At 53.6% G+C, this 56380-nt stretch carries 55 protein-coding genes and 1 tRNA gene; 41 read left to right on the top strand and 15 right to left on the bottom strand.

What is annotated here, in order from left to right:
- Positions 1 to 673: 673 nt before the first annotated feature.
- Positions 674 to 1615, bottom strand: coding sequence for a PhoH family protein (locus ACT6RZ_RS13870; protein WP_444702686.1), 942 nt, complete (start codon positions 1613 to 1615; stop codon positions 674 to 676).
- Between the two features lie 2 nt (positions 1616 to 1617).
- Positions 1618 to 2955, bottom strand: coding sequence for a tRNA (N6-isopentenyl adenosine(37)-C2)-methylthiotransferase MiaB (miaB, locus tag ACT6RZ_RS13865; RefSeq protein WP_444702685.1), 1338 nt, complete (start codon positions 2953 to 2955; stop codon positions 1618 to 1620).
- 119 nt (positions 2956 to 3074) lie between these two features.
- Between miaB and cysG the strand changes: the two genes are divergently transcribed.
- Positions 3075 to 4475 carry a siroheme synthase CysG gene (gene cysG / locus ACT6RZ_RS13860; RefSeq protein WP_444702684.1) on the top strand — a complete coding sequence of 467 codons (1401 nt, stop codon included), beginning with the start codon at positions 3075 to 3077 and terminating at the stop codon, positions 4473 to 4475.
- Between the two features lie 74 nt (positions 4476 to 4549).
- Here cysG and ACT6RZ_RS13855 read toward each other — a convergent pair whose 3' ends face one another.
- Positions 4550 to 5863, bottom strand: a complete 1314-nt coding sequence (locus ACT6RZ_RS13855) for an ATP-binding protein (RefSeq protein ID WP_444702683.1) — start codon at positions 5861 to 5863, stop codon at positions 4550 to 4552.
- Positions 5864 to 5890: 27 nt separating this feature from the next.
- Entirely contained in the window at positions 5891 to 6616 is a 726-nt protein-coding gene (gene ompR / locus ACT6RZ_RS13850; RefSeq protein ID WP_444702682.1) for an osmolarity response regulator transcription factor OmpR, read from the bottom strand.
- A 457-nt stretch (positions 6617 to 7073) separates the two neighbouring features.
- Here ompR and ACT6RZ_RS13845 point away from each other — a divergent pair, with 457 nt between their 5' ends.
- Together ACT6RZ_RS13845 and ACT6RZ_RS13840 are read left to right on the top strand one after the other, a co-directional pair.
- Complete coding sequence (locus tag ACT6RZ_RS13845) at positions 7074 to 7640, top strand: hypothetical protein (protein ID WP_444702681.1); 567 nt, start codon at positions 7074 to 7076, stop codon at positions 7638 to 7640.
- 90 nt (positions 7641 to 7730) lie between these two features.
- Positions 7731 to 8930 carry a GNAT family N-acetyltransferase gene (locus tag ACT6RZ_RS13840; RefSeq protein ID WP_444702680.1) on the top strand — a complete coding sequence of 400 codons (1200 nt, stop codon included), beginning with the start codon at positions 7731 to 7733 and terminating at the stop codon, positions 8928 to 8930.
- Positions 8931 to 8946: 16 nt separating this feature from the next.
- On the opposite strand, the gene ACT6RZ_RS13835 is transcribed toward ACT6RZ_RS13840, so the two are convergent.
- Positions 8947 to 9642, bottom strand: coding sequence for an SDR family oxidoreductase (locus ACT6RZ_RS13835; RefSeq protein ID WP_444702679.1), 696 nt, complete (start codon positions 9640 to 9642; stop codon positions 8947 to 8949).
- A 184-nt stretch (positions 9643 to 9826) separates the two neighbouring features.
- Here ACT6RZ_RS13835 and ACT6RZ_RS13830 point away from each other — a divergent pair, with 184 nt between their 5' ends.
- The 5 genes from ACT6RZ_RS13830 to ACT6RZ_RS13810 all read left to right on the top strand — a co-directional run bounded on the left by ACT6RZ_RS13830 (position 9827) and on the right by ACT6RZ_RS13810 (position 14581).
- Positions 9827 to 10858: a TIGR03790 family protein gene (locus ACT6RZ_RS13830; protein ID WP_444702678.1), complete on the top strand. Its 1032-nt coding sequence runs from the start codon at positions 9827 to 9829 to the stop codon at positions 10856 to 10858.
- Positions 10859 to 10949: 91 nt separating this feature from the next.
- A complete protein-coding gene (gene phoR, locus ACT6RZ_RS13825) occupies positions 10950 to 12248 on the top strand; it encodes a phosphate regulon sensor histidine kinase PhoR (protein ID WP_444702677.1) in 1299 nt (432 codons plus the stop codon).
- A complete protein-coding gene (locus tag ACT6RZ_RS13820; RefSeq protein ID WP_444702676.1) occupies positions 12245 to 12985 on the top strand; it encodes a hypothetical protein in 741 nt (246 codons plus the stop codon). The genes phoR and ACT6RZ_RS13820 overlap by 4 nt, the downstream gene beginning before the upstream one ends.
- A 9-nt stretch (positions 12986 to 12994) precedes the next feature.
- Positions 12995 to 14152, top strand: coding sequence for a JmjC domain-containing protein (locus ACT6RZ_RS13815; protein ID WP_444702675.1), 1158 nt, complete (start codon positions 12995 to 12997; stop codon positions 14150 to 14152).
- A 210-nt stretch (positions 14153 to 14362) separates the two neighbouring features.
- Entirely contained in the window at positions 14363 to 14581 is a 219-nt protein-coding gene (locus tag ACT6RZ_RS13810; protein WP_055827555.1) for a hypothetical protein, read from the top strand.
- 85 nt (positions 14582 to 14666) lie between these two features.
- On the opposite strand, the gene tpiA (ACT6RZ_RS13805) is transcribed toward ACT6RZ_RS13810, so the two are convergent.
- Positions 14667 to 15449: a triose-phosphate isomerase gene (gene tpiA / locus ACT6RZ_RS13805; protein ID WP_444702674.1), complete on the bottom strand. Its 783-nt coding sequence runs from the start codon at positions 15447 to 15449 to the stop codon at positions 14667 to 14669.
- 64 nt (positions 15450 to 15513) lie between these two features.
- Here tpiA (ACT6RZ_RS13805) and ybeY point away from each other — a divergent pair, with 64 nt between their 5' ends.
- The 7 genes from ybeY to ACT6RZ_RS13770 all read left to right on the top strand — a co-directional run bounded on the left by ybeY (position 15514) and on the right by ACT6RZ_RS13770 (position 19995).
- Entirely contained in the window at positions 15514 to 15948 is a 435-nt protein-coding gene (ybeY, locus tag ACT6RZ_RS13800) for an rRNA maturation RNase YbeY (protein WP_444702673.1), read from the top strand.
- Between the two features lie 38 nt (positions 15949 to 15986).
- Positions 15987 to 16784: a segregation and condensation protein A gene (locus ACT6RZ_RS13795; protein WP_444702672.1), complete on the top strand. Its 798-nt coding sequence runs from the start codon at positions 15987 to 15989 to the stop codon at positions 16782 to 16784.
- Complete coding sequence (gene scpB / locus ACT6RZ_RS13790) at positions 16784 to 17332, top strand: SMC-Scp complex subunit ScpB (RefSeq protein WP_444702671.1); 549 nt, start codon at positions 16784 to 16786, stop codon at positions 17330 to 17332. Before ACT6RZ_RS13795 ends, scpB begins: the two co-directional genes overlap by 1 nt.
- A 5-nt stretch (positions 17333 to 17337) precedes the next feature.
- On the top strand, positions 17338 to 17685 hold the full coding sequence (locus tag ACT6RZ_RS13785) for a winged helix-turn-helix domain-containing protein (RefSeq protein WP_444702670.1): 348 nt from the start codon (positions 17338 to 17340) through the stop codon (positions 17683 to 17685).
- A 124-nt stretch (positions 17686 to 17809) separates the two neighbouring features.
- A complete protein-coding gene (gene modA / locus ACT6RZ_RS13780; RefSeq protein WP_444702669.1) occupies positions 17810 to 18619 on the top strand; it encodes a molybdate ABC transporter substrate-binding protein in 810 nt (269 codons plus the stop codon).
- Positions 18620 to 18643: 24 nt separating this feature from the next.
- Complete coding sequence (gene modB, locus ACT6RZ_RS13775; RefSeq protein ID WP_444702668.1) at positions 18644 to 19333, top strand: molybdate ABC transporter permease subunit; 690 nt, start codon at positions 18644 to 18646, stop codon at positions 19331 to 19333.
- Positions 19333 to 19995: an ATP-binding cassette domain-containing protein gene (locus tag ACT6RZ_RS13770; RefSeq protein ID WP_444702667.1), complete on the top strand. Its 663-nt coding sequence runs from the start codon at positions 19333 to 19335 to the stop codon at positions 19993 to 19995. Before modB ends, ACT6RZ_RS13770 begins: the two co-directional genes overlap by 1 nt.
- 19 nt (positions 19996 to 20014) lie before the next feature.
- Here ACT6RZ_RS13770 and ACT6RZ_RS13765 read toward each other — a convergent pair whose 3' ends face one another.
- From ACT6RZ_RS13765 to nadB, 3 genes are all read right to left on the bottom strand, one after another.
- Positions 20015 to 20494: an FKBP-type peptidyl-prolyl cis-trans isomerase gene (locus ACT6RZ_RS13765; RefSeq protein ID WP_379057942.1), complete on the bottom strand. Its 480-nt coding sequence runs from the start codon at positions 20492 to 20494 to the stop codon at positions 20015 to 20017.
- A gap of 63 nt (positions 20495 to 20557) precedes the next feature.
- On the bottom strand, positions 20558 to 21031 hold the full coding sequence (locus tag ACT6RZ_RS13760; protein ID WP_444702666.1) for a thermonuclease family protein: 474 nt from the start codon (positions 21029 to 21031) through the stop codon (positions 20558 to 20560).
- A gap of 1 nt (position 21032) precedes the next feature.
- Positions 21033 to 22643, bottom strand: coding sequence for an L-aspartate oxidase (gene nadB / locus ACT6RZ_RS13755; protein ID WP_444702665.1), 1611 nt, complete (start codon positions 22641 to 22643; stop codon positions 21033 to 21035).
- Positions 22644 to 22850: 207 nt separating this feature from the next.
- Here nadB and rpoE point away from each other — a divergent pair, with 207 nt between their 5' ends.
- The 10 genes from rpoE (at position 22851) to recO (ending at position 32277) form a co-directional block, all read left to right on the top strand.
- Positions 22851 to 23480 carry an RNA polymerase sigma factor RpoE gene (gene rpoE, locus ACT6RZ_RS13750; protein ID WP_444702664.1) on the top strand — a complete coding sequence of 210 codons (630 nt, stop codon included), beginning with the start codon at positions 22851 to 22853 and terminating at the stop codon, positions 23478 to 23480.
- Between the two features lie 98 nt (positions 23481 to 23578).
- Complete coding sequence (locus ACT6RZ_RS13745) at positions 23579 to 24040, top strand: sigma-E factor negative regulatory protein (protein WP_444702663.1); 462 nt, start codon at positions 23579 to 23581, stop codon at positions 24038 to 24040.
- Positions 24041 to 24057: 17 nt separating this feature from the next.
- On the top strand, positions 24058 to 25011 hold the full coding sequence (locus tag ACT6RZ_RS13740; RefSeq protein ID WP_444702662.1) for a MucB/RseB C-terminal domain-containing protein: 954 nt from the start codon (positions 24058 to 24060) through the stop codon (positions 25009 to 25011).
- A gap of 289 nt (positions 25012 to 25300) precedes the next feature.
- The gene (locus ACT6RZ_RS13735; protein WP_444702661.1) at positions 25301 to 26728 is read left to right on the top strand and encodes a DegQ family serine endoprotease; all 1428 of its coding nucleotides are present in this window, start codon (positions 25301 to 25303) and stop codon (positions 26726 to 26728) included.
- Between the two features lie 138 nt (positions 26729 to 26866).
- Positions 26867 to 28660, top strand: a complete 1794-nt coding sequence (lepA, locus tag ACT6RZ_RS13730; protein ID WP_444702660.1) for a translation elongation factor 4 — start codon at positions 26867 to 26869, stop codon at positions 28658 to 28660.
- 33 nt (positions 28661 to 28693) lie between these two features.
- A complete protein-coding gene (lepB, locus tag ACT6RZ_RS13725) occupies positions 28694 to 29509 on the top strand; it encodes a signal peptidase I (RefSeq protein ID WP_444702659.1) in 816 nt (271 codons plus the stop codon).
- A gap of 49 nt (positions 29510 to 29558) precedes the next feature.
- Complete coding sequence (locus ACT6RZ_RS13720) at positions 29559 to 29924, top strand: DUF4845 domain-containing protein (protein ID WP_444702658.1); 366 nt, start codon at positions 29559 to 29561, stop codon at positions 29922 to 29924.
- A gap of 5 nt (positions 29925 to 29929) precedes the next feature.
- Positions 29930 to 30601: a ribonuclease III gene (gene rnc / locus ACT6RZ_RS13715; RefSeq protein WP_444702657.1), complete on the top strand. Its 672-nt coding sequence runs from the start codon at positions 29930 to 29932 to the stop codon at positions 30599 to 30601.
- A complete protein-coding gene (era, locus tag ACT6RZ_RS13710) occupies positions 30598 to 31500 on the top strand; it encodes a GTPase Era (protein ID WP_444702656.1) in 903 nt (300 codons plus the stop codon). The genes rnc and era overlap by 4 nt, the downstream gene beginning before the upstream one ends.
- A 24-nt stretch (positions 31501 to 31524) precedes the next feature.
- Positions 31525 to 32277, top strand: a complete 753-nt coding sequence (recO, locus tag ACT6RZ_RS13705) for a DNA repair protein RecO (RefSeq protein WP_444702655.1) — start codon at positions 31525 to 31527, stop codon at positions 32275 to 32277.
- 105 nt (positions 32278 to 32382) lie between these two features.
- On the opposite strand, the gene ACT6RZ_RS13700 is transcribed toward recO, so the two are convergent.
- Positions 32383 to 32868 carry a PEP-CTERM sorting domain-containing protein gene (locus ACT6RZ_RS13700; RefSeq protein ID WP_444702654.1) on the bottom strand — a complete coding sequence of 162 codons (486 nt, stop codon included), beginning with the start codon at positions 32866 to 32868 and terminating at the stop codon, positions 32383 to 32385.
- An 84-nt stretch (positions 32869 to 32952) separates the two neighbouring features.
- Positions 32953 to 34602 (bottom strand): hypothetical protein, encoded by a 1650-nt coding sequence (locus tag ACT6RZ_RS13695; RefSeq protein WP_444702653.1) that lies wholly within the window; start codon positions 34600 to 34602, stop codon positions 32953 to 32955.
- A 227-nt stretch (positions 34603 to 34829) separates the two neighbouring features.
- Here ACT6RZ_RS13695 and pdxJ point away from each other — a divergent pair, with 227 nt between their 5' ends.
- The 8 genes from pdxJ to ACT6RZ_RS13655 all read left to right on the top strand — a co-directional run bounded on the left by pdxJ (position 34830) and on the right by ACT6RZ_RS13655 (position 42725).
- The gene (pdxJ, locus tag ACT6RZ_RS13690; protein ID WP_444702652.1) at positions 34830 to 35558 is read left to right on the top strand and encodes a pyridoxine 5'-phosphate synthase; all 729 of its coding nucleotides are present in this window, start codon (positions 34830 to 34832) and stop codon (positions 35556 to 35558) included.
- Positions 35559 to 35699: 141 nt separating this feature from the next.
- On the top strand, positions 35700 to 36089 hold the full coding sequence (acpS, locus tag ACT6RZ_RS13685) for a holo-ACP synthase (RefSeq protein ID WP_444702651.1): 390 nt from the start codon (positions 35700 to 35702) through the stop codon (positions 36087 to 36089).
- Positions 36086 to 36877, top strand: a complete 792-nt coding sequence (locus ACT6RZ_RS13680; protein ID WP_444702650.1) for a tRNA threonylcarbamoyladenosine dehydratase — start codon at positions 36086 to 36088, stop codon at positions 36875 to 36877. Before acpS ends, ACT6RZ_RS13680 begins: the two co-directional genes overlap by 4 nt.
- A 252-nt stretch (positions 36878 to 37129) precedes the next feature.
- Positions 37130 to 38107, top strand: a complete 978-nt coding sequence (locus ACT6RZ_RS13675) for a class 1 fructose-bisphosphatase (RefSeq protein ID WP_444702649.1) — start codon at positions 37130 to 37132, stop codon at positions 38105 to 38107.
- A gap of 11 nt (positions 38108 to 38118) precedes the next feature.
- Positions 38119 to 39153, top strand: a complete 1035-nt coding sequence (gene fba, locus ACT6RZ_RS13670; RefSeq protein ID WP_444702648.1) for a class II fructose-bisphosphate aldolase — start codon at positions 38119 to 38121, stop codon at positions 39151 to 39153.
- A 149-nt stretch (positions 39154 to 39302) separates the two neighbouring features.
- Entirely contained in the window at positions 39303 to 40130 is an 828-nt protein-coding gene (gene tpiA, locus ACT6RZ_RS13665; protein WP_444702647.1) for a triose-phosphate isomerase, read from the top strand.
- Between the two features lie 79 nt (positions 40131 to 40209).
- Positions 40210 to 42252 carry a polyphosphate kinase 1 gene (ppk1, locus tag ACT6RZ_RS13660; protein WP_444702646.1) on the top strand — a complete coding sequence of 681 codons (2043 nt, stop codon included), beginning with the start codon at positions 40210 to 40212 and terminating at the stop codon, positions 42250 to 42252.
- Positions 42253 to 42260: 8 nt separating this feature from the next.
- On the top strand, positions 42261 to 42725 hold the full coding sequence (locus ACT6RZ_RS13655) for a SixA phosphatase family protein (RefSeq protein WP_444702645.1): 465 nt from the start codon (positions 42261 to 42263) through the stop codon (positions 42723 to 42725).
- A gap of 139 nt (positions 42726 to 42864) precedes the next feature.
- Here ACT6RZ_RS13655 and ACT6RZ_RS13650 read toward each other — a convergent pair whose 3' ends face one another.
- The gene (locus ACT6RZ_RS13650; RefSeq protein WP_444702644.1) at positions 42865 to 43374 is read right to left on the bottom strand and encodes a hypothetical protein; all 510 of its coding nucleotides are present in this window, start codon (positions 43372 to 43374) and stop codon (positions 42865 to 42867) included.
- 141 nt (positions 43375 to 43515) lie between these two features.
- On the opposite strand from ACT6RZ_RS13650, the gene ACT6RZ_RS13645 reads away from it, so the two are divergent.
- Entirely contained in the window at positions 43516 to 44136 is a 621-nt protein-coding gene (locus ACT6RZ_RS13645; protein WP_444702643.1) for a nucleotide-binding protein, read from the top strand.
- 49 nt (positions 44137 to 44185) lie between these two features.
- On the top strand, positions 44186 to 44431 hold the full coding sequence (locus tag ACT6RZ_RS13640) for a hypothetical protein (RefSeq protein WP_444702642.1): 246 nt from the start codon (positions 44186 to 44188) through the stop codon (positions 44429 to 44431).
- Between the two features lie 99 nt (positions 44432 to 44530).
- Here the strand turns inward: ACT6RZ_RS13640 and ppx are convergent, their stop codons facing one another.
- Together ppx and ACT6RZ_RS13630 are read right to left on the bottom strand one after the other, a co-directional pair.
- A complete protein-coding gene (gene ppx, locus ACT6RZ_RS13635; protein WP_444702641.1) occupies positions 44531 to 46009 on the bottom strand; it encodes an exopolyphosphatase in 1479 nt (492 codons plus the stop codon).
- A gap of 18 nt (positions 46010 to 46027) precedes the next feature.
- Positions 46028 to 46315, bottom strand: a complete 288-nt coding sequence (locus ACT6RZ_RS13630) for a hypothetical protein (RefSeq protein ID WP_444702640.1) — start codon at positions 46313 to 46315, stop codon at positions 46028 to 46030.
- Positions 46316 to 46472: 157 nt separating this feature from the next.
- Between ACT6RZ_RS13630 and ACT6RZ_RS13625 the strand changes: the two genes are divergently transcribed.
- Positions 46473 to 47171 carry a hypothetical protein gene (locus ACT6RZ_RS13625; RefSeq protein ID WP_444702639.1) on the top strand — a complete coding sequence of 233 codons (699 nt, stop codon included), beginning with the start codon at positions 46473 to 46475 and terminating at the stop codon, positions 47169 to 47171.
- Between the two features lie 952 nt (positions 47172 to 48123).
- On the opposite strand, the gene ACT6RZ_RS13620 is transcribed toward ACT6RZ_RS13625, so the two are convergent.
- Positions 48124 to 48756, bottom strand: a complete 633-nt coding sequence (locus tag ACT6RZ_RS13620; RefSeq protein WP_444702638.1) for a diguanylate cyclase — start codon at positions 48754 to 48756, stop codon at positions 48124 to 48126.
- 258 nt (positions 48757 to 49014) lie between these two features.
- Here ACT6RZ_RS13620 and htpG point away from each other — a divergent pair, with 258 nt between their 5' ends.
- From htpG to ACT6RZ_RS13595, 5 genes are all read left to right on the top strand, one after another.
- Positions 49015 to 50928: a molecular chaperone HtpG gene (gene htpG / locus ACT6RZ_RS13615; protein WP_444702637.1), complete on the top strand. Its 1914-nt coding sequence runs from the start codon at positions 49015 to 49017 to the stop codon at positions 50926 to 50928.
- Positions 50929 to 51086: 158 nt separating this feature from the next.
- Entirely contained in the window at positions 51087 to 52349 is a 1263-nt protein-coding gene (locus ACT6RZ_RS13610) for an OmpP1/FadL family transporter (protein ID WP_444702636.1), read from the top strand.
- 206 nt (positions 52350 to 52555) lie between these two features.
- Positions 52556 to 55057, top strand: a complete 2502-nt coding sequence (locus ACT6RZ_RS13605) for a glycogen/starch/alpha-glucan phosphorylase (RefSeq protein ID WP_444702635.1) — start codon at positions 52556 to 52558, stop codon at positions 55055 to 55057.
- 118 nt (positions 55058 to 55175) lie between these two features.
- On the top strand, positions 55176 to 55922 hold the full coding sequence (locus ACT6RZ_RS13600) for a DUF4197 domain-containing protein (protein ID WP_444702634.1): 747 nt from the start codon (positions 55176 to 55178) through the stop codon (positions 55920 to 55922).
- 182 nt (positions 55923 to 56104) lie between these two features.
- Positions 56105 to 56181 (top strand) — tRNA-Met (locus ACT6RZ_RS13595).
- Positions 56182 to 56380: the final 199 nt, after the last annotated feature.

Below are 56380 nucleotides of genomic sequence, written 5' to 3'. Positions count from 1 at the left end.
GCGTTGCTCATCAGCGTGGGCGTCCAACGAAACTCGCCCTAGCGGCTTGCACACTACGCAAGCCACCGCGGAACTCGAACAGACGCTGGCCGACCCCTCCCACGCTGACTGCGCTACTCGGCGCGTCAGATAGGGGCCCGTTAAAACCACACGCTCTCAGTTAAACGAGACTTGCCGCATTTATTCCCGCGCGACCAGTGAAATTAAAAAACAAAAAACCAAACCCAAAAAATTGGTTTGTTGAGTTTAGTCTTAGAAATTAAAAGGGGCACTGAGCGCCCTGAATGCAAAACCATTTAACTAACGTTTCATCGTGGTGGTTTTAAATGGGCCCCTATCTGACGCGCCGAGTAGCGGAGTCAAAATAAGGAGGAAGGGAGCGACTGTCTGAGCTCCGCGGTGGACTGCGTCTTGTGCAGGCCGCTAGGGCGAGTTTCGTGACCGCTTATTTTGATGAGCAACGCAGGAAGCAAGCGGAAGCTAGGGTGCATTTCTTTTGGTTACATTTTCTTTGGGCAAGCAAAGAAAAGTAACTCGCCGAGGGGCGAAAAACAACGGTAAAACAGAGCGAAAAACCATCCCAACGAAATACCGATTAGAACCTCAAAGCAAATGCAATCAAGTGTTCTCTTGTCTGGACGGCCGTTCTTAAAACCTCTGCTACGCTAAAAATCTAACTACTCTGCTCATATCTCTCATAAGCATTAATGATCTTCTGCACCAGCGGATGGCGCACCACATCCTGTGACATAAACTGGGTAAAGGCGATGCCTTTGACTTCTGTAAGGATCTTCTGCGCTTCAACCAGGCCGCTTTTCTGGTGACGTTGCAAGTCTATCTGCGTCACATCACCCGTGATCACCGCTTTGGTACCAAAGCCTATGCGTGTCAAAAACATCTTCATCTGTTCCGGCGTGGTGTTCTGCGCTTCATCCAGGATGATAAAACTCTGGTTCAATGTGCGGCCGCGCATATAGGCCAGCGGTGCGACTTCAATCGCGCCGCGTTCAAACATCTTATTCACCGTGTCGTAACCGGCCAGATCATACAGTGCGTCATATAGCGGGCGCAGGTAGGGGTCTACCTTCTGGTTTAAATCGCCGGGCAGAAAACCCAGGCGCTCGCCAGCTTCTACCGCCGGGCGTACCAGTACGATGCGTTTGACGCGGTCACGCGTCATCGCATCTACTGCACTGGCGACCGCCAGGTAAGTTTTGCCGGTACCGGCAGGGCCTATGCCAAAGGTGATGTCGTGATCCTGTATCTGTTGCAGATAGCTGACCTGACGCGGGGTGCGGCCATGCAGGTCGCCACGCCGCGTCATCAGCGTCGGCATGGCACTGCTGGCTACTTCTTCTGGTTTGAGCTTATCGATTTCGACCAGGCCGAGTTGAATATCTTCCAGCTCTATCGGTTTTTTCGCGCGTGCATAAAAATTCTCCAGCATTTGCGCACCTAGCCGCGTATTGGTATCGGTGCCGGTCAGGTGGAAGGTGCTGCCACGGCGGTTGATCTCAATATCCAGGCCATTCGCCAGCTGGCGTATGTTTTCATCCAGCGGGCCGCACAAATTGGCCAGCATCAGGTTGTCTTCAGGTTTTAGGGTGATTTCCATGCTTAATTCACTATTTCGCCTACCAGGCGGTGCGGGTTGTAGACATCGGTAATTTTTACTTGGACCATCTGGTGGATAAAGCGTGCATCGGCGGCGATATCCACCACGCGGCCATTGTCAGTCTTTCCTGCCAGCAGGCTGGGGTCTTTCCATGACGGGCCATCGATCAGCACGCGTTGCACGCTGCCTAGCATGGCGCGGCTGATGGCGTCGCCGTTGCTTTCGTTTTCGGATTGCAATTGTTTCAGCCAGCCAGCCTTGATCTCCGCTGCGGTTTCATCCGGCAAATAACTGGCCGGGGTGCCCGGGCGCGGGCTGTACAGAAAGCTGAAGCTGTAGTCAAAACCGACATCACGCATCAGCTTGAGCGTGGCCTGGAATTCTTTTTCGGTTTCGCCGGGAAAGCCGACGATGATATCGCTGGTGATGGTCAGTGCCGGATTGGCCGCTTTCAGCTTGCGGATCAGGCCTTTGTATTGCAGCACGGTGTAGTTGCGTTTCATCGCCATCAGTATGCGGTCACTGCCGGCCTGCACCGGTAAATGCAATTGATTGGCCAGTTTAGGCACATTGGCGTGGCAGGCGATCAGCCGCTCGTTCATTTCGTTAGGGTGGCTGGTGGTGTAGCGGATACGTTCGATTTGCGGGATCTCGGCCACCGTTTCGATCAGCATGGCCAGATCCGCTTCTATGCCTTCATACTGCACGCGGTACGCATTGACGTTCTGCCCTAGCAGGGTGATCTCTTTGACACCTTGTTCGGCCAGTTGTATGGCTTCGGTCAGCACGTCTTCAAACGGGCGCGAAAATTCTTCGCCGCGGGTGTAAGGCACTACGCAAAAAGTACAGTATTTGCTGCAGCCTTCCATAATGCTTAAAAATGCAGTGGCGCCTTCTATTCTTGGCGGCGGCAGGTGGTCGAACTTTTCAATCTCGGGGAAAGTGATATCGACCTGGGGTTTGTTCTCCGCGCGTTTGGCCTTGATCAGCTCCGGCAGGCGGTGCAGGGTTTGCGGGCCGAATACCACGTCGACATAGGGTGCGCGCTTGATAATGGCGTCGCCCTCCTGGCTGGCCACGCAGCCGCCGACACCGATGACCAGATCGGGGTTTTTTTCCTTGAGCGGGATCATGCGGCCCAGGTGGCTGAACACTTTTTCTTCGGCCTTTTCGCGCACCGAGCAGGTGTTGAGCAGGATGACATCGGCTTCTTCCATATTATCGGTCTGGGTCATGCCGTCGTGTTCACGCATGAGGTCCACCATGCGTGAAGCATCGTACTCGTTCATCTGGCAACCAAACGATTTAATGAATATCTTTTTACCGCTGTCCTGCTTCATCTAGCATTTTTTCAAATCAAAACAGCATTTTAGCGTATTTGACTGTGGCTGGCATGATAATCGGCAGCGCAATTCACGGACTGCGGTAAAATGGTGTTCTCTCAAAAAACCATACCTGCATGCAAGCCTTACCGATTTTCTTCAATATTGCGCAACGTCGCTGCCTGGTGATAGGCGGCGGTGACGTGGCGACACGCAAAGTCATTATGCTGCGCAAGGCGCACGGCAGTGTGGTGGTGATCGCGCCTGAGCTGGGCAGCGAGTTGCATGAGATGCTGGCGCAAAACGAGATCGAATATGTCAAGACCCGGTTTGCACCAGAGCAGCTGACCGGCGCTTGCCTGGTGATCGCGGCGACCAATGATGAGGCGGTGAATGAGGCGGTGTCAGTGGCGGCCAAGCGCCTGAATATCCCGGTCAATGTGGTGGATGCGCCTGCGCTGTGTACTTTCACCATGGGCTCTATCATTGATCGCAGCCCGGTGGTGATCGCGGTTTCCAGCGAGGGCAATGCGCCGGTGCTGGCGCGGCATATACGCAGCAAGATCGAAACCATGCTGCCTGCCGCTTATGGCAGGATAGCGACCATAGCCGGCGAGTTCAGGGAGCAGGTCAAAGCCAGGTTCTCCACCACGCAAAGTCGTCGCCGGTTTTGGGAACAGGTATTGAATGGCCCGCTGGTCGAACGTGTATTGTCCGGCCAGGAGCAGGCTGCGCGCGAACTGCTGGGTGAGTTGTTAACGCAAACTGACGATGCACCCGCACGCGGGGAAGTCTATCTGGTCGGTGGTGGGCCTGGCGATCCTGACCTGCTGACTTTCCGCGCGCTGCGTTTAATGCAGCAATGTGATGTGTGCGTATATGACAAGCTGGTGAGCAAAGAGGTGATGGAACTGGTGCGCCGTGATGCCGAGCTGATCTATGTCGGTAAATCGCGTGACCAGCACACCTTGCCGCAAGAAGAGATCAATGCCTTGCTGGCCAGGCTGGCGCTGGAGGGCAAACGTGTGTTGCGCCTGAAGGGCGGCGACCCGTTTATTTTTGGCCGGGGCGGTGAAGAGATCGAGACGCTGATGCAGCATGGTATCCCGTTTCAGGTCGTGCCTGGCATCACTGCGGCCAATGGTGTGTCCAGTTATGCCGGTATCCCGTTGACGCACCGGGACTATGCACAGGCTTGCCTGTTTATTACCGGCCACCTGAAAGATGGCACGGTAGACCTGGACTGGCAGGCGATGGCGCGTCCGCGGCAGACGGTGGTGATTTATATGGGGCTGGTAGGGCTGGAGCAGATCTGTGCGCAACTGGTCGCACATGGCGTATCGCCGGACATGCCTGCCGCTGTGATACAGCAAGGCACTACCCACAAGCAACGCGTGGTGGAGTCTACCCTGGCGAAACTAGCCCATGATGTGGCGGCCGCCGGTCTCAAACCGCCCAGCCTGACCATCATCGGTGAAGTGGTGCAACTGCGGTCACGACTGAACTGGTTCACCCCGGCTGAGGATGCTGCCGACTAACGATATGGTTGATTGATGATGCAGTTGGCTGACTGTACAGTTCACTGATCAGGCGCACCGCAGCCAGAATGGCTTTAAGTGTTTGGCAGGATAGGTAGCGACAGCCTGGCTTCCAGCCCGCCTTCGGGGCGGTTCAGCAAGTAGAGCTGGCCGCCATGCAGTTTGGAGATACGGTTGCAAATGGCCAGCCCCAGGCCGCTGCCGCCTTCATATTTATTGCGTGCGCTATCCATGCGTTCAAACGGGCGTAACAAGCGCTCGGCATGCTCTGGCGGAATGCCGGGGCCATTATCCAGCACGCTGACCACGATCTTGTCAGCCATCACCTGGCTGCGCACCTCTACTTTGCCTTTGCCGTAGTTATAGGCGTTGCCTACCAGGTTATCCAGCAGGCGCTGCATGGCCAATGGCCGGATGGGGATAAAGTATTTGGGCCCCAGCGATATCTTCAGCTCGCGGCCCGCGCGCAGTTGCCGCTCAGACAATGCGCGTAACAGATCATTGATATCCATCATGCGTGTAGGTTCGCCTTCTACACCACGCACAAAATCCAGGAACTGGTGAATGATATTATCCATATCGGAAATATCTTCTATCATGCCGTGTTTCATGTAATCGGCTTCCTGCGGCAGCATTTCCACCGCCAGCCGCAATCTTGCCAGCGGTGTGCGTATATCATGCGATACGCCGGCCAGCAGCAAGGTGCGCTCGGCATCCAGCCTGGCCAGTGATTCGGCCATCTCGTTAAAGGTATGCGTCACTTCACGCAGTTCTTCCACGCTGTCCTCGGGCAGTTTGGGTGCCGGTTCGCCATTGCGCAAACGTTCAGCCGCGTGCACCAGCATGGTCAGGGGCCGGTTGATGCGCGCAGTCAGCAGGTAGCCACCGACCAGCGACAACAGGCCGACCACTGCCGCCCAGCCCAGCCAGTGCCAGGGGAAAGGTCTGTCGACCTGGATCTTGGGGATGACGACCCAGAAATCATCCTGGCCTACATTAAAGCTGATCCACAGGCCGGGAATATCGTAGTGGTTGACCGTGATGATGGTTTCTTCACCGAGCTTGTCGCGGATCTTCTGTGCCATCAGGCTGATAAACGGATCTGAAGGCAATGCTTCGATATCTTCCAGAAAATCTGCTGCATAGACACGCACGCCCTCGCGGCCTGACAGCTCGGAGAGCAGGGCCAGGCGGCGGTTCTCGTGCGAGGCGATCAGCGAGGCACGCGTATAGTTGACGATGGTGACGGCCTGTAACGCGGCGGCAGTGGCGCGCGGTTCGCGATCAAAATAATCAAAGATCTTGAGCGACGCATAAATGCTGACAGCCAATAGAATGGCGATCAGCAACATGATGCGGGAAAGCAGTCTGCGGGGCAGTAGGCGCACGAGAGCTAGGGCTGGCGACGCACAGCGTTACTGTGGCGATTCGCCATCAGGAATAAACACATAGCCAAAGCCCCACATGGTTTGCAGGTAGCGTGGGTGCGCCGGGTCCGGTTCAATGATGCGGCGCAGGCGCGAGACCTGCACATCGATACTGCGGTCAAACACATCCAGCTCGCGCCCGCGGGCCAGTTGCATCAGCCGGTCGCGTGAAAGCGGCTGGCGCGGGTGCTCGGTGAACACTTTTAACAGGGTGAACTCGCCGCTGGTGATGGTGATCTGGGTGCCGTTCTTACTCAGGCTGCGCGTGTTGACGTCAAACACGAATTCACCGAACTGGAAGGCAGATGCTTTATCGTCGGCAGCCAGCTTGGGCGTGATCTCATGGCGGCGCAACACTGCGTTGATCCTGGCCAGCAACTCGCGCGGGTTGAATGGTTTAGGCAAATAGTCATCAGCCCCCATCTCAAGGCCTACGATACGGTCTACTTCATCGCCACGCGCGGTCAGCATGATGATGGGCGTAACATGGTTGGCACCGCGCAAGCGGCGACAGATGGCCAGACCATCTTCACCCGGCAGCATCAGGTCCAGGATCAGCAGATCAAAACTCTCGGCCGCCATGGCCTTGTCCAGTTCCTTGCCGTCAGACACAGATTTGATATTGAAGCCTTGTTCTGTCAGGTAACGCTGTAAAAGTTCGCGCATGCGCAAGTCGTCATCGACCATCAAGATTTTTTTAAACTGTTCTGCCATACGAACCTTCACACTATAAAACTGGCGTCTTGGATAACGCGTTAAGCCGAGATACCGGTGTCATGAGACCTGATGATAAAACGGCTGGGGGGACTAAACTTATCAACTGACATTATACTCCAAGCTGCATAGAGCATGAAATGGGGCAGTTACAAATTGGTTACAATTAGCGTTTATGATGAAATATTACATTTACAATCCTTAGGCATCATGAGTGCCCGTTTACACAAAACGCTGGTTTGAAACACGCTATTTTGTGTTAAAACTGTTGATGTGCTTGCTACAGTTGCGTTATGGTATGCAGCCTGACTTTTTGTAGTCAGCTGGCATTTTCCCAAGTGGTCTTGCTTACACCCGGCCAGGTTTGGCGGTGAAGCTAAAGACACTATGTTATGTATAGGTGTGGATGTTTAGAGCGATAAAACATTTAAATGAGGTTTTTTTGCTAACAACGACCATGTTGCTAGCATTGCCTGCCTGTGCCGATCTGAAGTTGCCTATCCGCCTGAGCGATAACCGCGTGGTGGACAACGATGATGCCGGACTAGCCAAAACGTTGGAACACAACTTCAGCCCCGAAGACCGTGCGCGCTTGCGCAGGGCGCTTACCGAGTATGCCCGTAATACCGATCCCGACCATCAGTTGATGCTGCAAAAGCGTAAAGCCATGCATGACAGCATCTCGCAGCGCTTTAACGAATGTAACCGCGATAACGACGAGACCCTGGACCGGGAAGAAGCCACCTTGTGCCTGCCACAGGTAGCACGCCATTTCTCTTATGTCGACCTCGACGGCGATGGTGTCATTACCCTGGAAGAGCTAGAAAACGCTTATGCCAAAATGACAGAACGTCAGCGCGAAGCGGATTCCAGGACTGAGGCTCAGCAGGCAGCGGCGAGCGATGCCGACATCGATGCCAAACTCAAAAACAAGTCCAAATCCAATCCTTCTGTGATCCCCGCCAGCAGTTCTGTGAACTCTTCAGGTAAAGAGAGTGCTGGCCTGCGCAAGCGCCCCAGCTAGTTTTAGCGCTGCATGCCAGCTGGGCTGGCAATCCTCCCTCATTGTGTTTGCTACTTACCAGATCGCCATTACGCATGGTATAAACTGAGCATGCCCCTTAGTCATTTATCTTTTAGCTGGCGCCGTGGACTGCAGGATATCCCGGCTGCCGCCTGGCAAGCCCTGGCCGGGCCGCATCCTATGCTGGACTACAGGTTTTTGCATGCGTTTGAAACCTCGGCATCGGTAGACCAGCAGACCGGCTGGGTGCCGTATCACCTGATAGTATCGGATGGCGAACAACTGGTCGCTGCCGCCCCTTGCTATATTAAAACCCATTCCTACGGCGAATATGTGTTTGACTGGTCGTGGGCCGATGCTTACGAACAGGCGGGTGGCCAATATTATCCCAAGCTGATCTCTGCCATTCCTTTTTCGCCCGTCACCGGGCCGCGCTTACTGGTGCACCCTGACTTTGCTGCGCCTGAGCAGCTTGCGGCTGCGATGTTGCAGGAAATGCGCACGCTGTGTGAAACGCATGCATTATCCGGCAGCCATATCCTGTTTCCCGACACCGCATCGGCCACGCAGTGTGCGGCGCAAGGCCTGTTGCGCCGTGATGGGGTGCAGTTTCGCTGGGAAAACCCCGGCTATGCCGATTGGGATGCCTTTATGGCTGTGCTCAGCCGCGACAAGCGTAAAAAAATACGCCAGGAAAGAAACAAGGTCGAGCAACAAGGCGTGACTTGCCGGGTACGCAATGGACACCAGCTGACGGCAGATGAATTGGCCTTGTTTTATCAATGCTATAGCAATACCTATCACCGGCACGGCAGCCAGCCATATCTGACCATGGCATTCTTTGAACACGTAGTGCGCGACATGCCCGACAGTATCCTGCTGTTTATTGCCACCCAGGCGGGAGAGGATATCGCCACCAGCCTGTGTATCCTGGGTCCGGACGCACTGTATGGTCGCTACTGGGGCAGTCTGCGCGATATTTCCTGCCTGCATTTCGAGTTGTGCTATTACCAGCCGCAGGCATATTGCATCAGCCACGGCGTGCGCTATTTTGAGGGCGGCGCACAAGGCGTGCATAAACTGGCGCGCGGGTTCGTGCCCTATACCACCTGTTCTTACCACTGGTTGACGCATGAGGATTTTCAGCACAGTGTCGCGCGCTTTTTGGCACGGGAAGAAACCGCCATGCAGCATTATGTCAATGAACTGGAAGAGCGCAGCCCTTACAAGGTGATTGCCGGGTCACAGGATGGTGCTGTCGATGACGACCATGGCAAAGACCATGGATGATCACCAGCCGGTATAGTTACCAGGGCACGGTCTTGCCATCATAGGCGATAAACTCACCCGAGCGTGTCACGCTCAGTTCATCTATCACTTTGCGCAGCCCGGCCACGCTGGTTTCGGTGTCGATCAATCCGTTAGGGCCGCCCATGTCGGTGCGCACCCAGCCCGGGTGTAATAAAGCCACTGCGATATTGAACGGTTGCAGATCCAGCGCCAGACTTTTGACCACCATATTGAGTGCGGTCTTGGTGCTGCGGTAAATATATTCGCCGCCGCTGCCATTGTCGGTGATGCTGCCCATTTTGCTGGTCATGGCGATCACCTTGCCTTGCGCTGCGCGTTGCAACTGCGTTAAAAATGATTCTGCCAGATAGTAGGTAGTGAGGGTATTGACCTGAAAAGCGTGCAGCCATGCCTGCGGGTCAGTCGTGCCCAGGCGGCTGGGCGGGTAGATGCCGGCATTGCTGATCAGTATGTCTATAGTCAGCTCGGATAACTGTGTAGCCAGGGCACGGATAGCTGCAATATCAGCGACATCGAGTGCCAGTACCTGCACCTGGCTATGCCTTGCCGCCAGCGATTGCAGCTCATGGGCGCTGGCAACATCACGCACCGTGGCATAGACCGTATGGCCGGCCTGCGCATATTGGCGTACGTATTCCAGCCCGATACCACGGTTGGCGCCGGTGATCAAAATCGTTTGTGCAGTGGTCATTGCTTGTATCTCCTTCTATCAATGTCGTCAGATACTCGGGCATATCTGCGATATGATTGAATTTTACGCGGTTTAGTTTGCCTGAGCTGTATATTTATAACCATAAACGGAGTGGCTGGTCTTGATGCGTTTGAATCGAAAAAAGGGTGTGTTCAGTGTTGGGCTATGTCTGTTTTGTCTGTTAATGCTGAGCGAAGTTCTGGCCGCGGCAGGCGATATGAGCCGGCAGTTACGCACCAGGCCCTCTCTACTCAAGCCTGAGGATGTCGCGGTCATTTACAATATCAACGATGCACTCAGTGAAGAAGTCGCCCGCTATTATTTACAGGCGCGCCAGGTGCCGGCCGAGAACCTGATCGGCGTGGAGTTGCCGCGGCATGGCAAAGATGTGCTCAGTGTGGCCGAGTTTGAGTCACTGAAAAGCCAGATCGAGGCCAAGCTGGGTGATCAGCAAGTGTTGCTAGTGGTGTGGAAAACGCCGTTTGCCGTACAGTGCAACAGCCTGACCAGCGCACTGACCCTGGGGCTGGACCTGGAGCAGTGTAAAAAAACCTGTGACCCTGGCCGCGATAGCCCTTACTTTAACAGTACCTCACTGCGGCCATGGGCAGACCATCATATACGCCTGTCCATGCTGCTGCCTATCACCAGTGTCGATGCTGCCAAGGCATTGATAGACCGCGGCACTTTGAGTGAATTCAGCCTCAATGAAGGCAATGGCTATTTTCTCAAAACCAAAGACGCCGCCCGCTCCAGATCGCGCGAGCCGTTTTTCCCGCCGGATGGCATGACAGTCAGATCCAAACGCCTGACCTTGCACACGCTGAGTCAGGAAGCGCTGGAGAAAGCCCAGGCGGTGATGTTCTATTTCACCGGGCAGGCGCAGGTCGATTACATACTCACCAACAGTTACCTGCCCGGCGCGATCGCCGATCATTTGACCTCTACCGGAGGTCAGCTGACCAGCAGCTTTCAAATGCCTGCCACGCGCTGGCTGGATGCCGGGGTCACCGGCAGCTATGGCACGGTGTCAGAACCTTGCAATTACTGGCAAAAATTCCCTAATCCGCAAGTGGTGATGGGGCATTACCTGGCCGGGGAAACCTTGATAGAGTCTTACTGGAAAAGTGTCAAATGGCCTGCGCAAGGGCTGTTTGTGGGTGAACCGCTGGCCAAGCCTTATGCCAAAAGCGCGCCATTGATGATGGACCCATAGGCCGGCCTCTACTGCAAGCTTATCTCAGGCGTCACAATCCTGCCGCGGTTGTGTCGTATAATCCCAGCCATCTGTATTTTGGGTGTCGCCTGTGCAAGATATTCGTTGGAAAGCGTTCTGGCTGCTGATTTCCTGGGCATTCTGCTGCCTGATCCTGGGCTGGGTGACCAGTGCAGAAACCGCCTGGCTGGCCTACGTGGTCGGTGTGATCGCCTATCTGGCCGGGCATCTTTACTGGATGCACCGTTTGTACCAGTGGTCACTCAAGCCCGGCCTCAACTTCATGCCGAATGGCAAAGGCATCTGGGAAGACATTTTTGCCAACCTCTACCAGGAAATGCGCAGGCACTCGCGTAGCCAGAGCCAGCTAAGCAGCACACTGGAAAGGTTGCGCCACGCGACTAGTGCATTGCCGGATGGTGTGGTGGTGCTGAATCATCGCAACGAAATCGAATGGTTCAACGAGCCGGCGGTACAAAGGCTGGGCTTTAAGCGCCAGCATGATGAAAATCAGCCTATCTACTATTTACTGCGTCAGGCCGAATTCGTGCAGTATTTACAGAGTGAAGATTACAGCGAGCCGCTAAAACTCAAATCCTGGCGCAGCCCGGATGTCACGCTGGAATTACAGATCATTCCTTTTGCCAGTAAGCAGCGCTTACTGATTTGCCGCGATATCTCAGCCATTGAAAAAACAGAAATCATGCGCAGGGATTTTATTGCCAATGTCTCGCATGAATTACGCACACCGTTGACGGTGGTGGGTGGTTTTTTGGAAACCATCAGCGATATGCAAGGCGAAGTCTCGCCTGACATTCAACCTTATTTCGATATGATGCAGTCGCAAACCACCCGGATGCGGCGCATTATAGAAGACTTGCTGACATTATCCAGTTTGGAAAATAATGTCCTGCTCAAGGATGAAACCGATATTGCGATGGAACCTCTGCTTAACCAGCTGCTTAAAGATGCCAAAGCGTTAAGCCTGGGCGAGCACACCGTGACTTTACATATGGATGCCAAGGTGAATATTCGCGGCAGCTATAATGAATTACTGAGCGCCATGAGCAACCTGACCAGTAATGCTGTGCGTTATACGCCGGAAAATGGCAAGATAGATATTTTCTGGCAAATGCAGGATGAACAGGTGATATTCAGTGTGCAGGATACCGGCATAGGCATAGAGTCTCAGCACTTGCCCAGGCTGACCGAGCGCTTTTACCGTGTTGATAGCGGGCGTAGCCGCGACACAGGTGGTACCGGCCTTGGCCTGTCGATAGTCAAGCATATTCTGCATCATCATCAGGCTATCCTGAAAGTTGAAAGTGAGCCGGGTAAAGGCAGCCGTTTCAGTATTGTCTTTCCAGCGCAAAGGGTGCTTGTGGCATGAAGTGGCGGGGCTGCAGCTGGATAAGCATATTGTTGCTTGCGGCTTGTAGCACTAACCCGAGTGGCGGCTATGTAGATTCGCCCAATGGCAGACCATTGCCGATCCGGCAAGACCGCAATGCCCTGCACCAGCTAGTGAAAAGTGATAGTGACCGGCTGGCGGATATTGAATATGCCGAGAATGAGGCCAGCTTGCGCCTGCTGATGTTCAAGCTGTACAAACGCAACCCGGCCGAGGTACACAAGTCTGGCCTGGGGTCGCCGGAGCAGATCGCTACCTATGTATTTGACCAGGTGGCTACGCATCAGTGGAAATTCGAGGCCCTGGGCGGCGCGCAGGATACGGCAGCCATCAAACTGGCCTTAAATCCGCAATTCAGCGGCGACCGCGTGCTGGCGCTGATTGTCGGTCTGCAATCGATGCTATACCGTGCACACGGCAATAAATCCGCATTCTTTCTGCTGGATAGCATAGAACCGCAAAACTTGTACAATGCAGCGCGCAACATAGAGATCGCGGTCTGGAAGCTGGGCAATGCCAAAAATGCCCGTGGTGAGCTATTATTGCTGACCAACAGCATGCAGGCCGATGGTCAGAACCTGAGTTTTGAACGTGAATTCACAAAACTGATCGCACGCACCGATCTGCTGGCGCTGATGCTGGCGGAAAAATCGCAGCGCTTTATTTCCCGCTTGACGCAAAGCATTACCACGACGCCTTTCCTCCCTTTTAGATAAACATTATTCATGCAACAAGCTCTGACCTTACTCAACGGCCTGACCCCGGCGCAATTCATGGCCGAATACTGGCAAAAAAAACCATTGCTGATCCGCGCAGCCATCCCCGATTTTCAGGGCCTGCTGACGCCAGATGAACTGGCCGGCCTGGCCTGCGAAACAGAAGTACCGTCACGCCTGATACAGTTCGACCCTGCCCGTGCGCAGGAAGGGGCGGGCTGGCAGGTCACGCAAGGCCCGTTTGATGAGGATGACTTTTCAGCCTTGCCGCCCCAGCACTGGACACTGCTGGTGCAAGGGCTGAATTATCTGCTGCCGGAAGCACAAGCCCTGTTGACCCGGTTTGATTTTATTCCCACTGCCAGACTGGATGATGTCATGGTCAGCTATGCGCCTACCGGCGGCGGCGTGGGGCCACATCTGGACAGCTATGACGTTTTTCTGTTGCAGGGGGCGGGCAAGCGGCGCTGGTCTATCAGCCAGCAACCAGATACGCGCCTGATCGCAGATGCGCCCTTGCGTATACTGGCCGATTTTGTCAGCGAGCAGGAGTGGGTGCTGGAACCCGGCGATATGCTGTACCTGCCACCCAACGTGGCGCATTGGGGCGTGGCCGAAGATGATGACTGTATGACCTATTCCATAGGCTTTCGCGCACCGGCGGCCAGAGAGCTGGCGGTTGAGTTCCTCGATGCCTGCCGGCAGGAGAGCTTGCCGGATGAGCTGTACCGGGACCCTGAGTTGCAGCCGGTCACGGATGCGGCGGCGATTGACCAGGCGATGGTGAAACGGGTCAGCGAGATGTTGCAACGCCTGACCTGGCAGCCTGAAGCCCTGGGGCCTTTTCTGGCGCGCTACTTCACTGAGCCCAAAACCTATGTGCTGTTCACGCCTAACCGCAAGCTCAGTCTGGCAAAGTTCAGCGCTGCTGTGCGCGACTCTGGCGTAGTGTTAGACCTGCAAACGCAGATGCTGCATTGGCAGGGTCAGTATTTTATCAACGGTGAACTGGTGCCGGTCAGCGATGAACGTGCCGGGCTGCTCAATCACCTGGCGAACCGGCGGCAGCTGGATGTGCCGGTTTTTCAGGACGAAACTGCCAGCTATTTATTGCCATGGTTACGTGACATGTACCTGCTGGGCTATCTGCATTTGGCTGAAATATGAGCTTGCCAGCGCTGATTTGAACCATTTGTGCCGAGTTTTTGTCAAAAAAAGCGAGAGTTGTTGTTCGTATGCAAAAAAATCCTGTGTTTTTAATTGCACTTACATTCTTTTTTTAATAAATTACTGATACAATTTTTCTACTCGGCGGGTTCTTGCATATGAGAATTGTGCCGTACACAAAATTTTGCTCATACATACTAAGGAAATAAGATGACACGTTCTGCATTGTTGGCTGCATTGTTGGCTTTGGCTTTGACCGCTTGTGGTGAAAAACCAGCTGAAGAGGCTCCTGCTGTTGAGGCTCCTGCTGCTGAAGCTCCAGCTGCTGAAACACCAGCTGCTGAAACACCAGTTGAAGCTGCTCCTGCTGAAGCTGCTCCTGCTGAAGCTGCACCAGCTGAAGCTGCTCCTGCTGAAGAAGCTAAGTAATTCAGACAGTTGTAATCTGGATTACCTGGTTATAAAAAAGCCGACGCAAGTCGGCTTTTTTGTTGCCTGAAAATCATGCTGTCGATCAGGCCGCTGTTTTTAAATCGGTTAATTCATTTGCTATCTGGCAGATGCGGATAAAGTCTTCTGCGATCAGCGAAGCACCGCCGATCAGACCACCATCTACATCTGGCATACTCAATAACTGCGCCGCATTGCCAGGATTGACGCTGCCGCCATAAAGCAGATCTATCTTTTCTGCGACTTGTTCATCCAGCAAGCCTATATGGCCACGGATAAACGACAAAATGGCCTGCACGTGTTGCGGTGTAGCAGCTTTGCCCGACCCAATCGCCCACACCGGTTCATAGGCGATCACGCCCTGAGAGAGTGCCTCAATGCCTACATGCGCGATCACCGGGTTTAACTGGCGTACGACCACCAGATCGGTCTCACCCTGTTCATATTCCTCCAGCGTCTCACCTATACACAAGATAGGCGTCAGCCCGGCTTTGATCGCCGCTTCAAACCGTTCGCCGCAGCTTTCATCACTATCATGGCCGCGTTGCCTGCGTTCTGAATGGCCAATGATCACATAGGTACAACCAAACTCTTTCAGCATCACCGGCGAGACCGAGCCGGTATAAGCGCCTTTTTCAAAACGGCTCATGTTTTGCCCGCCCCAGGCGATATGGCTGTTCTGCAGTATATGTTGCGCCTGATAAAGATATGGATGTGGCGGGCACACGGCGTAGCGCGCCTGGTGATGCTGCGTTTGCTGCAACAGGCTTTGCATGAATTGATGATTGTCTGGTACGTTGCCATGCATTTTGCGATTGGCAACCACCAGTTTCGGCCGATTCGACATCCCACGGTTTCCTTTAAGGGTTTTCTTCTTATAATGACGGATATTTTTCAGAAAACTTGACCGTATGCCGCAACTAGATTTTTCCCTGCAACTGGCTAGCGCAGAAAACGACCTGCCTGCTGCTGCAGAATTCAGGCGCTGGGTGCGTGCCGCCTTGCGCGTGGATACCAGCGTCACTATCCGCATCGTGGATGCCGAGGAGGGTCGCCTGTTGAATGCGACTTACCGTGGCAAGGATTATGCGACCAATGTGCTGACTTTTCCGTTGACTGAAGTGCCGCAACTGATGGGTGATATCGTGATCTGCGCCCCTGTGGTGGCGAGAGAGGCGGGCGAGCAACGCAAAAGCCTGCGGGCGCATTATGCGCATATGACAGTGCATGGCATATTGCATCTGCACGGCTATGACCATGAGGTGGATGCGCAAGCCGAGTTGATGGAAGCCATGGAAAAAGCGGTCATGCAAAAACTGGGCTTTGCTGACCCTTATGCCGAATAACCTTTAATCCGCACGCGCAAATCGTTACAATCCCCAGTATGGATATCCAGGAACACAGCCCGGTCAGGATCAAAGGCGAGACGCTCTCCGAGCTGCCGCAGGACCTGTATATCCCGCCAGATGCGCTGGAAGTCTATCTGGATACCTTTGAAGGCCCTCTGGATCTGCTGCTTTACCTGATACGCAAGCATAACCTGGATATCCTCGATATCCAGATGGCACGCCTGACTGCGCAATATATGGCGTATGTCGAAAAGATGAAAGCCATCAAACTCGAGCTGGCCGCAGACTACCTGTTAATGGCCGCCATGCTGATAGAGATCAAGTCACGCATGCTGTTGCCCAAGCCCACCGAAGTCGAGCAAGAGGATGATCCACGCGCGGAACTGGTCAGGCGGCTGATGGAGTATGAAGCCATCAAGCTGGCGGCGCAGCGCCTGGATGCCTTGCCTAAAGTAGGCGAGGAGATAACTGTCGCCGCCGCATACTATCAGCACATCAGCCAGGTCAAACCGCCGGAAGTCGGCCTGGATGACCTGGTCGAGGCCTGGCGCAATGTACTCAAGCGCGCCAAGTTGAACCAGCACCACAAGCTGGGGCGCGCCGAGCTTTCGGTGCGCGAACATATGAGTTTGTTATTGCGGCGCCTGAGCACGGCCAACGTACTGCGGTTTGATGAGTTGTTCGATCTGGAAACAGACGGCATCCCCAAACTGGTTGTCAGTTTTCTGGCCATGCTGGAACTGGCGAAAGAAGGCCTGATCCGCATCACGCAGCAGGAGGCGTTCGGCACGATTTATGTGCAGGCATACGCTTACAATGAGGAGGCCTCCTAATGCGTGACCCGGACAATATCCAGGAGATGAAACAGATACTGGAAGCCGCCTTGCTCACCTCGCCGCAGGCACTGGCGCTGGATGATCTGCTAAAGCTGTTTGCCGGCCGCATGGAGCGGCCTACGCTGCGCATGCTGCTGGATGAACTGAAAACCGACTGGCTGGATAGGACGCTGGAGCTGGTGCAGGTGGCCAGTGGTTATCGCTTTCAGGCCAAGCCGCAATACAGCGAATATCTTGCGCGCCTCAACCCGGAAAGACAGCCGAAATACTCGCGCGCAGTGATGGAGACCCTGGCCATTATCGCCTACAGGCAGCCAGTCACCAGGGGCGATATCGAGCAGATCCGCGGCGTGGCCGTCAACCCGAATGTGATCCGGCAATTGCAGGAACGTGACTGGATAGACGTGGTCGGCCAGCGCGAGGTGCCAGGCCGGCCATCGTTATACGCCACCACCAAACATTTTCTGGATGATCTGAATTTACGCTCGCTGGCAGAACTGCCGCCATTTGAGGCGTTTGCACAAGCCGAGATCCCGCTGGAATGAGACAGATGCCACCAAGCCTACTCAAGATACGCATCAACCATGAAGGCAACACTGCGCTGGGGCCGGGCAAGATAGAGCTGTTGCAGATGATAGAGCAGCACGGGTCTATTTCTGCCGCTGCCAAGCAGATGCAGATGTCTTACCGGCGTGCCTGGGAGCTGGTGGATGTCATGAATCGCTGTTTTGACCAGGCGGTGGTGCAGAGTACCACCGGCGGCACGCATGGCGGCGGGGCGCAAGTGACGGCGTTTGGCCAATCGCTGATAGCGGCCTACCAGCAGATATTACAGAAATCGGCACAGGCGGCAGCGGATGAGTTGCACCTGATCACCCAACATTTGAAGAAAACCTGAGCACTTGAAAAAAACCTGATTTTTTTTGGGTTTCGTAATGCATGTGTGGCTATAACGATGATAGCATGACTGCTTTTGGCGAGTCATTGCTAACGCCAGTGCTTAATTATATGGGATGGAAATCATGAGAAAACAGGGTGGGCTACACTTGGCCGGGCGACACTGGTCTGGTGCGCGCGTATTGTCTTGTGTGGGCATGCTGGTCGGTCTGTGCCTGTTCAGCGCCTGGGCGCCAGCAGAAGAAGGCAAGATCAAAGTATTCGCGGCGGCCAGTCTGACCGATGTGATGAACGTATTGGCCAAGCAATATAGCCAGCAGAGCGGTGTACAGATCGTGCCGGTATACGGTGGCTCGGGCACCCTGGCAAAGCAGCTGGAGCAAGGCGCGCCGGGGGATCTGTTTATCTCTGCCGATGAAAAGTGGATGCAATACCTGAAAGACAGGCAACTGGTGCAAACTGCGACCATCAAGCCATGGCTGAGTAACCGCCTGGTGCTGATCACTCCTTTGGCCAAACCGTTAACCATCAAGACCGAGGCGGCAGCAGATGTGAATCAGCAAGCCCCTGGCTACTGGTGCACCGGCGATACCTTATCCGTGCCGGTAGGCATTTATGCCAAACAGTCGCTCACCAGCCTGGGCTGGTGGGAAAAGCTCAAGAACCGCCTGGTCAGCACACAGGATGTGCGCGCCACCCTGAATCTGGTGGAACGCGATGAGTGCGATGTCGGTATCGTGTATGCCAGTGACGCGCAGTCTTCAAGCAAGGTGAAGCTGGCCGGTGAGTTCCCTGAAAGCAGTCATGTGCCTATCATCTATCCTATGGCTGTGTTGCCACAGGCTGCATCGGCGACCACTGCTTTTTATCAATATCTGCAAACACCTGAAGTCAAAAAAATACTTGGCTCATATGGGTTCAAACCACTTGATTAAACTGTTGTTGTCTTTGTAGTTCGTATGTGGACCTTATCTCCTGCCGAAATCGCCATCGTGCTGCTTTCACTGAAAGTGGCCTTTTGGTGCGTGGTCGTTTTGCTGTTACCGGCCATGCTGATGGCCTGGCTGCTAGTCAAAAAACGCTTCTGGGGGCAGTCATTGCTGGATGCGCTGGTGCATTTGCCCATGGTGTTGCCGCCGGTAGTACTGGGCTATATGTTGCTGGTGCTACTGGGGCGCAGGGGCTGGATAGGCGCCTGGTTATATGAGCATTTGCATATCCAGTTCACTTTTCACTGGTGGGGCGCCGTGATCGCCTCGGCGGTGATGGCCTTCCCACTGATGGTGCGTGCCATCCGCCAGGCGCTGTATCAGGTCGATCCACTGCTGGAACAAGCCGGGCAAACACTGGGTGCTACGCCATTAAAAGTATTTTTTACCATCACGCTGCCTTTGTCCTACCACGGCTTGCTCACCGGTGCGATCCTGGCATTCAGCCGCAGTCTGGGCGAGTTTGGCGCCACCATCACCTTTGCCGGTAACCTGGAAGGCGAGACCCGCACCTTGCCATTGGCGATCTACAGCCTGACCCAGACGCCGGAAGGCGACGCCGCTGCGCTGCGCCTGGTGATACTCAGTGTGCTGGTGTCTGTGTTCGCCCTGCTGGCCAGCCAATGGCTGGAAAGACGCCTGATCAGGAGCCAGCGCTGATGCTAAAAGTCGATATCCTGATCAGCCAGCCTTACGCGGTCGCCGCGGCAGCGCCTGCTTTTACGCTGCAAGCAAAGTTTGAGTTAAAACCTGGTAATTGCCTGGGCATCATGGGTGCCTCGGGCTCGGGCAAGACCACCTTGCTGCATAGTCTGGCCGGGCTGTTGATGCCAGCTTCCGGCCTGATTCAAAGCCATCAGCAGGTATGGTTCGATTCCAGGCATGGCATACAGTTGCCGCCCTGGCAGCGCCAAGTAGGCATCGTTTTTCAGGATGGCAGGCTGTTTCCGCATATGGATGTGCAGCACAACCTGCGCTATGGCATGCCTAAAGGCGCGGTGGCTATTTCATTGCCTGAAGTGGTCGAAGTGCTGGATATCGCTGCTTTATTGCAACGCAGGCCCAGCCAGTTATCCGGCGGTGAAAAACAAAGAGTGGCCTTAGGCCGGGCCCTGCTCAGCCAACCCAGTGTATTGTTGATGGATGAGCCATTGAGTGGCCTGGATGAGACGCTAAAGCAGCAGGTATTGCCTTATATCAGGAAGGTGATCACCACATTTGGTTTGCCGACCTTGTATGTCAGCCATGTGCGTGATGAGGTGGCGGAGATCGCCGATGAGGTGTTGCAACTGGCGCAAGGTCAATTGCGCCAGCCGTTTTAATACTGGCCTGGTTTAATACTTAGTGATGATGGCCACCGGCACCATGTACATGCTGGTGCTCTATTTCTTCTTTGTTGGCTGAGCGTACATCTTTGATGGTTGCCGTGAACAGCAGGCGTTGACCAGCCCAGGGATGATTGCCATCCACCACTACTTTGCCATCAGCGATATCAGTGATGGTGTAGAGGATCACGTCACCGGTTTCGTCTTCACCTTCAAACTGCATGCCCACTTTCAACTCTTCAGCCGGGAAAGCGCTGGCCTGCTCGATCTGCACCAGGCCATCATCGTACTCACCAAAACCATCTTCCGGGTCCAGGCTGACTTCGATCACATCACCGACGTTTTTGCCATGCATGGCTTCTTCTACTTTAGGGAAAATATTGTCGTAACCGCCATGCAGGTAAGCGACAGGTTGCTGGCTTTCCTCCAGGGTCTCACCCTCGGTATTTTGTAGTTTGTAAGTCATGCTGACTACGGTGTTCATTGCTACTTGCATGTGAAGTGTCCTAAGTTGTTCGCTAATAAAAACATTATTCTAAAGGATATTGACGGGATATGGTCATTCTCGCTGTCGATAATGTTGACCAAAATGCTTGCGCCAAACCCAGGGTGGGGTGGGGTCCGGCTGTTGCCATAGACCCAGTGCCTGCTGTTGTGCCTGTTGTTGCAATGGCGCTAATTCTGTGCGGCTGGAGTAGCGGCTATTGAACCAGGCCATGCCCTGTGCGACCTGGTATCGGCTGGCGTCGATATTGTTGCAGCTCAGGTGGCCCAGGGTGCGTCCGTAAAGGTCTGTGCCGCTGGTCCGTACCTCTATCTTGCCGTTGCAAAGGCTCATCAGGCTGCGTTTTGCCTGCTTGCCATAAGCCTGCTGTGATTCAGGGGCGTCGATATCCAGCAGGCGCAGGCGATAGCTGCTGCCCTGGTCACGGATGATCACCGTGTCGCCATCCACTACTTTTTGCAGCACCGGCTCGGCATGGCTGCCTGCGCTGGTCAGGCATAACACGCAGAGCAGTAGACGTGCCCACATGTTAATCCAGCAGGCTGGTGTAGTTTTCTGGTGCTAACACGGTGGGGATGGCCTCTGCTAACAGTTCGGGGTGATCCTTGCTGTAATGCAGCCCGCGGCTTTCCTCGCGCTCGATCGCACAGCGCACGATCAGCTCGGCCACCTGCAACAGGTTACGCAGTTCTATCAGGTCATGGCTGACCTTGAAGTTGCTGTAAAACTCGTGCACCTCATCGCGCAACATATGGATGCGGTGCAATGCCCGGCTCAGTCTTTTATTGGTGCGCACGATGCCGACATAGTTCCACATGAACCGCCGCAGCTCATCCCAGGTGTGGGTGATGAGTACCTCTTCGTCGGCATCGGTGACGCGGCTTTCATCCCAATCCGGCAGCGAGATGGTGGGTTGCTGGCCCGAGGCTTGTATGTCCTGCGCGCAGCTCTGGCTGAATGCCAGGCATTCCAGCAGGGAGTTGCTGGCCAGCCGGTTCGCGCCATGCAGGCCGGTACAGGCGGTCTCGCCTATCGCATACAGGCAATCGATATCGGTGCGGCCATGCATGTCGGTCATCACGCCGCCGCAGGTGTAATGCGCGGCAGGCACCACCGGGATAGGCTGTTTGCTGATATCTATGCCCAATTGCAAACAGCGTTTATAGATGTTGGGGAAATGTGACTGGATAAAGTCTAGTGGCTTGTGGCTGATATCCAGGTAGACACAATCCAGGCCGCGTTTTTTCATTTCAAAGTCTATCGCGCGTGCGACCACGTCGCGGGGTGCCAGCTCGGCCCGTTCGTCATGCAGATGCATGAAGCGGCTGCCGTCCGGCAAGGTGAGCAAGCCACCTTCGCCACGCAGCACTTCCGAGATCAGGAACGATTTGGCATGCGGGTGGTAGAGGCAGGTCGGGTGAAACTGCACGAATTCCATATTGGCGACCCGGCAGCCGGCCCGCCAGGCCATGGCAATGCCGTCACCGGTGCTGATATCCGGGTTGGTGGTGTACAGGTAAACCTTGCCGGCACCGCCGGTGGCCATCACTGTATATTGCGCCGAGAGCGTGGTGACATGCCCGGTCTGGCTGTTTAACACATAAGCACCCAGGCAGCGGTTAGGGCCGTCACTGGCGGTCTGCTGGAACAGCTTGTGCGTGGTGATCAGGTCTACCGCGATATGGTGTTCAAGAATAGTGATGTTGGGATGTTCGCGCACACGGTCGGTCAGGGTGGTCTGCACTGCCTGGCCGGTGGCATCGGCGACATGCACCACCCGTCTGTGGCTATGGCCGCCTTCACGCGTCAGGTGCAGGCGGTCATCTTCCGCTTCACGTGTGAAATTCACGCCTTGCTGCAGCAACCATTCAATGCTGGCACGGCCATTATTCACCACCATGCGCGTGACTTCGCTATCGCACAGGCCGGCGCCAGCATCCAGGGTGTCCTGTATATGGGCTTCTATGGAGTCTTCACTGTTGTGTACTGCCGCGATGCCACCTTGTGCCCAGTTACTGGCACTCATGGACAGCTCACGTTTACTGAGTATGCAGATGCGGTAACTGTCGGCCAGCCGCAAAGCCAGCGATTGCCCCGCCAAGCCACTGCCAATGATCAAGACGTCAAAGACTTTATTCATATGTTGTTAAGTCGGGGGAACTTCGCGGAAAAGGCGGTGTCAGATAAAAGTCTGTATTGCATGTTGCATTGGCAGGCGAAAATAAGGGATGAGACGATGTTAAACACAACAAAATTAGAGGCGTTAACACGCACCGGGTTCGTCGATAACAATACAAAAGCGTATACTACTCCCAATCAGAAAATTACCCAAGGGAGTCATCGCGATATGACTGTTCAGGCGGCAAACGCCAAACAGATAGAGAATAGAGAGTTCGACCAGTTGCTGGTTGAACGTGCCCAGCAGGGCGATAAACGCGCATTCGGATTGCTGGTAGAGAAATATAACCGCAAGCTTGGGCGTCTATTGTCGCGTATGATCCGCGACCAGGCCGAAGTCGAGGACGTGGTTCAGGAATCCTTTATTAAAGCCTATAGGGCTTTGCATAGTTTTCGTGGTGACAGTGCCTTTTATACCTGGTTGTATCGTATAGGCATCAATACCGCTAAAAACTATCTGGTGTCTATGGGGCGCAAGCCACAAGTCATGCAGGACGTTGAAATCGAAGATGTAGAGAATTTTGACGAAGGCCAGGACATGCGTACGATGGAAACGCCTGAAACCTCGCTGATGACCAAAGAGATCGCGCAGACTGTCAATGATGCGATCAGTGCTTTGCCAGAAGAGTTGCGTACGGCGATCACCTTGCGTGAGCTGGAAGGCTTGAGTTATGAAGACATTGCCACGGTCATGCAATGTCCTATTGGTACCGTGCGCTCACGTATTTTCCGCGCCCGTGAGACCATTGCTGCAAAACTGAGACCATTGCTGGATACGCCCCAACATAAACGTTGGTAAGCAAGTCCAATTTGATGCGGTTATTTTTTGAATATAGGTGTTATGACAAATAATTTGTTAAGTGCTAACATAAAAACATTGATTGATTTGGGGTTATTATGAAGCAGCAATTGTCCGCTTTAATTGACGGCGAAGCCGATGTTGAGCGCTGTGAACATATCTTTCTGGCGGCCAAGTCTACCGGAGAGGTGGCGCAGGCCTGGCAGGATTATCACATCATCCGTGATGTCATCCGTGAAGAAAATTGGGTGCAGCCGGATATGACCAGCCGCATCATGGCCGCTCTGAACGATGAGCCTGTGGTGCTGGCTCCTCAAGCCGCAGTGACGCCTGTCGTGGCGCAAATACGCCCGCGCCCGACTAAATACATCTGGTCTGTGGCGGCATCTGTCGCAGCGGCGTTTTTTGTCGGCATGTTCGTGCTCAATCAGCCGGCAACGGTTGAAACGGTGCAGATCGCCGATAGCGAAACTGATCAGTATGTGATGGCGCATCACAACTATTCCCCTAATAGTGCGACTTACTATATCCACAACGTAACCTACAACGCTGGCGAATAAATTTAACTGTGATTGGTATGTCTGTGCCGGGTGTGATTCGTGTGTTGCTTGCGTGTGTGCTCTGCCAGCAGGCGTGGGCAGAAGAAGATTTATGGCCTGCCATGCAGAGGACCGCTTCTGCAGCCAGGGAGCTCAATTATCAGGGCTTGTTCATTTACCACAACGGAGCGATCATTCGCTCCGTTCAAATTACACATATCAATGAAGCCGGGCGCGAATTCACGCGCAATGTCGTGCTCGATGGCCGCCCGCGTGAAGTGTTCAGCGAAGGCGATGACATCGTTATCTTTAACGCTAAAAACGACAAGGTAGTGATTGAAAAGCGCCGTGGCCAGAACCTGTTCCCGGCCATGTTGCCCACCCAGCTGCAACCCCTCAAGCAAAACTACAAGCTGAAATTCATCGGCCAGGAGCGCATCGCCGGCCGATTGGCGCAAGTGATCGATATGATCCCGAATGACAATCTGCGCTACCAGTACCGTGTCTGGTCTGACAGCGAATATGGCTTGCTGCTAAAAATGAGCATGCTGGATACCCAGGGCAATACACTGGAGCAGATCGGCTTTAACCAGGTCTCCATGCTGCAAACCAAAGACCTGGACTGGTTCCAGCCCAAGATAGATGCTTCCAAACCATATGTGATGGATGACACCACCGATCTGACCCATGTGGAAAATAACCTGGTGATCGCTAACCTGCCGGCCGGTTACAAAAAAGTAGACCAGATACGCCTGCGTGTACCAGGCAGGGCAGTGCCGGTGCAGCAATTGATCTTCTCTGATGGCCTGGCCTCGGTATCACTATTCGTCGAGCCGGTGATCAAAGGCATGCAGCCGCGCATAGGCAAAAAGAACATGGGTTCCACCAATGTTTATGCACATGTGTTAAATGGCTATCAGCTGGTTGTCGTTGGCGAAGTGCCGGCACAAACGGTTGAACAGATCGCACAGCAGGTGACCTTTAAAAAATAGACCCGCGGACCACTTCTGCCCTCAGCATGCAATATGCACTCGACACGACTCTTTAAATCCCCGATCTCTTTCCCATACATGACGAACGCCTTTGATCTATCCCTATTGCATGTGCAGACTGCATTGGCAGTGGCGTTTTGTATGGCGGTGTCACTGCGTGCTCTTGTTTTTGAGTGCAGCGGACACCATGTGAGTAAAAAAATAACGCCTGCGATCGCCACAGAGCCGGCAGCTTGGAATATATTTTTATAAAATTGAATTTTGAACTGATTAAATAATAGGAAGAATCATGATGAAGCAATGGATTTCTGCAGTATTGCTGACATGCAGCATGTCATTAACGATGTTCGTCATGCCGGTGCAGGCCAAGGACTTGCCTGATTTCACCGAGCTGGCTGAAAAACAGGGGCCTACCGTGGTCAACATCAGTACCACCTCGGTCGTCCACGGCAATGGTGGCGGTATGGGCTTCCCAGGCATGCCGAATGATGAGAACCTGCAAGAGTTGCTGCGCCGTTTTGGCATTCCCGGTATGCCTGGCATGCCCGGGCAAGAGGGCGGGCAGGATTATAAGACTCAGTCCTTGGGCTCAGGCTTTATCATCAGCGGCGACGGTTATATTTTGACCAATGCGCATGTGGTGAGCGAGGCAGATGAAGTACTGGTCAAACTGTCTGACAAGCGTGAATTCAAGGCGAAGATCATAGGTGCTGACAAGCGTACCGATGTTGCGCTGATCAAGATTGAAGCGACCGGACTGCCTAAAGTCGTGGTCGGTGATCCTGGCGCATTGAAAGTCGGTGAGTGGGTGGCTGCGATCGGCTCCCCGTTCGGTCTGGAAAACACCATGACAGCCGGCATCGTCAGTGCCAAAGGCCGTGCCTTGCCGCAGGAAAATTATGTGCCGTTCATCCAGACCGATGTCGCCATCAACCCGGGTAACTCGGGTGGCCCGCTGTTCAACCTGCGCGGTGAGGTGGTCGGTGTCAACTCGCAGATCTACAGCAAGAGCGGTGGCTCCATGGGTCTGTCTTTCAGTATCCCTATCGATGTCGCCATTGATATCTCCAACCAGTTAAAATCCAGCGGCCGTATCTCGCGTGGCTGGCTGGGCATAGGCATACAGGAAGTCACCAAAGACCTGGCTGATTCTTTTGGCCTCAAGCAGACCAGTGGCGCATTGATCGCCGGGGTCGAGAAAAACAGCCCGGCAGACAAGGGTGGCCTGGAAGTCGGCGATATCATCCTCAAGTTTGATGGCAAGCCTATCGTGACATCTGCCGATCTGCCGCGGGTGGTGGCTGCGATCAAGCCAGGTAAAGTGGTGCCGGTAGAGATCGTGCGTAAAGGCGCCAGCAAGACCTTGCAACTGGGTATCGGTGAGATGCCTAACGAGCAGGCAGACGCGCAGCCTTCGAGCAAAGAGCCTGCCAAGCCTGAGTCTAACAAGATCGGTTTGACCCTGCGTGAACTGACGCCACAGCAGAAGAAAAAGCTGAATGGCAAAAACGGCCTGCTGGTGGTTGAAAGCGTGGGTGCAGCTGCCCAGGCCGGCATACGCCGTGGTGATGTGATCCTGGGGCTGAACAACAATGAAAGCCAGAGTGTGGATCTGTTCAACAAGCAGATCAACGCTGTCGCTGCCGGCAAAACGGTGGCGGTGCTGGTGCTCAGAGGTGAAAATACTTTGTATGTGCCTATCAAGGTGAGCAAGTAAGGGCGTGTTTTAAAGCGCTGTGCAGCCTGGGCGCTTTAAAATAAATCCCTGATAAATAGGCGTTTGCTGTAAAATGCCAGCAAATTCGGAAAGGCGCGTTAAGCGCCTTTCTTGCTTGTAATCAACCTATAGCAGAACATGAAGAATATTCGTAATTTCTCGATTATTGCCCACATTGACCATGGCAAATCGACACTGGCTGATCGCATCATTCAGTTGTGCGGTGGCCTGGAGGCGCGCGAAATGGAAGCGCAGGTGCTGGATAGCATGGATATCGAGCGTGAGCGCGGCATTACGATCAAAGCGCAAACCGCTGCCCTGCAATACAAAGCCAACAACGGTGAGACTTATTTCCTCAACCTGATCGATACCCCGGGGCATGTGGACTTCAGTTACGAGGTCAGCCGCTCACTGTCCGCCTGTGAAGGCGCGCTATTGGTGGTGGATGCCTCGCAAGGCGTTGAAGCGCAAAGCGTGGCCAACTGTTACACCGCCATCGAGTTGGGTGTAGAAGTCACCCCCGTACTCAACAAGATAGACCTGCCTTCAGCCGATCCGGCCCGTGTGGCGCAAGAGATTGAAGATGTGATCGGCGTGGATGCCACCGATGCCGTGCAATGCTCAGCCAAAACCGGGTTAGGTGTACGCGATGTGCTGGAAGAAGTGGTGGCCAAAGTGCCGCCGCCGGCAGGTGATATAGATGCGCCGCTCAAAGCCCTGGTCATCGATGCCTGGTTTGATAACTATGTGGGCGTGGTCATGCTTGTGCGCGTGGTTGATGGTGTTTTGCGTGCCAAAGAGAAGATACGCCTGATGGCGACCGGCGCTGAATATCTGTGTGAACAGGTAGGTGTGTTCACCCCTAAATCGCTGCAACGCCCGCAGCTGAATGCAGGTGAAGTAGGGTTTATCATCGCCGGTATTAAAGAACTGGCCGCCGCCAAGGTGGGCGATACCGTGACGCTGGCTGGCAGACAGGCCAGCGCGCCATTGCCTGGTTTTAAGGAAGTCAAACCACAGGTGTTCGCCGGTTTGTACCCGGTCGAATCCAACCAGTTCGAAGGCCTGCGTACCGCGCTGGAAAAACTCAGCCTGAATGACGCCAGCCTGCAGTTCGAGCCGGAGAACTCCACTGCGTTGGGTTTTGGTTTCCGCTGCGGCTTTTTAGGCCTGCTGCACATGGAGATCGTACAGGAGCGTTTAGAGCGCGAGTACGATATGGATCTGATCACCACCGCGCCTACCGTGATCTACGAGTTGCTGCTGAAAACCGGCGAAGTAGTGCAGATCGAGAACCCGTCACGCCTGCCCGAGCCTTCCCGTGTGGAAGAGATCCGCGAACCCATGATAGTGGTGAACCTGCTGATGCCGCAGGATTATGTTGGCCCGGTGATGACGCTGTGTAACAACAAACGCGGTTTACAGCGCAATATGCAGTATATGGGCCGCCAGGTCATGCTCAGTTACGAAATGCCACTCAACGAGGTGGTGCTCGATTTCTTTGATAAACTGAAATCCGTGTCGCGTGGCTATGCCTCTATGGATTACGAGTTCCTTGAGTTCCGTGCCGCCGATCTGGTGAAACTGGATATCATGGTCAACGGCGAGCGTGTCGATGCGCTGAGCCTGATCGTGCACAGGGCCAATAGTATCTATCGCGGGCGTGAGCTGGTGTCTAAAATGCGTGAACTGATCCCGCGCCAGATGTTTGATATCGCCATTCAGGCAGCGATAGGCGCCAATATCATTGCGCGCGAGACTGTCAAGGCCATGCGCAAGAACGTGATCGCCAAGTGCTATGGTGGTGATGTCAGTCGTAAGCGCAAGTTGCTGGATAAACAAAAAGAAGGTAAAAAGCGCATGAAGCAGGTCGGTAATGTGGAGATCCCACAAGAGGCCTTCCTGGCTATTCTGCGCGTTGAAGACAAATAAAACGGGAACACCCGATTTCTACAGGGAACGAGCATGTATTTTGCGATTTTTATGTTGGTGATTTTGCTGGTATCCGGCGTGATCTGGTTGCTGGATATTCTGATTTTGCGCAAGAAACGCCAGGCGAGTGCGCTGGGCGACGTGCCAGACCCGTGGTATGTGGAATACAGCAAAAGCTTTTTCCCGGTAATCCTGCTGGTGTTCACTGTACGTTCATTTATCGTAGAACCGTTCAAGATCCCTTCCGGCTCCATGATGCCTACCCTGCTGGCTGGCGATTATATCCTGGTGAATAAATTCACTTATGGCTTGCGCGTGCCTATCCTCAATAACGTGTTTTACCCGGTCGACAAACCCAAGCGTGGCGATGTGTTCGTTTTTCACTATCCGCCAGACCCGTCTATAGACTACATCAAGCGCGTCATCGGCTTGCCTGGCGACCAGATCCAGTACCGCGACAAACAGCTGACCATCAACGGCAAAGTGGTCAACCTGGATTTCATAGCACCCTACAAGTATGCCCTGAATGTGAATGACGAGAGCGGCAGCGCCCGTGCAGTCGATGTCACGGCCTCGCGTCTGACTGAGCAGTTAGACACGCTCAAGCATGATGTGTTGATCCATGACATCATGAACCAGTACAGCCCGGGCAGCCTGGGTGACCGCCTGATGCAGGGCGAGACCGTCACTGTGCCTGAAGGCGAGTACTATGCCATGGGCGATAACCGGGACAATAGTTCTGACAGCCGCGTCTGGGGCTTTGTCTCAGAGAAACACCTGGTCGGCCGCGCCTTCTTTATCTGGTTTAACTTTGACCAGTGGCGCCGTATCGGGCAAAGTATCAGTTAAGCACCCCGGGTGATGGTGGTGATAGTCGCAATTTGTGAGGAGATGGCAAATGAAATGTTCTAGGGTTTCAGCACGCGCACAACATGGGCTAGGTGTACTCGGTTTCCTGCTGGTGCTGACTGCGGTCGGCATTATAGGCATGGTGGGCTTAAAGGCACTGCCATCTTATATGGAATACTTCTCCATTCAATCTACCATCAACCGTATCGCCCATGACCCCATGCTGCAAAGTGACGCCGATATGCGTACTGCATTTGACCGCCAGATGCACGTAGACATGATCACCACTGTGCATGGCCGCGACCTGAATGTGGTCGGCCGTTCGGTGGCCGTGCGTTACCAAAAAAACATCCCGCTGACAGATACCATCAGTTTGCTGATTGATTTTGACGCGACCAGCAAAGCAACGCAGTAGGTGAGATGAGCGCGCTCCCGGTATTACAGACCCGCATTGCTTACAGCTTCACGCAGCCAGACTTGCTGCAGCAGGCGCTCACACATCGCAGCTTTTCGGCCAGTAATAACGAGCGGCTGGAATTTTTGGGCGATAGCGTACTCAACTTTATCATTGCCCACCAGTTATTCAATTTATTCCCCGACCTGCCCGAGGGAGACCTCAGCCGTTTACGTGCCAAACTGGTCAAAGAGGCCAGCCTGGCTGAACTGGCCATCAGCCTGAATCTTGGCGATGCCCTCAAGCTGGGCGAAGGCGAATTGAAAAGCGCAGGCTGGCGCAGGCCTTCTATCCTGGCTGATGCACTCGAAGCCATCGTCGGTGCTGTTTACCTGGATGGTGGCTTTGCTGCTGCCGAACAAGTAGTGGCCTTGCTATACCGTGACACCCTGACCACTATCAACCCGAACGCGATTGATAAAGACGCCAAATCCCAGTTGCAGGAATACCTGCAGAGTAAAAAGATGGATCTGCCTGAATACCAGGTCGTGACTATCGAGGGCGAGGCGCACGCACAGACTTTCACCGTGCAATGCTTTATCAAAAAACTTAAACTTACCACCACCGGTGCCGGCACCAGCCGCCGCGTGGCGGAACAGCAGGCGGCCAAGCTCGCCATGGAAAAGATCCAATCATGACAGAACACATACAGCCTACTGAAGACTTCCGCTGCGGCACCGTGGCCATCGTCGGTCGCCCCAATGTCGGTAAATCGACGCTGCTCAACCATATTCTGGGCCTGAAGTTAGCCATCACTTCGCGCAAGGCACAAACCACCCGGCATCGTTTGCTGGGCATACATACCACTGAAGATACCCAGTTCCTGTTTGTGGATACGCCGGGTTTCCAGCAGAAACATATCAACGCGCTGAACAAGACGCTGAATAAAACAGTGACACAGGTGCTGTCTGAAGTCGATGTGGTGCTGTTCGTGATCGAACCCATGAAACTGGGCGAAGCCGATGAGCTGGTACTGAAATTACTGCCCATGAACAAACCGGTGTTACTGGTGGTGAACAAGGCAGACCTGATGGGTGACAAAGGCAATCTGTTACCGCTGATACAGGACTTTGATCTGCTGTTTGACTTTGCCGGTATCATCCCGGTCAGCGCCAAAAAGAACCAGAACCTGGAAGGATTGCTGGCCGCTGTGCGTGAGCACCTGCCGGAGCAGCCCGCCATCTATGGTGAGGATGAACTGACCGACAAGAATGAGCGTTTTCTGGCAGCCGAACTGATACGCGAAAAGATCTTCCGCCTGGTGGGCGATGAGTTGCCTTATTCAATGACGGTAGAGATTGAAAAGTTCGAGACCGTGAAAAAGCTGCGCCGTATCTTTGCCGTCATCATCGTCGATAAAGACAGCCAGAAACCGATGATCATAGGCAAGGGTGGCGAGAAGCTCAAGCAGATCTCCACCGAAGCACGCCAGGACATGGAAAAACTGTTCGGCTCAAAAGTCTATCTGGAAACCTGGGTCAAGGTAAAAGGTGGCTGGGCAGATGACGAACGGGCACTCAAAAGCCTGGGTTTTTAGTCGTAGCGACCAGCAGCTAGCGCCATGGCCGTGAGCATGCCTAACGTTGCCTCACTTAAGCAATCGCTACAGCCGGTCTTTATCCTGCACACCTATCCCTTTAAAGAAACCAGCCTGGTGGTTGAGATGTTCAGCCGCGATTTTGGCCGCATAGCCGGTGTGGCCAAAGGGGCGCGCAGACCGCTGTCTGCCATGCGCGGCATGTTGCAGTCTTTCCAGCAGCTGGCGGGTACCTGGTCGGGTAAAAACGAACTGAAGACCTTGCACGGGCTGGAGTGGCTGACCGGGCTGACGCTGCTCAAAGGCGACGCCCTGATGTGCGGGTTTTACATGAATGAATTGCTGTTGCGCCTGCTGCCGCGCGACGACGCCCATGCGCAACTGTTTGAGTATTATGCGCAAACCGTACAATTGCTGTCCACGCTCAGCCACGAGACCGGCAGTGGCCAGCTGGCCGAGATCATGCGCAGGTTCGAGCTGAAAATGTTGCAGGAGCTAGGCTATGCCGTGCCACTGACGCATGATGAGAACGGCGAGATCATCCATGCCGATGAAACCTATAGATTTGAAGCGGATTATGGCGCCTGCGCACCTGGCGTGACTAAAAACGGCGTCTTGCTCCAGGGCGTGACGCTGCTGGATATGGCGCGCGGCAGTTATGGCAATGCCACCACGCAGACACAAAGCAAGCAGTTGATGCGCTATCTGCTGCAACATTACCTTGGAGAAAAACCCTTGCACACCCGCCAGTTACTGGTGGATCTACAAGGGTTTTAATTTAAGCAAAGCAGGCGTTCTCTTGCCTGCATCATCATGGCCTGCACGACTGGCTGAGGGAGACCTCAGTTGTGAGGCCTCACCTGTGAGACCTCAGGTAGGTCGTCAGGCTTTTTGTTTGCGTCTGACCATGCCGCCAAGCAAAGCCAGGCCTATCAGGAGCATGGCAGAGCTTTGTGGTTCTGGTACGGTTGCGGCTTGTTGTATAAAGCTAAAGTAACCTGAATTGTTGATCGTATCCAGGCCGAAAGCGGTGAACTCGGAGAAGTAGCTGTTATCCGGGTATAGCGTCAGGATAAAAGAGGAACTGTTATTGTTTGCAATAAACGTGAACCCTTGTCTGTCTATGCTGATGCTGGCGTCTGTGCTGCTATAAGTGACGTTGTCTAAAGGGTTATTCAGGACAAAGTCTAAAACGCTGAAGTTGTAGTCCAGTGAGAAGGGCGCACTGGTGGTCATAGTGCCGGAGAATGTAGGGTCTCCGTCTACGTCATCCACTGCAATAATGTTGTAACGATAATCCGCGAGCGCAGCGCCGCTAGCAGTGAAAGTCAGAGCCACTACCAACAGCAAAGATTTAATGAATTGCATAAAGAATCCTGAAATATTAAGTTTAAAAAAATATGTCGCCATCACAGTGGGAAGATGAGCAGCGATCGCTGCCCATCCTCGCTATTAATTGACTGAGACGAAAACCGGGTTGGAGTAAAACCAGAGACTGCTGTAATTACGGTCATTGATTGCATTCACGCGACCATTGTTATCAACGCCACCCTGACTGTTGAGTACCCAGGTTTTCTGGTCAGCCAGTGGTTCGCCGTTGAAGCTGAGCCCCGGTGTGTCAACTGCCAGATTCGTTCCGCGCAACCTGAAGTATTGGTTTTTGTTGGCCACCAGTTGTACGGTGATAGATGCAAAACCGTCTTTGCCTACCTTCCAGTCTGCAGCTGTGTAGCGCTTTAGAACGCGGGTGGATGCATTGGTGGCAACGTTGTAAGCCGCAGAGTCAGGGCTGGCTTTGGCTGTGACATCGCCTACGATAAGGTCCACATGGTTGACTACAGGCTTCATATTGGCCAGGGTATTGCCATCCACCGGCTTGAGATAGTTGTTTAATGCCGGACTTTTAAAGCGGATGGTGAACTTGACTTTTTCACCTGCGCCGACTTTGATCTCCTGACCCATAAAGGCAGTGCCTGAAGAACCTACTACTCTGAAATCCAGCGCATCGATCAGGTCACCATACACACCAAACATGCGACCCTCGCGCAGGCTGGAGATGAACCCGGTGGCCGTGCCTTTGCTGCTGTCTGGCATCCACACATAGTTCTTGGAATATTCACCAGGATAGTAGCCACTGCTGTTGCTGGCCGCATCGATTTTAAAGTGTGAGTCGGAGTTGGCGATGTTCCAAACGTGACGCCCTTCGCCCAGCAGTGCATCCCACATACCGCCGACTTTGGCGACGATGGCATCCGTGCCACCATAAGTGCGATTGGGCAGATTGGCATCTATATAAGCTGAGGTATAACCGCCACGGTCAGGTTCCATCTGGTTGCCGACCATGCCTTCTATCATAAACACGATGTCAGGTGCCAGATCATTCATTTGGCGCAGATTCTGTATCGTATATTTGTTAGGGTTGCGCGAAGGATGGTTGATGGTGGCAAAGCTGGTGGTCGGATAATTCGTTTTCAACCACGAAAAAGCGGCTAAAGCATCGGCGCCAGTCGTGTTAGGGCGCTTGGTGCCGTTTCTGTTTTTCCAGGCGGCGACATCGACCGGGTCAAACGTTGACTCAGCCAGGGTGGTGAACAGATACTGGAACTCTTTTGCACCTCTGGTCGAAGCCTCCAGCGTAGCTTCGTTGTCTAGCATCACCACGTTGACGTGATCATGCGTAGGCATATCCCATTCGGCACCGGAAATGATCATTTTGTCTGCGTAAGTGCCGCCCGCCTGCAGATCTTTAACGTGCGGGATCTCAATGGTTTCCATGGCGTAGGCAAAAGGCACCGGTTTAGGCAATACATTGCCATTCTTATCTAACCTGGATGAACGCAGGTGATTGCTCAGTATCATCCAGTCCAGTTTGTAAGTGTCCAGTGACTTATCCAGCAGATAGTCTAATGTCTGTGTCGTGCGTGAGTCATCAGATTGGGTGGTATGGGTATGCAAGTCGCCGGTAGTCCAGCTGCCTTTGTCATCAGGTATTGAGAGCGTGGGTTTGAGTTCCAGCCCGGAAACCAAGGAAACTGCGCCTAGAGACAATCCCACTGCTGCGATCACGATGGAGGTAGATTTATATCTTTTTAATTTATTCACAAAAATCCCGCTAAATGAAAAATTCCGTCAAGGAGGTGTTTAAAGAGCAAAGTATTACTGTGCGGGGATGATGGTTGAAACAGATTAATCTTTAATGACTGGGGCAATATATTTGCATGACATCAGCCTATACCTACCCTGACCCCTGACGGTCAGCGCTTAATGGTATGGTTTTGCTCAGACAGCAGGTAAAATAGCGTTTTTATCAAGTCTCTTAAAAGCCAGATATGCTGAAATTAGGTGTGAATATCGATCATGTCGCCACGATACGCCAGGCGCGAGGTACTAAATATCCTAGCGTGGTTCAAGCTGCCTTACGCGCCGAGCAATCCGGTGCCGACAGTATCACCCTGCATTTGCGTGAAGACCGCCGCCATATGCAGGATGCCGATATCTTTGCCTTGCGTCCTTTGCTGCAAACCAAGATGAACCTGGAGTGTGCAGTCACTGACGAAATGCTGGATATCGCGATACAGGTCAAACCGCAGGATGTCTGCCTGGTGCCGGAGCGCCGCGAAGAACGCACTACTGAAGGCGGCCTGGATGTGCTGGCGCATTATGCAAAAGTGGAACATGCGGTCAAAAAACTGTCTGACCAGGGCATACGTGTCTCGCTGTTTATCGCGCCGGATCTGGCGCAGATCGATGCTGCCATCAAGCTGGGCGCACCTGTGATCGAGATACACACTGGCACTTTTGCCGATGCTGAAAGCGAAAAGACCCAGACTGAAGAGTTACGCCGGGTAGAGACTGCGCTTTACCATGCCAAGACTGGCGGCCTGGTAGTCAATGCCGGGCATGGTCTGCATTACCACAATGTGCATCACATCGCGCGTCTGCCCGGGTTTGAAGAGCTGAATATAGGCCACGCCATCGTGGCGCATGCACTGTTTGTAGGTTGGGATAATGCCGTGCGCGAAATGAAAGCCCTGATGAAAGAGTTCTCGGCCAGGTAGTCTGTACATGAGGTAAGGCTGTAGCTACAGGGGGCGCCGGCAACCGGCAAGACCCTGCAGCGATATATTAGGAATTCGGCGATTTGACTAAACCCTGAACGCCGCAGATAAATGCAAGGGTTGAGTTTGCGAGGTGACCATATGATCTTTGGAATTGGGACAGATATCGTTGAAGTCGAGCGCATACAGGCCTCGCTGGATCAGTTTGGCGAACCGTTTGCCAAGCGGATACTGGCAGATTCGGAGTGGGCCGATTATCAGGCCAGCCAGTTGAAAGCCCGTTTTCTGGCCAAACGCTTTGCCGCCAAAGAAGCCTTTGCCAAAGCCATAGGCACCGGCATACGCGGCGACGTCAGTTTTCACAATATAGCCGTCACCCATGACGCGCTCGGGCGGCCACTGCTGCAGCTGGCGCCTACCTTGCAGGCTTTTCTCAAGCAACATCACATTCATCAGTCGCACATCAGCATCAGCGATGAAAAAAACCTGGCGCTGGCATATGTGGTGCTGGAAACCGTGAGCAGCAAATGAATCTGGCCGTACCTCCCGAGCTGGATATAGCCCGCCGTTTTTCCGGCGTGCGCCGCTTGTATGGCGAGCCAGGCTTGCAACGCCTGCAAGCCGCGCATGTGCTGGTGATAGGCATAGGCGGGGTAGGTTCGTGGACGGTGGAAGCCCTGGCGCGCAATGCCGTCGGCAAGCTCACCCTGGTTGATCTGGATAATATCGCCGAATCCAATATCAACCGTCAGATCCATGCGCTGGATGCCAACCTGGGCAAAGCCAAGGTGACCGCCATGCGCGAGCGCATAGAGCAGATCAACCCGCTGTGCCAGGTGTTTGAGGTCGAAGACTTTATCTCGGCAGAAAACATCAGCAGCGTGCTGACGCCTCAGCCTGCTATCGTCATTGATTGCATGGATGATACCAAAGCCAAGATAGCATTGGCTGCTTATTGCCAGCAGCAACGATTGCCGCTGGTGATGGTAGGCAGTGCCGGAGGCAAGCTGGATGCGACGCGCATACGCCTGGCCGATCTGGCGCATGTCAATGGCGACCGCATGCTGGCAAAAGTCCGCAACCAGTTACGGCGTGATCATGGCTTTCCCAAAGCCAGCGATAATAAAAAATCTGCCAGATTCGGCATCACCGCAGTCTATTCAGACGAGCCGGTAGAAAAGCCCGCAGAGGCGTGCGAGGCCGAAAGCGGGCTGACCGGCTTGCATTGTGCGGGTTATGGTTCCAGTATCTGCGTCACTGCCAGCTTTGGTTTTGTGGCCGCCCAACATGCCCTGCAACAATTAGTGCAGGCTGATTGATCCCTGCCTTTTAAGTCGCTGCTCTGGCGGCCATCGACATTATGCTGTCACAAGATTGTTGAACAATCTGGCAGATGCGGCGTCTACTTTAATAGAAAATCAGGCATGGACATTGCATAACTAGACAGAGTTAAACTTCTGATTGAGGTTAAATGCAGGTGTTTCCAGCCTGTCATCGCAACTTTGCGCCGCCGTGTTGTCGGGTACAGTTTGGCTGCAAGTATCGCTAAAACCATAAAAAAGGTATCTGCCATGCAATTGGACGTATTTCTGAAACAGGTTTCACTGAATCATGCATTGAACGTGTTGATATGGCACGCAGCCCAGGCTGGCATTGAGATCGCTGCCCTGGTGCGTCAGGGCGCCCTGCAAGGGGTGACTGAAAAAACCGCCACTACCAATGTGCAGGGCGAGACGCAGATGCAACTGGATATCCGCAGTCATGAAGTCGCCATTGAACAGTTGCGTGCTTCAGCCGTGGTGGCTGCCGTGCTGTCTGAAGAAGAAGACAAGCCGGTGCTGTTCGAAACGCTGGATGCACCATTTCTGGTCAGTATGGACCCGCTGGATGGTTCTTCCAATTTAGCCATCAATGGTGTGGTCGGCAGTATTTTCTCTGTGCTACCGAATACCGGCGTGGCGACCCAGGGCGAGCAGGCATTTTTACAGCCTGGCCAGGCACAGCGCGCTGCGCTGTATGTGATGTATGGGCCAGCGACTCTACTTGTGCTGAGCATAGGGCAAGGCACGCATGTGTTTACCCTGGATCACGACAGCAGCAGCTTTGTGCTCACCCAGCAAACGGTTGAGATACCGCCTGAGACTTCTGAATATGCCATCAATGCCAGTAACCAGCGTTACTGGCAGCCTGCGATACAGCGCTATATAGGCGAATGCCTGCAGGGGGCTGAAGGCGCACGCGGGCGTGATTTCAATATGCGCTGGTGTGCCAGTATGGTGATGGATGTGCATCGCATCCTCACGCGTGGCGGCGTGTTCCTCTATCCGCGCGATCACAAGCAACCAGTCAAGGCCGGGCGCTTGAGATTGTTGTATGAAGCCAACCCTATGAGCCTGCTGGTGGCGCAGGCGGGCGGCGAGAGCATCAATGGCCTGGAAGACGTGCTGGCCATACAGCCCACCTCCTGCCACCAACGTGTCCCGGTTCTGCTGGGGTCCAGACAAGAAATCCAGCGCTTGCGTGAGTACCACCAGCAAGCCACAGAATAAAGGAGTTTTGCATGGCATTGATTTCCCTCAGGCAGTTACTCGATCACGCAGCTGAAAATAGTTATGGCTATCCGGCGTTCAATATCAATAATATGGAGCAGATCATCTCCATTATGAAAGCCGCTGACGAAGTCGATAGCGCAGTGATCTTGCAGGCGTCGGCCGGTGCGCGTGGTTATGCCGGTGAGTCGTTTCTGCGCAAGATGGTAGAAGCGGCTATCGAACAGTTTCCGCATATCCCGGTGTGCATGCACCAGGATCATGGCACTTCGCCCAAGATCTGCCAGATGGCCATACGCAGCGGTTTTTCCAGTGTCATGATGGATGGCTCGTTAAAGGAAGACCACAAGACCCCGGCCAGTTATGAATACAATGTCGATGTCACACGCCGCGTCGTTGAGTTCGCCCATGCGGTGGGTGTGTCGGTCGAAGGTGAATTAGGCGTATTGGGCTCACTGGAGACCGGCCTGGCCGGCGAGGAGGATGGTGTAGGGGCTGAAGGTAAACTGGATGAATCACAGTTGCTGACCGACCCCGACGAAGCGGCCGCGTTTGTGGAGGCGACCAAAGTCGATGCGCTGGCGATCGCCATAGGCACCAGTCACGGTGCTTACAAGTTCACTCGCCCGCCGTCAGCCGACACTTTATCGATCCAGCGTATCCGCGAGATCCACGCCAAGATCCCTAACACCCATCTGGTCATGCATGGTTCTTCCAGTGTGCCGCAATCCCTGCTTGAGCAGATCCGCAATTACGGCGGTAACATCAAAGAGACTTATGGTGTGCCTGTCTCGCAGATCGTTGAAGGCATCAAGAGCGGGGTACGCAAAGTGAATATCGATACCGATATTCGGCTTGCCATGACCGCTGCCATACGCGCATACTTTGTTGAACATCCCGAAGAGTTCGATCCACGCGGCTACTTTAAAGAGGCCACCAACGCGGCGCAGCAATTATGTAAAGAGCGCTTTGAAGCGTTTGGCAGCGCTGGCCAGGCCGGCAAGATCAAAGTGGTTTCGCTGGAGAAAATGGCCGCCATTTATTAAAAATGATTGAACGGTTATAGGGGATAGCTGCCATAGATGTTAATGTTGCCACACCACTGGCAGTCAATAACACCTACTCCACTTTACCCGCTCGTACTTAAAGCAAAAATATAATCTCATCGAGGGGGCATGATAGAAAGGTTTACATCATGCGCAAGAAATTAGTCATCGGTAACTGGAAGCTGCACGGCAGCCTGCTGGAAAATCAGGGCCTGCTCAACCGGCTCAAACAGGAACTGCATCACCTGGAAGGCGTAGATGCTGCTGTCTGCCTGCCTTATGTTTACTTATACCAGGCGCAATCCGCCTTACAGGGTTCAGCCATTGCCTGGGGCGCACAAAACGTCAGCCAGTTCACCGAGGGCGCTTACACCTCCTGCATCTCGGCAAAAATGGTGGCCGAGTTTGGTTGCACCTATACCATCGTCGGCCATTCCGAACGCCGTGCGCTCAAGCTGGAAAGTAACCAGGTGGCCACCAAGCGCCTGCTGAATGCCTTGCACGCCGGGCTTACGCCTATCTTTTGTGTCGGTGAGACGCTGGATGAACGCGATGGCGGCATGGCCGAGCTGATAGTGCGCAACCAGATGCTGAATGTTGTTTACGGCCTGGATGATGCGGCGTTCGCCCTGGCAAAAAAACTCAATATGGTGATCGCCTATGAGCCGGTGTGGGCGATAGGCACCGGCGAGCACGCCACGCCTGAACAGGCGCAGCGCATGCATGCTTTTATCCGCATGATGATCGCCGAGCGCGACCGCGAGTTTTCCGAACAGATACGCATTCTATATGGCGGTAGTATGGCGCCCAAGAATGCCGAGAGCCTGCTGATCATGCCGGATATCGATGGCGGGCTGCTGGGCCGTGCCGCACTGGTGGCAGAAGATTTCATCGATACTTGCCGCATAGCTTCGCATTGCTGGCAGCAGCAGGAAAGATTTAAGGCGCTGGCGCACTCACCGGCGGTGGTCGTTTAAACCGGCATGCGCCAGTTGCCATCACGCAATTTCACAAAACTGTCATAATTGGCTGGACGCCAGGCGCTACAATGAGGGCATGAAAAATAACCCCTCTGTTTTACTAGACCGGGACCTTAGTATCCTCAGTTTCAATGCGCGTGTACTTTCCCTGGCGCAACGTGAAGACTACCCCCTGCTGGAACGCTTGCGTTTTTTATGCATAGTCTCCAATAATCTGGACGAGTTTTTTGAAGTGCGCATGCCATTGCAGATGGAAGCGCACCAGCAGGGCGTCACGCACGGCCCGGTGACCGCCAGTGGCTGCGAACAGATCGCCAGCATGGCGCATGCGCTGGTGGCAAAACAGTATGAACTGTTTAACGACGCGCTGATGCCTGCGCTGGCCACGCAGGGCATACACCTGGTTTCAGGCACGGTGCGCACGCCGGAACAGACCGCCTGGGTGAGCAGTTACTTCAAGCGTGAAGTGCTGCCATTCCTGATGCCGGTATCACTGGACCCTTCGCATCCTTTCCCGCAAGTCGCCAACAAGTCATTAAACTTTATCGTGCGTATCTCTATCGATAAAGAAGAGAAGATCGCCATTGTGCGCGTGCCGCGCGTGGTGCCGCGCCTGCTGCAATTGCCACATAACATCAGCAAGGGCCAGCAATGCTTTGTCTCGCTGACCAGTATCATCCGCGCGAATCTGCATGTGTTGTTCGAGGGTGCCAAGATACTGCATTTCTCGCAGTTCCGTGTCACGCGTAACAGTGATCTGGAAGTGGATGAAGATGATGTCAGCAATTTGCGCATGGCCTTGCGCGAAGAGCTCGCACACCGCCAGTATGGTAAAGCCGTGCGCCTGGAAGTGACGCATGAGTGCGATGATGCACTGGCTGATTTCCTGCTCAAACAATTTAATCTGCCGGCGCTCGCGCTCTATCGCGTCAATGGGCCGGTCAACCTCGGTCGCCTGATCCAGTTGCCGGATATGGCAAAAGGCGACCACCTGAAATTCACCTCTTTCCAGCCGCAATGGCCTAAACACATCAATAAGAACATTTTATTGCTGGCGCAGATGCGTGAGCGCGATCTGCTGATACACCAGCCTTACGAAAGTTTTGATGTGGTGATCCAGCTGCTGGAAGAAGCGGTGAAAGATGATCATGTGCTGGCGATACGCATGACCATATACCGCACCGGTGCCGACCCGCGCATGCTGGCCCTGTTGCAGGAAGCCGTGCGCCGTGGCAAAGAAGTGCTGGTGGTGGTGGAACTGAAAGCCCGTTTCGACGAAGAAGCCAATATCAACTGGGCAGAAGCGCTGGAATCAGTCGGTGCGCAAGTGGTGTATGGTGTGGTCGGCCTGAAAACGCACGCCAAAATGTTATTGATCATGCGCCGCGAAGGTAAAACCATACATCGCTACGGCCATTTATCCACGGGTAACTACAATCCGAAAACCACGCGGCTGTACACCGACTGGAGCATGCTGACCGCCAACCCTGACCTGACCAAGGAGATGGAAGCGGTGTTCCGGCATTTGACCAGCGAACTGCCGTTGCCACGCATGCGGCATTTACTGGTGGCCCCGTTCACGCTGCATTCCGGCATGATCAGGCAACTAGGCAAGGCCCAGCGTTTGGCCAGGCAGGGCAAACCGGCACGCGTGATCGCCAAAATGAATGCGCTGACCGATGTGCCATTGACCGAAGCCCTGATCAAGGCCGCCGCTGCCGGGGTGGAGATAGACCTGATCATACGTGGTGCCTGCATCTTGCCAGTCGATCTGCCTGCGATCAAAGGCCGCATCCGTGTCAGGTCTATTGTTGGCCGCTTGCTCGAGCATTCACGCGTGTTCTATTTCGAGCTGGATGGACAAGTACAGATGTGGCTGTCCAGTGCCGACTGGATGAGCCGTAATATGGTCAGACGGGTGGAGCTGGCCTGGCCTATCACAGACCCGAAAATGCAGCTGCGCATCATGCAGGAAGGCCTGCAGATTTACCTGGATGACAACCTGGATGCCTGGCAGCTGGCTGAGCAGGGCGTTTATAAAGCAGTGCGTGATTCAGCCGGCGATACGCCGCTGCAATCTTGCCAGCAGATATTGTTAAAACAATATCATTCGCTATAGGGGCGACGATGTCAGTACGTAACCTGATCTTATGGCGGCACGCAGAAGCGGAAGACCTGCAGCACGGGCATTCTGATCTGGAACGCGCGCTGACCAAAAAAGGCCACAAGCAGGCCAAGCAGATGGCGGCATGGCTAAAGAAATACCTGCCCAAACAAACCTACGCCATGGTCAGCCCGGCGCGGCGTACGCAGGAAACCGCAGCTTACTGGGGCGAGAGCTGGCAAGAAGAAAACCGGCTGGCGCCGGAACGTCCGCTGGAGCCTATACTGCAGTTGCTGGCGCAAAGCCCGTTTGAAGACATCATGCTGGTCGGGCATCAGCCCTGGATAGGTGAACTGGCGGCGCAATGTCTGGGCATGGAAGATACGCAACTCAGTATCAAAAAAGGGGCGATCTGGTGGTTGCGCTTGCCCAAGTCCGGACCGCCCTACAAACTATATAGTGTGCAGTCGCCCGATCTGGTGGAATAACCGCAGGCGTTTAGCTAGCCATATGCAGCGGCTGGTCTAACTGTCATCAGCTGGAACAGTCACCGGCGTCGTTCTGTCAGCGATACGGCATTCAATCTGTGCGGCAAACCTAAAGATCGAACGCCGTTGCGGTGCAGGATTACTTCTTGGGTCTGCCTGTTTTGATGGTTGGCACTGTGTTCAGTGCAGCTGTTAATGCCGTGTCGTTCAGCGTTGACAGCAGTTTTAAACCGGCACGCAATAATTCGCTTTTCTTGACTGGTTTGCCCAGGCCTTCAAGGCGTTTTTTCAGTGCTGCGATCTGCGCGTACTCGTCTTTGGGCATGGTAAAGCTATCACGTTCCATTTTGACTTTAGGCGTTTTGGGTTTGTCGTTCGCTACTACTGGTTTAGCGGAGGTTTTTGCCGCTGGTGCAGCAGCTGGTTTTTTAGCCGCAGGCGCAGTTGCTTTTGCCAGCGGTTTTGCGGCTGGTTTGGCTGCCGGTTTTGCTGCAGCTTTACTGATTGGGGCTTTGGCTGCTGCCGGTTTGGCAACAGCTGGTTTAGCCGTATTTGCTGTCACTGGTTTTACCGTTTTGGCTACGGTGGTAGTGGTCGTTGCTGCTGGCTTGCTTTTTGCCGTGGGTTTGGCTGCCGGTTTAGTGGCCATGTCGCTCTCCTCAGTTTTACGTGGAAACAGTTTATACCGTTTTTATTTTGCGTCAATTGTCATAAAAATTTCATATTGCTATGGTGTCATAGAGGCTGTTTTTCATGACAAAATTCAAAACCTTAAAACAGGGAGCATGAGATGCGCAGGGTATTGGTGGCAAACACCAAAGGCGGTAGCGGTAAAACGACCCTCGCCACCAATCTGGCTGGCTATCTGGCGCAATTGGGGCACAAGGTAGTGCTGGAAGATATAGACCGCCAGCAATCATCTGCTTCATGGCTGGCACGCCGCCCGCAGCACGTGGCCAGCGTATTCAATGCCGAAGATCTGGGCAAATCTGCCTTGCAAAAAGCCGATTGGGTGATCACTGATTCCCCCGGTGGTCTGCGCGACAAGAAGATCTCTGATGCGGTGACCGAGACTGACCTCATTCTGGTGCCTGTCGCGCCTTCTGCTTTTGATATTGGCGCTACCCAGGATTTTCTGAGTTTGCTGGCCGAAGAAAAGGCCGTGCGCAAACACAAGACGTTTGTCGGGCTGGTGGGCATGCGCGTGATGCCGCGCACCAAATCTGCCGAGCGCTTACTCACATTTATGGATGAATCCGGCTTTGCCGTGTTATCGATGTTGCGCTCATCCCAGATATACGTCACTGCGGCCGAAGAAGGATTAAGTATTTTTGAATTGTCGGGCTCTCTCAAAGAGGTCGACATCGCACAGTGGAATCCGGTCACCGACTGGATTTTACAAAACAGTTAGCGATTGCCCTGTCCAGGCAGGCAATAAGTACTAAGTCAAAGGGAGTAATATGAAAGACAAGTCGAATCCAGTGTATCTGGAAAAAGTGCAACAGCTCAGCCCGGCAGAAGCTGAGCGCGTGTTATCACGTATGGGCGGCAAGCTGCCTAAACGTTTTATCAAGGAAAAACTGTCGCAGGAAGAAGCACTCGCTTTGCAGCTTGAGATCGAAGATGAGCAGTTGAACGAGTGGCGCGACAAAATGGCCAAGCTGCGCGAAGAAGACGAAAAACAAACCAAAAAGAAAAAGGATTAGTTCGCTGCATAGTCTGGCTGTGGTGCAGCCATCATGCAGCAAAACAAACGGGCCTGTCAGGCCCGTTTTTATTTGCTCACCAGTATCTAAGTCTGCTGGCTAGTCATAATGCGCCTCCAGCTGCCAGCCCAGCTTTTGCCACAGCTGGCATTCTTCTTCCAGCAGGTAATGCGTTTGCGGATGCTGGCTGACCCATTGCGCAGGCAGTGTCAAAGTGAACTGCTGTTTTTCGTGCGCTAATTGCAGATGCTTGAGCACCGGCAAGCGGCGTGAGTGGCAGAATATCACCGCCAGCCGCAATGCCATCAACTGGCAGACCAGATCCTGATTATCGAAATCCGCAGGCAGCTTGCGCAGCTTGCCCTGATGCCCCAATACCAGCAGGCTGATGGTATGTAACTCGCTTTGTGCAAAGCCCATCAGCTCGGTGTTATCGAGAATATAAGCGCCATGCTTGTTACAGTCGGTATGCGAAATAGCCCAGCCTATCTCGTGGCACAGGGCGGCCCACTGCAATAAAGGTTTCTGCGTGTCACAGGCCTGCATCACATCGTAAAAGTGCAGCGCCACCTTGCTGACATTCTGTGCGTGTTCCAGATCTACGCCAAACTGTTTGCACAGGCGGGCGATAGAGGCTGAACGCAAGTCTTCAGTCGCATCGGCCGGGCTTAAAATGTCATACAGCACACCATGGCGTAGCGCGCCATTGGCGACCAGCATGCTGTCTATATTCAAAGTGTCAAATACGGCAGTCAGTATGGCCAGGCCACCGCCTATCACCGCGCGCCTGTCATCTTTCAGGCCTTCCATGTTCAGGCGGTCTGGCGTTTTGGCCTTGATCAGGGTCTGCTTCAGCCATTCCAGCTGGCTGCGCTCTATCTTGTTGGCCGAGAATCCTGAGCCCGCCAATACATCGGCCACGGCGCCCACCGTGCCAGAAGCACCATAAGCGACTTCCCAGCGGCCGTTATAACGGCTGGCGATCATGTCTATAATAGATTCGGCAGCGATCTCGGCGCGTTCAAAATTGCGCTCGCTCAACTGGCCATCGGCGAAATATTTCTGTGACCAGCCGACGGAGCCCAAACGCAGTGATTCGGTGACATTGGCTTTAAAGTGCTGGCCCAGGATAAACTCGGTCGAACGTCCGCCTATATCGATCACCAGGCGTTTCTCATCCGATTGTGGCAGCATACGGCTGACGCCCTGGTAGATCAGGCGGGCTTCTTCCACGCCAGAAATGATCTCTATCGGGTAGCCCAGTACTTTCTGCGCCTGCTTGATAAAGTCGGCGCTATTGGCCGCCTCTCTCAATGTCTGCGTGGCGACCGCGCGTACATGCTCAGGCGCAAAGCCTTTCAGTCGCTCGCCAAATCGCGCCAGGCATTTCAGCCCGCGTTCAAAAGCTGCCGGTTTCAGGTTGCGGTCTTCATCGAGGTCGCCGCCCTGGCGAACGGCCTCCTTCAGATAATCGACGCGCAGTATCTGCCCGTCGACCACACGGCCGATTTCAAGTCGAAAACTGTTGGAACCCAGATCTACAGCAGCGAGTTGGGTGTCATGGGTAATAGTTTGCATGCGATACCACTGAAGAAATTACTTTAGATAACGTGAAATGGCCTTGGGGTATTCAGGAAAGTAGCGTTCGATCACACTCAAATCAAAACTTCTCAAAATACTGGAGTTGGACTCGCGATCAAGCAGAAAATCGAAAGAAGCGGCTACCAGATCAGTGATAGTATGCGGCGTAGTCAATAACTGCCTGGCGTAATCCGGTTTGACACTGACCTGGTGCGTGGTGACTTGTGACCCGTGCACGGTGACAGAAAAAGAATTAGGACTGGTTTCAGTCACCTCAATAGTCGCCACGATCACCTCCGCCATGTTTGCCCTTATAGGCAACTCCTGCAAACAGTATAAATTGTTATGTTGGCAGAGGCCAGTGAAACTAATATGACGGCATTGAATATAAAATGCCGGCCTGACAGACCACACATTTCATTAAACTGTCATCGCCAGAAATTAAAATAAAAAACAAAAAATGATGAAACTGATACTGACATATTGCTGCCTGGTGCTGGCGCTGTGCCTGTCGCACAACGCCCATGCCGCACGCCCCCTGGTCACGGATGACGCCCGCCTGACCAATGCCCATAGCTGCCAGCTCGAAAGCTGGGTGCGAGCCTATGAAGGCGGGCGCGAAATGTGGGCGCTACCCGCCTGCAACTTCGGTGAGAACTTTGAAGTCACCCTGGGCGGCGGCGTTTACCGCAATCAGGACGAAAACTACAGGACCGAAGACTGGATAGTGCAATTCAAAACCTTGTTCAAACCTTTGGAAACCAACGGCTGGGGCTGGGGTCTGGCTGCCGGGCATGTCAAGCACACCGATATCCAGCCCGGCCCTAACCAGTTGGGTAATACCTACTTTTATGTGCCGGTGTCTTTTTCCTTGCGAGATGATGATGTGATCGTGCACCTGAATATGGGCATGTTGCGTGACAAGCAGGCATCAGAACTCAAGGCCAGCATGGGTCTGGGCGCCGAATTCAAACTGGGTGGACCGTTTAAAGGCATTGCGGAAGTGTTTGGGGATAATACGCAGAACCCGTTTTATCAGCTGGGTGTGCGTTACTCGCTGGTGCCGGAGGTGTTTCAGGTGGATGGCACGCTGGGGCAGCAGGTGAATGGGGATAGTGAGAGTCGGTGGTTGTCGATTGGGTTGAGGTGGACACCGTAGGGGTTTGTTTTTGTGCCATTAATGGGTATGACTCGCCTGGCTTCATTGGAAAGTTAAATCGTTCTAATCGGTATTTCTTTGGATGGTTTTTCGCTCTGTTTTACCGTTGTTTTTCGCCACTCGGCGAGTTCTCTACTTTGCTTGCCACAAATGGCGGAACTCCCTGAGCGAGTGATGCACTTGCTGGAAGTTGTAATTAGGTAATTCTTTGGATAGCTCTGTGCTCTATTTCGGCATTTTATTTCGCCCCTCGGCGAGTTACTTTCCTTTGCTTGCCCAAAGGATAAGTAACCAAAGGAAAGGGCACCCTAGCTTCCGCTTGTTTCCTGCGTTGCTCATCAGCGTGGGCGTCCAACGAAACTCGCCCTAGCGGCTTGCACAGAACGCAAGCCACCGCGGAACTCGAACAGACGCTGACCGACCCCTCCCACGCTGACTGCGCTACTCGGTGCGTCAGATAGGGGCCCGTTAAAACCACACGCGCTCAGTTAAGGTGAGACTCGCCGCGTTTATTCCCGCGCAACCAGTGAAATAAACAAAGCAAAAAATCAAAATGAAACAAAAATCACCCACAAACCAAAAGAATTGGTTGGTTTGTGGGTGGGTTTTGGTCTTGGAAGTTAAGAGGGTTACTAAGCGCCCTGTGCAGTTTGAGCTTCACAACTATCTAAACGTGGTGGTTCTAAATGGGCCCCTATCTGACGCGCCGAGTAGCGGAGTCAAAATAAGGAGGAAGGGAGCGACTGTCTGAGCTCCGCGGTGGCTTGCGTAGTGTGCAAGCCGCTAGGGCGAGTTTCGTGACCGCTTATTTTGATGAGCAACGCAGGGAAAAAGCGGAAGCTAGGGTGCATTTCTTTTGGTTACGTTTTCTTTGGGCAAGCAAAGAAAAGTAACTCGCCTAGAGGCGAAAGAAAATGCTGAAACAGAGCACAAAGCCATCCATAGCCATCTCTTACTTCAACAAAATAATCCGATTAATCTGCCCCAGCCTAAACGCCGTTGTGCTCATCTTCCCGCCTTTCAACGCCAAAGGCCTGATTGGGCACGGCGGGATCCTCCGCCCATCCTCCATCAAGGTATCATCCTCGGCCGTCGATTGCCAGACACCGCCATTCACCGGCCTGAACTGCCAGCGGATATAGCCGACTTTGGCACCCAGCTGCAACATCTCGTCGCGATCGGGTGCTTCACTGACCAGTAGCTCGTTTTTCAGCGCTTCATCATATTTGCCGAATGCCTGTTTGCACGCCCAGGCCTCTTGGTCTGTCGCACCAATATAAGTGCAGGCCCGGTGTTCTTCGCGTTGCACATCCCAGGCGCCTAATTGCCAGGCGGCGTCCAGTACGGCTTCTTCCACCATTTCTGGTTGACGCCAGCGGTCATTGATCTGCAAGGCTGAGCCTGGCACCGGGTGCAGTATCGGTTTCAGCATAGGTAGTGCCGCCATGGGCTGCTTGCGAAAGCCATGCCAGTGCAGCATCAACAGCAAGGGTGTATCCGCGCGCGGCACCGCAGTCAGTGTGACGGCGGTCAGGGGCAGTTGCATGACTTGCATTTGCTCAATCAAAGTGTGAAAAATATTCATCATCCACTCCTCATTACTTAACAAAGCCGGTTTAGTAAATAGCTAGCAAGAAGTGTGCTGGGCGCCGCTTTTTGAATCGGCGAGCAGCGCGATGAAGCGGCGGCTTGCCAGGCAAATGGCGTGTGTGGTCTTGTGTTTTAATCATGGGTTGCTTGCGTGATTTTCTGCAAAGTCATTCCCCCTCTTGAAAAACGGTTTTGTTTTCCCCATCTAAACAAAAATTTTTGTGTTTAACACCCGTTATTTGGAGAAACCGTTATGACCACAGCGACAGCAGAATCGCCATCTAAACAAACCATGGGCTTTCAGGCCGAGGTTAAGCAATTACTACAGTTGATGATTCATTCGCTGTATAGCAATAAAGAGATCGTATTGCGTGAGTTGATCTCCAACGCGTCGGATGCGGCAGATAAATTGCGCTTTGAGGCGATCTCAAATGACAGCCTGTATGAGAATGACAGTGAGCTCAGCATCAGGATCGCATTTGATAAACAGGCACGCACACTGACCATTTCTGACAATGGCATAGGCATGCGCCGCGAAGAAGTGATCAATAACATCGGTACGATTGCCAAATCTGGGACCAAAGAGTTCTTTCAGAACCTCACCGGGGACCAGGCCAAAGATGCCAACCTGATCGGCCAGTTCGGCGTCGGTTTCTATTCCAGCTTTATCATCGCCGACAAGGTCACGCTGATCACCCGCCGTGCGGGTGAGACAGAAGCGATCAAATGGGAATCAGGCGGTGAAGGCGATTTCACCATAGAGACTACTGAGAAAGCCGGGCGCGGTACCGAGGTGATCTTGCATCTGCGCGAAGCTGAAGATGAGTTCCTCAATGACTGGAAACTGAAAACCATAGTCCGCAAATATTCTGACCATATCACCTTGCCTATCGTGATGAAAAAATCGGAATGGAAAGATGGCGAGAATGGCGAGGGCGGCCAGATGGTGTCTACCGATGAGGACGAAACCATCAATACCGCTTCTGCCTTGTGGGCGCGCAGCAAGAGCGATATCAGCGAGCAGGAATACAACGAGTTTTACAAGCATGTGTCGCACGACCATGAGAACCCGCTGGCTTATACCCACAGCCGCGTAGAGGGCAAGCAGGAATATATTTCGCTGCTGTACGTGCCGAGCAGGGCGCCGTTCGACCTGTATGACAGGGAGCGTCGTCAGGGTATCAAGCTGTACGTCAAGCGCGTATTTATTATGGAAGAAGCAGAAAAGCTGATGCCACAATATCTGCGTTTTGTGCGCGGGGTGATCGACTCTGGCGATTTGCCACTCAATGTGTCGCGTGAGATCCTGCAGGACAGCCGCGATGTGGAAGCGATTAAAAACGGTTCGGTGAAAAAAATACTGAGTTTGCTGGAAGACATCGCCGAAAACAAAGCGGAAGAATATAGCAAGTTCTGGAACGAATTCGGCCGGGTGCTGAAAGAAGGCCCGGGCGAAGATTTTGCCAATAAAGACAAGATCGCCGGCTTGCTGCGCTTTGCTTCTACCCATGCCGATAACGAGTCGCAAAACGTGTCGCTCAAGGATTATATAAGCCGCTTTAAAGCGGAGCAGGAAGTGATCTACTACATCACTGCCGATACCTTTGCCGCGGCCAAGAATTCGCCGCACCTGGAGATCTTCCGCAAAAAGGGCATAGAAGTATTGCTGCTGTCTGACAAAGTGGACGAATGGTTGCTGGGCAGCCTGACCGAGTTTGAAGGCAAAAAACTGCAATCCATCGCCAAAGGTGACCTGGATTTAGGCAAGCTGGAAGACGAAGCCGATAAAGAAGCGCAAAAACAGGTGGAAGAAAATGCCAAGGGCCTGGTGGAGCGTCTCAAGGCAGCACTGGGTGATGCGGTGAAAGAAGTGAAAGTCACGCACAGGTTGACCGATTCCCCGGCTTGCCTGGTGGCTGGCGAGCATGATCTTTCGGGTAATCTGGCGCGTATTCTGAAGGCGGCTGGTCAGCAGGCGCCCGAGAGCAAACCTATCCTGGAAGTGAACCCGGCGCACCGGCTGGTAGAAAAACTGCAGGCTGAAACGGATGATGCGAAATTTGCCGATTATGCGCATGTGCTGTTTGACCAGGCCTTGCTGGCAGAAGGCGGGCAGCTGGAAGACCCGGCCAGTTTTGTCAAACGTATCAATAGTTTGATCCTGTAACTTTGATCAAATAAGCAGCAATATCTGTTGTTGATATAAAGCCCGCGCTAGCGGGCTTTATATTTTTAATTGTTATATAAATATAATTCAAAATTATTTTTAGCTATTAAGTAAGCTTGGTAGATTAAAAGCCTCAACCATAGATAAAGGGGCTGGATATGCGTACTACTATCAAACTGTTGCCGTGGCTGTTAACTATGATGGCTGGCCAGGCCTGGGCAACCGATGGTTACTTTGCCCACGGCTACGGGGTCAAGGGTCTGGGCCTGGGCGGCGTAGGCATTGCACTGCCGCAGGATGCACTGGCGGCGGCGACCAATCCGGCTGGTCTGGGCATTGTTGGCGACCGTATCGATTTTGGCGTGACCTGGTTCAAGCCGGACCGCGATGTGCGGCTCAGCAATACTGCTGGTGGCAGCGGGGCGCTGGATGGCCGTTACGATGGCAATGATAGCGAACACTTTTTTATCCCGGAGTTTGGCTACAACCGTGTCATCAATGAGCGCACCACACTGGGCGTGAGTGTTTACGGCAATGGCGGCATGAATACTGATTACAAAGACGGTATCCCTTATTTTAATAACACCGGCAGCCGGGTCGGCATCGATTACCTGCAGGTGGTGGTGGCGCCAACCGCGACCTGGCGCGTGAATGAGCAGCATGTGCTAGGCCTGTCACTCAACCTGGCATACCAGCGCTTTGAGGCCCAAGGTTTGCAGAACTTCGATAACGCAGGTTTCACCACCTCTCCCGGCAATGTCACCAACAACGGACACGATCACTCCTATGGTGCGGGTTTGCGCCTGGGCTGGATCGGCCAGCTCAGCGACGCGGTGACCGTGGGGGCGACTTATCAAACCAAGACCTATGCCAGCAAGTTTGATAAATATAAAGGCCTGTTTGCCGAAGGGGGCGATATTGATATCCCCGCCAATTACGGCATCGGTATCGCCATTAAAACCACTCCCTCATTCACCCTGGCTGCGGATGCGCAGCGTATCTTGTATTCTGATGTGAATGCGATAGGTAATCTGTCGCTGAGCAACCTGCCTGCCAGGCTGGGCGCAGGCAGTGGCCCCGGCTTTGGCTGGCGGGATGTCACTGTGCTCAAGCTGGGCGCACAATATGCCTATAGTGATAGCCTGACTTTGCGTGCCGGCTACAATCACAGTTCGCAGCCGGTGCGCAGCAGCGAGACCTTGTTTAATATTCTGGCGCCTGCCGTGGTGCAGGATCACCTCACGCTGGGGGCGACCTACACCTTGCCGAACAAGTCTGAGCTTTCCTTGTTTTTTGCGCATGCTTTTGAAAACAAAGTGCGCGGGAACAATTCGATCCCGGCTGCGCCGTTCGGCGGTGGCGAGGCTGATGTGCGCATGAACCAGAACTCGCTGGGCATTGCTTATGGCTGGGCGATATAAGCTGTTGCGATTGGATAGACTGCAGCAAGCCTGGCGCGCAGCGCCACTATTTTAGTCATCATCTTTACATTTATCGTGTTTATAATAAAAGCCATGGCACCTTCGCTATGGCTTTTTGTCATACAGGCTGATTGCCGCGACAGGCTTGTTTTTTGCTTTTAAGTTAGACAATCACATCCGTTATTGATCATTCCAGGGGAAGATGCATGGCCACTAATGCCAAATCCACACGTAGCAAGACCAACAAAATAGAAACCATCCATAACGCTGAAGACTTTTTACTGACGCAGTTGCCGATATCGCAAGCTTTACGCAACCATCTGACATTCTCCCTGGGTAAATCCAACTCCTGGGCCACTACCCGCGACTGGTACCAGACCGCTGCCTTTACTGTGCGCGACCATTTGATGAGCCGTTGGGTGATCACACGGGACGCCTATAGAGACGCCAATACCAAACGCGTCTATTATTTATCCCTGGAATTTCTGATCGGCCGCATGCTGTCAAACGCGGCACTGAATTTGGGCGTTGCACCTGAATTAAGCGAGGGCCTGCAGGAAATCGGCCAGCAACTGGAAGGTGTGGCCGAGATGGAGCCGGATGCTGCACTGGGAAATGGCGGTTTGGGCAGACTGGCCGCGTGTTTTGTGGATTCCATGGCCACCATGGATATTCCCGCTACCGGTTACGGCATCCGCTATGACTATGGCATGTTCCGGCAAAGCATAGAAGGCGGCCAGCAGGTCGAAAACCCGGATAACTGGCTGCGCTACCAGAATATCTGGGAAGTCCAGCGCCCCGAGCACACTTGCGAAGTGAAGTTCTATGGCCGCGTCGTGCAAGTGCATACCGAACGTGGCACCGAGCGCCACTGGATAGACACCGAAAGCGTGGTCGCCATGCCTTATGATGTGCCGGTGCCTGGCTATGGCACGCAAACGGTGAACAACCTGCGTCTGTGGTCTGCCAAGGCGACCAAAGAGTTTGATCTGCTGCATTTCAACCAGGGCAATTACGATAAATCAGTCGAAGGCAGGCATGGTGCCGAGACCATCTCGCAAGTGCTGTATCCCAACGATACTTCCGAGTCTGGTAAAGAGTTGCGCCTCAAGCAGCAATACTTCTTTGTCTCTGCCTCAACACAAGACATTCTGCATCGCTTTATCGGTAACAACTCGGATTGGGAGACCTTGCCCGACAAAGTCGCCATTCAGCTGAACGATACCCATCCGGCGATCGCAGTGGCAGAAATGATGTACCAGCTGATCGATCATTACCACCTGACATGGGACAAGGCCTGGAGCCTGGTCACCAGGATTTTCGCCTACACCAACCACACCCTGATGCCGGAAGCGCTGGAAACCTGGTCGGTGGACCTGTTTTCATCGTTACTGCCGCGGCATCTGGAGATCATTTACGAGATCAACCACAGGTTCCTGCAGATGGTGAACCAGCATTTCCCTGGCGACAGCGGCTTGCTCAGCCGTGTCTCGATTATTGATGAAACGCATGGGCGCCGCGTGCGCATGGCCCACCTGGCCGTGGTCGGTAGCCATACCGTGAACGGCGTGGCCGCGCTGCATAGCGAGCTGTTGCGCACCACATTGTTTGCCGATTTCAACAAGATCTACCCGGGCAAGTTCACCAATGTCACCAATGGCATCACCCCACGGCGCTGGCTCAATCAGGCCAACCCCCTGCTCACCGAGTTATTGACCAAACATATAGGGTCAGGCTTTCAGAAAGACCTGGGCCTGATCCAGAAAATCGAGCCGCTGGCAGAAGATGCCGCATTCAGGAAAGCCTTCAGGGAAGTCAAAGCCGCGAATAAACAGCGCCTGGCCTACAAGATACTGCAGAAAACCGGCGTCGCCATCAATCCGCAAGCCATATTTGATGTGCAGATCAAACGTATCCATGAATACAAGCGCCAGTTATTGAATGTGTTGCATGTCATCACCTTATATAACCGTATTCGCAGTGGCCAGGCAAAAAACCATACCCCGCGCGTGGTGATCTTTGCCGGTAAGGCTGCACCGGGCTACTGGCTGGCTAAACAGATCATCCGCCTGATCAATGATGTCGCCACCCTGATCAACAATGACCCGGTAGTGGGTGACCAGCTGAAAGTGGTTTTTTATCCTAACTATGAAGTGAGCGCCGCCGAGATACTGTTCCCGGGCGCTGATCTGTCCGAGCAGATCTCTACCGCCGGCACCGAGGCCAGTGGCACCGGCAATATGAAGATGGCACTGAATGGCGCGCTGACCATAGGCACGCTGGATGGTGCCAATGTCGAAATCAAGGAAGAAGTCGGCGACGAGAATATCTTTATCTTCGGCCTGACCACGCCTGAGGTCGCGCAGATCAAGGCCAGCGGCTATAACCCGTGGGATTACTACAACGGCAACCCTGAACTGAAGCAGGTGATAGACATGATAGGCAATGGCTACTTTTCAGTGGGCGAGCTGAATCGTTATCAGGCGATAGTCGATACCTTGTTGCACAAAGGCGATCATTACCTGTTGCTGGCTGACTACGCCGCCTATGTGGAGGCGCAGGAAAAAGTGGCCGCCCTATACCAGGATGAAGAGGCCTGGTCGCGCGTGGCCATCTTGAATGTAGCGCGTATGGCCAAGTTTTCCAGTGACCGTACCATAGGTGAATATGCCAACCGTATCTGGAAGGTGGAACAGTTTAAAACGTAATTGTTGAAGCCAACAGAAATACCAGCATGACAAAGCAAGCCTGCAAAGGCTTGCTTTTGTGCTTTCTTGCCAGGTCAATTATAGGTAAACTGAACTCGATTCTGCGTGGAGATAGATCATGAAAAAAACAGTGTGGGTGGTACTGATAGGCTTGCTGTTCTCAGATGCACAAGCGCTGGACCTGAAAAGCCTGGGCGATGTCGTTAATAAAGTCAGTGGCAACTCGGCTACCGGCAATAGCAGTGCTGTCAGCAGCCTGACCGACCAGGAAACCAACGATGGCCTGAAAGTGGCGCTTAATCAGGGCGTGACCAAAGCCGTCGATGTGCTGGGCGCCACGGATGGCTTTCTGGGCAACAAAGAAGTGAAGATCCCTTTGCCGGATTCGCTGAAGAAAGTGGAAAAAGGCATGCGGCTGGTCGGCATGGGCGATCAGGCCGACGAACTGATCCTGAAAATGAACCGTGCAGCAGAACAGGCAGTGCCAGAAGCGAAAACATTGCTGATCAACTCGGTCAAGCAGATGAGCCTGGCTGATGTCAAAGGCATACTCACCGGCCCGCAAGATGCAGCGACGCAATACTTTAAGAGAACCACCTCTGCCGACATGGCGGCCAAGTTCCTGCCGGTGGTGCAAAAAGCCACTGCCAATGTCAAACTGGCCGATACCTATAATCAGTATGCAGAGATGGGAAGCAAGTTTGGCGTAGTCAAAAAAGAAAATGCCAATATCAACCAATATGTTACCCAGAAAGCACTGGATGGCGTATACCTGATGGTGGCCAAGGAAGAAGCCGCCATACGCCAGGACCCTATGGGCCAGGCCAGCAACTTGCTGAAGAAAGTATTTGGCGCAGCTAAGTAACCAGCCGGGGTAAAGTCCTGGGCAGTAAAAGGCGCCGCTGACCAGCGGCGCCTTTTACTTTAAGCGCCGTTGTTGATGGCTTTGGTCCTGTAAGTATTTTGCAATTAGTGTTGACACACCTTCAGCTTCCTTGCTATAGTCTCACCTCTCGACGCAACACAAGTTTTACCAGTCGATTCGGACGCGGGATGGAGCAGTCTGGCAGCTCGTCGGGCTCATAACCCGAAGGTCACAGGTTCAAATCCTGTTCCCGCAACCAAGCAAATTAATTCGTTTTATATTGAAATAAATTTCCTGCTTGACCGATGTAAAAAGCGCTGTATAATGCGCACCTCGTTAACGCAAAGCGTTAGTGATGAAGGCCCTGGTGGCCCTGTTCTTTAAAAATTAGGATGACTGATAAGTGTGGGTGTTTGTAGTTGGGTGAAGCGCATTTGATGCGTAGAAGCCTCAGAAAA

This window comes from Methylophilus sp., from assembly GCF_052437885.1.
GTDB lineage: Bacteria > Pseudomonadota > Gammaproteobacteria > Burkholderiales > Methylophilaceae > Methylophilus.
This window is presented reverse-complemented; position numbering and strand designations above follow the sequence as displayed.

Bases quoted from the DNA above. Each gene is read 5' to 3' on its own strand.
- modA (WP_444702669.1), top strand. From the start codon at position 17,810: ATGAGAAAACAGGGTGGGCTACACTTGGCCGGGCGACACTGGTCTGGT.
- ACT6RZ_RS13610 (WP_444702636.1), top strand. From the start codon at position 51,087: ATGCGTACTACTATCAAACTGTTGCCGTGGCTGTTAACTATGATGGCT.
- nadB (WP_444702665.1), bottom strand. From the start codon at position 22,643: ATGAATAAAGTCTTTGACGTCTTGATCATTGGCAGTGGCTTGGCGGGG.
- lepA (WP_444702660.1), top strand. From the start codon at position 26,867: ATGAAGAATATTCGTAATTTCTCGATTATTGCCCACATTGACCATGGC.
- ACT6RZ_RS13820 (WP_444702676.1), top strand. From the start codon at position 12,245: ATGAAGTGGCGGGGCTGCAGCTGGATAAGCATATTGTTGCTTGCGGCT.
- ACT6RZ_RS13735 (WP_444702661.1), top strand. From the start codon at position 25,301: ATGATGAAGCAATGGATTTCTGCAGTATTGCTGACATGCAGCATGTCA.
- modB (WP_444702668.1), top strand. From the start codon at position 18,644: ATGTGGACCTTATCTCCTGCCGAAATCGCCATCGTGCTGCTTTCACTG.
- tpiA (WP_444702674.1), bottom strand. From the start codon at position 15,449: ATGTCGAATCGGCCGAAACTGGTGGTTGCCAATCGCAAAATGCATGGC.
- acpS (WP_444702651.1), top strand. From the start codon at position 35,700: ATGATCTTTGGAATTGGGACAGATATCGTTGAAGTCGAGCGCATACAG.
- lepB (WP_444702659.1), top strand. From the start codon at position 28,694: ATGTATTTTGCGATTTTTATGTTGGTGATTTTGCTGGTATCCGGCGTG.
- htpG (WP_444702637.1), top strand. From the start codon at position 49,015: ATGACCACAGCGACAGCAGAATCGCCATCTAAACAAACCATGGGCTTT.
- ACT6RZ_RS13675 (WP_444702649.1), top strand. From the start codon at position 37,130: ATGCAATTGGACGTATTTCTGAAACAGGTTTCACTGAATCATGCATTG.
- ACT6RZ_RS13760 (WP_444702666.1), bottom strand. From the start codon at position 21,031: ATGTGGGCACGTCTACTGCTCTGCGTGTTATGCCTGACCAGCGCAGGC.
- ACT6RZ_RS13745 (WP_444702663.1), top strand. From the start codon at position 23,579: ATGAAGCAGCAATTGTCCGCTTTAATTGACGGCGAAGCCGATGTTGAG.
- ACT6RZ_RS13605 (WP_444702635.1), top strand. From the start codon at position 52,556: ATGGCCACTAATGCCAAATCCACACGTAGCAAGACCAACAAAATAGAA.
- ACT6RZ_RS13795 (WP_444702672.1), top strand. From the start codon at position 15,987: ATGGATATCCAGGAACACAGCCCGGTCAGGATCAAAGGCGAGACGCTC.
- ACT6RZ_RS13600 (WP_444702634.1), top strand. From the start codon at position 55,176: ATGAAAAAAACAGTGTGGGTGGTACTGATAGGCTTGCTGTTCTCAGAT.
- ACT6RZ_RS13720 (WP_444702658.1), top strand. From the start codon at position 29,559: ATGAAATGTTCTAGGGTTTCAGCACGCGCACAACATGGGCTAGGTGTA.
- fba (WP_444702648.1), top strand. From the start codon at position 38,119: ATGGCATTGATTTCCCTCAGGCAGTTACTCGATCACGCAGCTGAAAAT.
- ACT6RZ_RS13785 (WP_444702670.1), top strand. From the start codon at position 17,338: ATGCCACCAAGCCTACTCAAGATACGCATCAACCATGAAGGCAACACT.
- ACT6RZ_RS13740 (WP_444702662.1), top strand. From the start codon at position 24,058: ATGTCTGTGCCGGGTGTGATTCGTGTGTTGCTTGCGTGTGTGCTCTGC.
- ACT6RZ_RS13770 (WP_444702667.1), top strand. From the start codon at position 19,333: ATGCTAAAAGTCGATATCCTGATCAGCCAGCCTTACGCGGTCGCCGCG.
- rnc (WP_444702657.1), top strand. From the start codon at position 29,930: ATGAGCGCGCTCCCGGTATTACAGACCCGCATTGCTTACAGCTTCACG.
- ACT6RZ_RS13640 (WP_444702642.1), top strand. From the start codon at position 44,186: ATGAAAGACAAGTCGAATCCAGTGTATCTGGAAAAAGTGCAACAGCTC.
- pdxJ (WP_444702652.1), top strand. From the start codon at position 34,830: ATGCTGAAATTAGGTGTGAATATCGATCATGTCGCCACGATACGCCAG.
- ACT6RZ_RS13680 (WP_444702650.1), top strand. From the start codon at position 36,086: ATGAATCTGGCCGTACCTCCCGAGCTGGATATAGCCCGCCGTTTTTCC.
- miaB (WP_444702685.1), bottom strand. From the start codon at position 2,955: ATGAAGCAGGACAGCGGTAAAAAGATATTCATTAAATCGTTTGGTTGC.
- era (WP_444702656.1), top strand. From the start codon at position 30,598: ATGACAGAACACATACAGCCTACTGAAGACTTCCGCTGCGGCACCGTG.
- ybeY (WP_444702673.1), top strand. From the start codon at position 15,514: ATGCCGCAACTAGATTTTTCCCTGCAACTGGCTAGCGCAGAAAACGAC.
- tpiA (WP_444702647.1), top strand. From the start codon at position 39,303: ATGCGCAAGAAATTAGTCATCGGTAACTGGAAGCTGCACGGCAGCCTG.
- ACT6RZ_RS13870 (WP_444702686.1), bottom strand. From the start codon at position 1,615: ATGGAAATCACCCTAAAACCTGAAGACAACCTGATGCTGGCCAATTTG.
- ACT6RZ_RS13655 (WP_444702645.1), top strand. From the start codon at position 42,261: ATGTCAGTACGTAACCTGATCTTATGGCGGCACGCAGAAGCGGAAGAC.
- ACT6RZ_RS13765 (WP_379057942.1), bottom strand. From the start codon at position 20,494: ATGCAAGTAGCAATGAACACCGTAGTCAGCATGACTTACAAACTACAA.
- ACT6RZ_RS13810 (WP_055827555.1), top strand. From the start codon at position 14,363: ATGACACGTTCTGCATTGTTGGCTGCATTGTTGGCTTTGGCTTTGACC.
- cysG (WP_444702684.1), top strand. From the start codon at position 3,075: ATGCAAGCCTTACCGATTTTCTTCAATATTGCGCAACGTCGCTGCCTG.
- ACT6RZ_RS13645 (WP_444702643.1), top strand. From the start codon at position 43,516: ATGCGCAGGGTATTGGTGGCAAACACCAAAGGCGGTAGCGGTAAAACG.
- ompR (WP_444702682.1), bottom strand. From the start codon at position 6,616: ATGGCAGAACAGTTTAAAAAAATCTTGATGGTCGATGACGACTTGCGC.
- ppx (WP_444702641.1), bottom strand. From the start codon at position 46,009: ATGCAAACTATTACCCATGACACCCAACTCGCTGCTGTAGATCTGGGT.
- ACT6RZ_RS13620 (WP_444702638.1), bottom strand. From the start codon at position 48,756: ATGAATATTTTTCACACTTTGATTGAGCAAATGCAAGTCATGCAACTG.
- ACT6RZ_RS13840 (WP_444702680.1), top strand. From the start codon at position 7,731: ATGCCCCTTAGTCATTTATCTTTTAGCTGGCGCCGTGGACTGCAGGAT.
- scpB (WP_444702671.1), top strand. From the start codon at position 16,784: ATGCGTGACCCGGACAATATCCAGGAGATGAAACAGATACTGGAAGCC.
- ACT6RZ_RS13650 (WP_444702644.1), bottom strand. From the start codon at position 43,374: ATGGCCACTAAACCGGCAGCCAAACCCACGGCAAAAAGCAAGCCAGCA.
- rpoE (WP_444702664.1), top strand. From the start codon at position 22,851: ATGACTGTTCAGGCGGCAAACGCCAAACAGATAGAGAATAGAGAGTTC.
- ACT6RZ_RS13835 (WP_444702679.1), bottom strand. From the start codon at position 9,642: ATGACCACTGCACAAACGATTTTGATCACCGGCGCCAACCGTGGTATC.
- ACT6RZ_RS13625 (WP_444702639.1), top strand. From the start codon at position 46,473: ATGATGAAACTGATACTGACATATTGCTGCCTGGTGCTGGCGCTGTGC.
- ACT6RZ_RS13700 (WP_444702654.1), bottom strand. From the start codon at position 32,868: ATGCAATTCATTAAATCTTTGCTGTTGGTAGTGGCTCTGACTTTCACT.
- ppk1 (WP_444702646.1), top strand. From the start codon at position 40,210: ATGAAAAATAACCCCTCTGTTTTACTAGACCGGGACCTTAGTATCCTC.
- ACT6RZ_RS13830 (WP_444702678.1), top strand. From the start codon at position 9,827: ATGCTGAGCGAAGTTCTGGCCGCGGCAGGCGATATGAGCCGGCAGTTA.
- recO (WP_444702655.1), top strand. From the start codon at position 31,525: ATGGCCGTGAGCATGCCTAACGTTGCCTCACTTAAGCAATCGCTACAG.
- ACT6RZ_RS13630 (WP_444702640.1), bottom strand. From the start codon at position 46,315: ATGGCGGAGGTGATCGTGGCGACTATTGAGGTGACTGAAACCAGTCCT.
- ACT6RZ_RS13845 (WP_444702681.1), top strand. From the start codon at position 7,074: ATGTTGCTAGCATTGCCTGCCTGTGCCGATCTGAAGTTGCCTATCCGC.
- ACT6RZ_RS13815 (WP_444702675.1), top strand. From the start codon at position 12,995: ATGCAACAAGCTCTGACCTTACTCAACGGCCTGACCCCGGCGCAATTC.